Origin of the sequence: Flavobacterium reichenbachii (assembly GCF_002217435.1) — a bacterium.
GTDB lineage: Bacteria > Bacteroidota > Bacteroidia > Flavobacteriales > Flavobacteriaceae > Flavobacterium > Flavobacterium reichenbachii.
This window is the reverse complement of the sequence record NZ_MUHF01000012.1, coordinates 115,344-159,210: the sequence shown is the minus strand read 5'-3', so window position 1 is coordinate 159,210 and position 43,867 is coordinate 115,344. Positions and strand designations below refer to the sequence as shown.

The 43,867-nt window shown below is 32.2% G+C and carries 37 protein-coding genes (1 of these 37 running past the window's edge); 18 read left to right on the top strand and 19 right to left on the bottom strand.

The window, feature by feature from the left end; all coding sequences use genetic code 11:
- Positions 1-195: 195 nt before the first annotated feature.
- From B0A68_RS12175 to B0A68_RS12160, 4 genes are all read right to left on the bottom strand, one after another.
- On the bottom strand, positions 196-1,665 hold the full coding sequence (locus B0A68_RS12175; RefSeq protein ID WP_035683912.1) for a lipopolysaccharide biosynthesis protein: 1,470 nt from the start codon (positions 1,663-1,665) through the stop codon (positions 196-198).
- A gap of 50 nt (positions 1,666-1,715) precedes the next feature.
- Positions 1,716-3,002: a glycosyltransferase family 4 protein gene (locus B0A68_RS12170; RefSeq protein WP_035683913.1), complete on the bottom strand. Its 1,287-nt coding sequence runs from the start codon at positions 3,000-3,002 to the stop codon at positions 1,716-1,718.
- A gap of 126 nt (positions 3,003-3,128) precedes the next feature.
- The gene (locus tag B0A68_RS12165) at positions 3,129-5,564 is read right to left on the bottom strand and encodes a YfhO family protein (RefSeq protein ID WP_035683916.1); all 2,436 of its coding nucleotides are present in this window, start codon (positions 5,562-5,564) and stop codon (positions 3,129-3,131) included.
- Between the two features lie 51 nt (positions 5,565-5,615).
- Positions 5,616-5,903: a DUF4834 family protein gene (locus tag B0A68_RS12160; protein ID WP_035683919.1), complete on the bottom strand. Its 288-nt coding sequence runs from the start codon at positions 5,901-5,903 to the stop codon at positions 5,616-5,618.
- Between the two features lie 124 nt (positions 5,904-6,027).
- Here B0A68_RS12160 and B0A68_RS12155 point away from each other — a divergent pair, with 124 nt between their 5' ends.
- Entirely contained in the window at positions 6,028-7,005 is a 978-nt protein-coding gene (locus tag B0A68_RS12155) for a transporter (protein WP_035688058.1), read from the top strand.
- Positions 7,006-7,025: 20 nt separating this feature from the next.
- The gene (locus B0A68_RS12150) at positions 7,026-8,144 is read left to right on the top strand and encodes a hypothetical protein (protein WP_035683921.1); all 1,119 of its coding nucleotides are present in this window, start codon (positions 7,026-7,028) and stop codon (positions 8,142-8,144) included.
- A 52-nt stretch (positions 8,145-8,196) separates the two neighbouring features.
- Here the strand turns inward: B0A68_RS12150 and B0A68_RS12145 are convergent, their stop codons facing one another.
- Together B0A68_RS12145 and B0A68_RS12140 are read right to left on the bottom strand one after the other, a co-directional pair.
- Positions 8,197-8,670 (bottom strand): hypothetical protein, encoded by a 474-nt coding sequence (locus B0A68_RS12145; protein WP_035683924.1) that lies wholly within the window; start codon positions 8,668-8,670, stop codon positions 8,197-8,199.
- A 117-nt stretch (positions 8,671-8,787) separates the two neighbouring features.
- Positions 8,788-10,050 (bottom strand): aminotransferase class I/II-fold pyridoxal phosphate-dependent enzyme, encoded by a 1,263-nt coding sequence (locus tag B0A68_RS12140; protein ID WP_035683925.1) that lies wholly within the window; start codon positions 10,048-10,050, stop codon positions 8,788-8,790.
- A gap of 269 nt (positions 10,051-10,319) precedes the next feature.
- Between B0A68_RS12140 and nirK the strand changes: the two genes are divergently transcribed.
- From nirK to B0A68_RS12125, 3 genes are read left to right on the top strand one after another with little or no spacing between them, the layout of a single operon-like run.
- Positions 10,320-11,768: a copper-containing nitrite reductase gene (gene nirK / locus B0A68_RS12135; RefSeq protein WP_035683926.1), complete on the top strand. Its 1,449-nt coding sequence runs from the start codon at positions 10,320-10,322 to the stop codon at positions 11,766-11,768.
- A gap of 9 nt (positions 11,769-11,777) precedes the next feature.
- Positions 11,778-12,548 carry a formylglycine-generating enzyme family protein gene (locus B0A68_RS12130; protein WP_035683928.1) on the top strand — a complete coding sequence of 257 codons (771 nt, stop codon included), beginning with the start codon at positions 11,778-11,780 and terminating at the stop codon, positions 12,546-12,548.
- A gap of 16 nt (positions 12,549-12,564) precedes the next feature.
- Complete coding sequence (locus tag B0A68_RS12125; RefSeq protein ID WP_035683931.1) at positions 12,565-13,161, top strand: SCO family protein; 597 nt, start codon at positions 12,565-12,567, stop codon at positions 13,159-13,161.
- A 45-nt stretch (positions 13,162-13,206) separates the two neighbouring features.
- Here the strand turns inward: B0A68_RS12125 and B0A68_RS12120 are convergent, their stop codons facing one another.
- The 7 genes from B0A68_RS12120 to B0A68_RS12090 form a co-directional block, all read right to left on the bottom strand.
- Complete coding sequence (locus B0A68_RS12120; protein WP_035683933.1) at positions 13,207-14,418, bottom strand: hypothetical protein; 1,212 nt, start codon at positions 14,416-14,418, stop codon at positions 13,207-13,209.
- A gap of 89 nt (positions 14,419-14,507) precedes the next feature.
- Complete coding sequence (gene ric / locus B0A68_RS12115) at positions 14,508-15,230, bottom strand: iron-sulfur cluster repair di-iron protein (protein WP_035683936.1); 723 nt, start codon at positions 15,228-15,230, stop codon at positions 14,508-14,510.
- A gap of 112 nt (positions 15,231-15,342) precedes the next feature.
- Positions 15,343-15,861: an azurin gene (azu, locus tag B0A68_RS12110; protein WP_035683938.1), complete on the bottom strand. Its 519-nt coding sequence runs from the start codon at positions 15,859-15,861 to the stop codon at positions 15,343-15,345.
- A gap of 20 nt (positions 15,862-15,881) precedes the next feature.
- Positions 15,882-16,331 (bottom strand): RrF2 family transcriptional regulator, encoded by a 450-nt coding sequence (locus B0A68_RS12105; RefSeq protein ID WP_035683940.1) that lies wholly within the window; start codon positions 16,329-16,331, stop codon positions 15,882-15,884.
- Positions 16,332-16,435: 104 nt separating this feature from the next.
- On the bottom strand, positions 16,436-17,203 hold the full coding sequence (locus B0A68_RS12100; RefSeq protein WP_035683941.1) for a LytR/AlgR family response regulator transcription factor: 768 nt from the start codon (positions 17,201-17,203) through the stop codon (positions 16,436-16,438).
- A gap of 2 nt (positions 17,204-17,205) precedes the next feature.
- Complete coding sequence (locus tag B0A68_RS12095; protein ID WP_051892554.1) at positions 17,206-18,228, bottom strand: sensor histidine kinase; 1,023 nt, start codon at positions 18,226-18,228, stop codon at positions 17,206-17,208.
- A gap of 55 nt (positions 18,229-18,283) precedes the next feature.
- A complete protein-coding gene (locus tag B0A68_RS12090; protein ID WP_035683944.1) occupies positions 18,284-19,519 on the bottom strand; it encodes a TraB/GumN family protein in 1,236 nt (411 codons plus the stop codon).
- Between the two features lie 213 nt (positions 19,520-19,732).
- Between B0A68_RS12090 and B0A68_RS12085 the strand changes: the two genes are divergently transcribed.
- Positions 19,733-20,506, top strand: coding sequence for an NYN domain-containing protein (locus tag B0A68_RS12085; protein ID WP_035683946.1), 774 nt, complete (start codon positions 19,733-19,735; stop codon positions 20,504-20,506).
- A 34-nt stretch (positions 20,507-20,540) separates the two neighbouring features.
- Positions 20,541-22,055 (top strand): FMN-binding glutamate synthase family protein, encoded by a 1,515-nt coding sequence (locus tag B0A68_RS12080; protein WP_035683949.1) that lies wholly within the window; start codon positions 20,541-20,543, stop codon positions 22,053-22,055.
- Positions 22,056-22,105: 50 nt separating this feature from the next.
- Here the strand turns inward: B0A68_RS12080 and B0A68_RS12075 are convergent, their stop codons facing one another.
- From B0A68_RS12075 to B0A68_RS12065, 3 genes are all read right to left on the bottom strand, one after another.
- On the bottom strand, positions 22,106-22,537 hold the full coding sequence (locus B0A68_RS12075; RefSeq protein WP_035683951.1) for a hypothetical protein: 432 nt from the start codon (positions 22,535-22,537) through the stop codon (positions 22,106-22,108).
- Between the two features lie 265 nt (positions 22,538-22,802).
- Entirely contained in the window at positions 22,803-23,210 is a 408-nt protein-coding gene (locus B0A68_RS12070; RefSeq protein ID WP_035683954.1) for a hypothetical protein, read from the bottom strand.
- A gap of 8 nt (positions 23,211-23,218) precedes the next feature.
- Positions 23,219-24,409 carry a glycoside hydrolase family 88 protein gene (locus tag B0A68_RS12065; protein ID WP_035683956.1) on the bottom strand — a complete coding sequence of 397 codons (1,191 nt, stop codon included), beginning with the start codon at positions 24,407-24,409 and terminating at the stop codon, positions 23,219-23,221.
- 149 nt (positions 24,410-24,558) lie between these two features.
- Here B0A68_RS12065 and B0A68_RS12060 point away from each other — a divergent pair, with 149 nt between their 5' ends.
- The 10 genes from B0A68_RS12060 to B0A68_RS12010 all read left to right on the top strand — a co-directional run bounded on the left by B0A68_RS12060 (position 24,559) and on the right by B0A68_RS12010 (position 33,762).
- Positions 24,559-24,963, top strand: a complete 405-nt coding sequence (locus tag B0A68_RS12060; protein WP_084679033.1) for a ribosomal maturation YjgA family protein — start codon at positions 24,559-24,561, stop codon at positions 24,961-24,963.
- Positions 24,929-25,507, top strand: a complete 579-nt coding sequence (locus B0A68_RS12055; RefSeq protein WP_035683959.1) for a non-canonical purine NTP diphosphatase — start codon at positions 24,929-24,931, stop codon at positions 25,505-25,507. The genes B0A68_RS12060 and B0A68_RS12055 overlap by 35 nt, the downstream gene beginning before the upstream one ends.
- A 204-nt stretch (positions 25,508-25,711) precedes the next feature.
- Positions 25,712-27,619 (top strand): DEAD/DEAH box helicase, encoded by a 1,908-nt coding sequence (locus tag B0A68_RS12050; protein ID WP_035683963.1) that lies wholly within the window; start codon positions 25,712-25,714, stop codon positions 27,617-27,619.
- A 209-nt stretch (positions 27,620-27,828) separates the two neighbouring features.
- Positions 27,829-28,602 (top strand): carboxypeptidase-like regulatory domain-containing protein, encoded by a 774-nt coding sequence (locus tag B0A68_RS12045; protein WP_035683964.1) that lies wholly within the window; start codon positions 27,829-27,831, stop codon positions 28,600-28,602.
- A gap of 360 nt (positions 28,603-28,962) precedes the next feature.
- Positions 28,963-29,943, top strand: coding sequence for a hypothetical protein (locus B0A68_RS12035; RefSeq protein ID WP_123947502.1), 981 nt, complete (start codon positions 28,963-28,965; stop codon positions 29,941-29,943).
- A 171-nt stretch (positions 29,944-30,114) separates the two neighbouring features.
- Positions 30,115-30,615 carry a hypothetical protein gene (locus B0A68_RS12030; RefSeq protein WP_123947501.1) on the top strand — a complete coding sequence of 167 codons (501 nt, stop codon included), beginning with the start codon at positions 30,115-30,117 and terminating at the stop codon, positions 30,613-30,615.
- Positions 30,616-30,807: 192 nt separating this feature from the next.
- On the top strand, positions 30,808-31,677 hold the full coding sequence (locus tag B0A68_RS12025; protein WP_240475244.1) for a hypothetical protein: 870 nt from the start codon (positions 30,808-30,810) through the stop codon (positions 31,675-31,677).
- Positions 31,678-31,821: 144 nt separating this feature from the next.
- A complete protein-coding gene (locus B0A68_RS12020; protein ID WP_035683969.1) occupies positions 31,822-32,322 on the top strand; it encodes a cbb3-type cytochrome c oxidase subunit I in 501 nt (166 codons plus the stop codon).
- A gap of 186 nt (positions 32,323-32,508) precedes the next feature.
- Positions 32,509-33,207: a hypothetical protein gene (locus B0A68_RS12015; protein WP_035683971.1), complete on the top strand. Its 699-nt coding sequence runs from the start codon at positions 32,509-32,511 to the stop codon at positions 33,205-33,207.
- A gap of 219 nt (positions 33,208-33,426) precedes the next feature.
- A complete protein-coding gene (locus B0A68_RS12010) occupies positions 33,427-33,762 on the top strand; it encodes a hypothetical protein (RefSeq protein ID WP_035683973.1) in 336 nt (111 codons plus the stop codon).
- Positions 33,763-34,191: 429 nt separating this feature from the next.
- On the opposite strand, the gene B0A68_RS12000 is transcribed toward B0A68_RS12010, so the two are convergent.
- Complete coding sequence (locus tag B0A68_RS12000) at positions 34,192-35,652, bottom strand: aminoacyl-histidine dipeptidase (protein ID WP_035683976.1); 1,461 nt, start codon at positions 35,650-35,652, stop codon at positions 34,192-34,194.
- A gap of 232 nt (positions 35,653-35,884) precedes the next feature.
- Between B0A68_RS12000 and B0A68_RS11995 the strand changes: the two genes are divergently transcribed.
- Positions 35,885-36,946, top strand: a complete 1,062-nt coding sequence (locus tag B0A68_RS11995) for a DUF3810 domain-containing protein (protein ID WP_035688067.1) — start codon at positions 35,885-35,887, stop codon at positions 36,944-36,946.
- Between the two features lie 54 nt (positions 36,947-37,000).
- On the opposite strand, the gene B0A68_RS11990 is transcribed toward B0A68_RS11995, so the two are convergent.
- Complete coding sequence (locus B0A68_RS11990) at positions 37,001-41,560, bottom strand: TonB-dependent receptor plug domain-containing protein (protein ID WP_035683979.1); 4,560 nt, start codon at positions 41,558-41,560, stop codon at positions 37,001-37,003.
- 4 nt (positions 41,561-41,564) lie between these two features.
- A protein-coding gene (locus tag B0A68_RS11985; RefSeq protein WP_035683982.1) for a carboxypeptidase-like regulatory domain-containing protein crosses the window boundary here: on the bottom strand, positions 41,565-43,867 show its 3' portion. Its footprint extends 469 nt past the window's final position; 2,303 of the gene's 2,772 nt are visible here — the last part of the coding sequence; its start codon lies off the right edge, out of view; the stop codon is at positions 41,565-41,567.

Below are 43,867 nucleotides of genomic sequence, written 5' to 3'. Positions count from 1 at the left end.
TTGTTATATTATTCGTAAGGCAAATAAAAAAGCGTTACTAATTCAGAAATATAAAGTTAGTTTTTATTGTATTAACTACAAATAAATTAACTGTTAATTTTATAACATTTAATCCTGTAAATCAAAAACTTACATTTATATTAAAAAAAACGACCGGATTTAAAAATTATTGTCTGTCAAAAATTTTAAGTGTAGTTAAATTTTGATTCCTACTTTTCTAAAAAGAGAATTTAAAGCATTATTAATATCCAAAGAAATTTTAAACTTATAATTCAGATACACATATAGAATAGTAACCAAAATTGACTTTAGAGCAATACTGATCAACTGATAGAAAGGAAATTCCCAGAAATAGAAAAGTAAAAATAATCCAAAAGTCAATAACAAAGAATGAATAGTCTGTTTTGTAAATGGATATAAATGAAGTTTTTTAACCACAAACTGTAATTTGGCCAAACTATATAATGTAATCGACAATAAGGTCGCAAATGCAGAACCAAAAATACCCCAGATAGGAATAAAGATCATATTTAATACAAAAGTTAGAAATACCAGCATCAGTCCTAAATATAAAACCATACGGTAGTATTTTGTATTAAAAATTATGGCATTATTATTTCCTAAGATTAAGTCAAAATATTTAGAAATTCCAATCATAAACACTACCGGAATTCCGCCGCTGTATTCTTTAGGAACCAACTCGTACAACTGATCTATATTTACAAAAATACAAAGCATTACAAAACCACCTACAATCTGCAGGTTGATTGAAGTTTTTTTGTATAAAGTATTGAGTTCGTCGTGTTTGTTTTCGTGCATTAATTTTGCAGTAATCGGATATACGATTTGGTGCATGGCGCGGCTCGGAACAGAAATCACCAAAGCAATATAGGTTGCAACTGAATAAAAAGCAATATTCTCAATCTGCATATACTGGTTTAATATCATTTTATCTCCATCTAAAAGCAAATTGGCTACACTTCCGGATAAAATAATATAAAAAGTATATACCAATATATCTTTTGTATTGGTTGGTATTGTAAACTGAAAAGTGGGCTTCTGAATCCTAAAGGCATATAACATGGTAATTAAGAAAGCAAGAAAATACAAAACTGCTGTTGCATACACAAAACCTTCTACGCTGAGCCAATTGTAGTAAACGCCTATTAATAGAAATAAGGAAAACAATCGCAAACCTACTTCTTTTACAAAATTTCCAAAAACAGAATACATATTTACCCGCAGCCAAGCATAAAAAATTTCAAAATATGCCATACACAATCCTATAAATGGTATTAACCAGATATAACTTTTTACAATCGCATTCTTTTTTGATAGAAAGAACAAAATCTGATCGTAAAAAATAAGACCAATCAGTAAAAGTGGAATTATTAATAAGAGCGGGAATAAAACAGTAAAGGATAAAAAACGGGATTTTTCTTCTTCAGTCTCATATTGCGAATAAAACTTGACCAAAGAATTTTGCATTCCAATCGCAAATAACGGCATAATAACATTCGCACAAGACGTAACATAATTAGTTAAACCATAATACGTTGCTCCTAGAAAAACAGGGTATAAATAAAGTGTATTGATAGCTCCAATTCCGAAGCCAAAATAGGTTATAATGGTGTTTTTAAAAGACTGATTTAAGACAATTCCCATTTGTGATTTTTAGATTGCAGCGTTCTGGTTGTGATTGGATTTCTTAACGATTATCCGTTAATCAATTGTACCAATTGTTTAGTAAGGTTTTTTCTGGAATATTGTTGTAAACCAACGCCATTAGCTTGTAATTTTCCTTCTAAAAATTGAGTATAAAAGTCCAAAATTACGCTTTTTAGTTTCGCTTTTTCCGAATAATCAAAAAATACTCCTGTATTTGTTTCTTTAATAATTGCTGCAAAATCTGAGCCCTGCGGACCAATTGCAATTATTGGACGGTTAGAGACCATATATTCAAACAATTTTCCTGGAATGATGCTTTTTGTATCTTCAGAATTGATTTCGATTAAAAGTAAAACCTGTGATTTTTTTTGATGAGCAATAGCTTCATGATGAGAAACATATCCTAAAAGATTCAAATAGTCCTTAAGATCAAAGTGAGTTATCGCATCCAGAACTTCCTGACTTACGGCACCAATTAATTTAATTTCTAAATGCGATTTAAAATCTGGAATTTCTTGTAATAATTCAACCAGACATTCCCATAAAAATTGAGGATTTCTATCGGATAAAAACGAACCAATATGCGCTAAAGTAAATTTAATGTCTAAAGTTTGTTTTTCAACTTTTTCTATGTCATAACCATTTGTAATTACTTCAATTGGTTTATTGGTAATCGCTTGAAATTCGGTTTTAGTAGTTTTGCTCGTAACAATAATCGTATCAGCAGCATTAAGCACTTTATGTTCCAGCTTTTTATGTTTATTTGCTGCATAAGCAGATAATCTCAAAGCTTTGTGATATCCTATTGTAGTCCATGGATCACGAAAATCTGCAAACCATTTTACGTCTAACTTTTGTTTTAATTCTAAACCAATTAAATGCAGGCTGTGCGGCGGACCAGAAGTGACAATAGTATCGATATTGTTTTCTTTAATGTACTTTTCAAGATATGAAACCGATGGTTTTACCCAAAAAATACGAGCATCTGGAATAAAAAGATTACCGCGAACCCAAAGAAACGTTTTATCTAAAAAAGTCTGTTTTTTCTTTTGCGGAAAAATTCCAGAACTGATTTTCTTCGTTTTATTTTTAGAAAAAATCGAAGCCAATTGATAAGGTTCCCAGATTTTATTTTTAAGTATGACTACTTTATCAGATATTTCACTAATTAAGCCTTCATCAACAATAGGATAAGTTGGGTTTTCCGGAACATAAACAATAGGCTGCACTCCAAATTCAGGGAGATACTTAACAAATTTTAACCAGCGCTGTACGCCGGGGCCACCAGCTGGCGGAAAATAATAGGTAATTATTAAAAGCTTTTTTTGTTCCAATTTATTTATTGCTATGATATTGCAGCATCTGCTGACTAAATATTTTCTTCAGTATTTTTATTCAATTGCTCCAGCTCTTCAATATCTAAAATGTCTTTTGGTCTATTTAATGCTTTTTTTGAGCTATTAATTTTTAGTTTTCTGTCTTTTACTTTCAAAATAAATCCCGCCAATCAGCAGTAAAAGCATTATAAACGAACTTCCTAATGCAATTGTACCGCCTGTTTTTACAACTTTAGGCTCAAACTTAAACTCTATAGTATGTTTTCCTCCGGGTACTTCCATTGCTCTCAATACATAATCAACAGGAAAATGATCTGTTAATTTACCATCGATATAAGCATTCCATCCATTCTTATAGTAAATTTCAGAAAACACAGCCAAGCCGTCTTTTCCGTTATCGGATTGGTATTTAATATAGTTTGGTTTGTACGCCACAACTTTAATAGTTCCGGTTGTATCCCAGCTTTTCTTTAAACGGGCACTTCTAAATTTACCTTCATGTTCATGAACATTAAATACAGCGGTATTTTTTGTATTAAGATGATCTAACGCTTTCATTACATCATCTGCCTTATTTACCAGTTTAAGATCACTTACAAACCAAGCATTTCCATTAGCTTCAGGATTTATAGTCGGAATTTCTTTTCCTTCTTTATCAGTCTGTATAACATACTTAACATTTAACATATTAAGGACTTCTAAGTTGTTTTTAGCAATTTGATAATCAAACAACTGCTGCATTCTTCTTGGTTTTGCAGCATGATAACCTCCAATAGATTTATGAAAGTATGATGCTCTGGCGCTTGACATATTTCCGTTTACTTCAAAAACTCTGTAATGTGTAGTGTCTTGCAAAATTTGAGCATCTGCAGGTGTTTCCTGAAAAGGAGCTGCAATTTCGACAGGGCTGACAAAATCTTTAGCCGAAACATATTTTTTATCTACAAAAACAAGATCAAAAATCATTAGTACACCAACAATAATTAAAGTTGTAGTCTGCGCAAATTTATTTTTAATAAACAACCATAAAACGCCAAAAGTTACGACAATAAAGAACCCTGAACGCAGTAAATCTGCAGCATAAAGTGCCATTCGGTCTTCTTTTAATGCGTCAACAAATCCTGGGCCGTAAGTCTGCAAAAAGTAGCTGTCACTACTTCCTGTAAAGTGAAAAAATCCCTTAGCTATTACTAAAATCACTATAATTCCTAAACCAAAAACTCCAGTTTGTATTAAAGCTTTTTGTTGTTGTTTTGGCTCTTCTTTTGCTTTAAAGAAGGATTGTATTCCCATAACAGCCAAAACAGGAAAACACAATTCTAAAATAACCTGAATTGAAGATACTGCTCTGAATTTATCGTACATAGGAACGTAATCGATAAAGAAATCAGTCAGCAGTGAGAAGTTTTTTCCCCATGAAAGCACTAAAGAAACTAATGCTCCTGAAAGAAATACGTATTTTATTTTTCTGTCGTCTATAAATAATGCTAAAACTCCCAGAAAGAAAACAACGATACCAATGTAAGCCGGCGCGGCAACGATGGGCTGATCGCCCCAGTAAGTTGGCATTCCAGATACAAAATCCTGCGCTTGAGAATCTGGTACACCCTGTTCTAGCATAAAAGAATACATACTGCTGTCGGTTCCAACATTTTCATGGTTAGAACCTCCAAAAAGTCTTGGAGCAATTAAGTTAAAACTCTCTGCAATTCCGTAACTGTATTCTGTGATATATTCGCGGCTCAGCGCATTTTTGTTTGTTTTTTTTGTTCCGTCTGGATTATAAGTCAATTCGCTGTTGCTTCTTGTACTGAATTTAGCATATTCGCTTGTCGCTAATAAATTTGCTGCATTGGCTCCAATAGCAAAAATTCCTGCTGCGGCCAATACTCCAAACGAAATTAAAAGCGGTTTGTATTCTTTTTCTTTAATGAAATTAAAAGCATAATAACCTGAAAGTATCAATAAGAAAATCAATAGATAATAGGTCATCTGAAAGTGGTTTGCGTTAACTTCTAAAGCTACCGCAAACATGGTGAGTATTCCTCCCCAAATATATTTCCGTTGAAAAACAAGCAGAAATCCGGCAATTACCAATGGCATATAAGCTATTGCATGTGCTTTGGCATTGTGGCCTACTCCCAAAATAATAATTAAATAAGTTGAAAAACCAAATGCAATGGCACCAATAAATGCTTTTAAAGGATCTGTTTTTAAAACTAATAACAGCCCGTAAAATCCTAAGAAATATAAAAATAGATAATCTGCAGGACGTGGCAGAAAACGTAAAATATCATCTACCTTACCAATAAAATCGTTGGGATAGTTTGCACCAAGCTGATACGTTGGCATACCGCCAAAAGCAGCATTTGTCCAATAAGGTTCTGTATGTTCTGCAGCTCTAAAGTCATTCTGCTCTTTTGCCATTCCGGTATATTGAGCAATATCCGATTGGAAAATTTGTTTTCCTTGTAAAACTGGATAAAAATAAATTAAAGAAACGAGAATAAAGCCCAATATAACAAGGGCATGCGGATAGAACTTATTTACTATTTTCAATTTTGGCTGGTTTGGGTTAAATGATGAATCCTGTATTTCTAGGACACAAATCTAATCTATTTCTTCGTAATCAACATACTCTCCCACCTTTTTGGTTTCGCGCGGGTTTTTAGCATTCGTAGTATCAATAATGATTTCGTCGTTATTTTTGCGAGTAGTATTCTGCCAGGTATTACCTTGGCTGTATTGTTGTTGTCTTTGGAAATTTTCTCCTGCTTTTTCAACCGCTTTCTTTACCAATACTGGTAAAAAGATTCTAGCTAAAAATTTAAAAATATAATAAAAAGCTATAACCCACATGATGGTTCTTAATAAACCTGAAAATGATGCTTCTTGCATAACTGTATAATTTTTTCCAAAATTAATAAATCAATTGTTTAAAATTAAAATATCAATCTTAAATAAATAATAAAATATGTACATTTGAAATGCGTTATTATATTTTAATCCCAAAAAAATGTTTATGTTTAAAATTAAAAACTTACTTGCCCCGGTACTTTTTTTAGTTCCCCAGCTTTTTTTCGCACAATATACTGATGTCATCAACTCAAACCGCCCAGGCGAGACTATGTCTGCTTACGCAGTTGGAAAATCTGTAATTCAGGCTGAAATTGGAGTTTACGGCATCAAGGAAAAACACAATTTATTAGATTATGACGCAAGTGGTTTAGGTACCGATGTAACAGTTCGTTACGGTGCTTTTATGGAAAAATTAGAATTTATTCTGGATTTACAGTACCAAATGGAAAATTTTGATACTCCTTATACAAGTTACAAAAAAAATAATTTCAGGCAGACTGTGTTAGGAGCGAAATATTTAATTTATGATCCTTTTAAAAATTACGAGAAAACAACAAACATTTACAGTTATGCTGCCAATCATAAATTTGACTGGCATTCTTTAATCCCTGCTGTATCTGTATTTGCAGGAGCCAATTTTGTTGGTGCAGACAATCCGTATTCTTTTTCGCCGCAATCGAGCATTTCTCCAAAAGTAGTATTGATTACTCAAAATCTTTTTGGCGGCGGTAAATGGGTTTTTGTTACTAATATTATTGCAGATTATATTACCACAGACTATCCTAGTTATGGTTATGTATTAACTTTGACACACGGGTTTAATGACAAATGGTCTGGTTTTATTGAAAATCAAGGTTATAAAAGCGATTTTTACAGTGATGCTATTGTTCGAGGCGGTGCTGCTTACCTGGTTAATTCTAATCTGCAGGTGGATGCTTCTATAAGTACTAATTTTAAAAACACACCTTCTTTATTATATGGCGGTGTTGGAGTTTCATGGCGTTACGACGGAAGATATAAAGAAAAGCAAATGGAATTTAAAGCTGATAAAAAGGCACAAAAGAATGAAGACAACAAACTTGATCAAAAACAAATTGATTATCAGGAAAGAGAAAGAAAGCGAAAAGCTAAATATGAATAAATTTTACAATTCCCCATTTAATGATTACAATTAAAGAAGCCACAACAAAAAAAGAACTAACAGAATATATTAAATTTCCGTTTTCACTCTATAAAGACAACCCATATTGGGTACCGCCTATTATTGCAGATGAATTAGAGTCTTTTGATAAAACAAAAAACCCTGCTTTTGATAATGCTGAGGCTTACTTTTATATGGCTTATAAAGACAATGAAATTGTAGGCCGTATTACAGCTATCATCAATTGGTCTGAGGTAAATAATCAGCATAAAAGAAAGGTTCGTTTTGGATGGTTTGATGTTATTGATGATATTGAGGTCACCAAAGCGTTATTGGAGAAAGTATATGAATTAGGACGCAAAAACAACCTTGAACATGCCGAAGGTCCGATGGGATTTTCTAATTTAGATAAAGTTGGTGTTTTGACAGAAGGCTATGATCAGGTGGGAACTATGATTACATGGTACAACAATCCTTATTATGTAACTCATTTTGAACAATTAGGCTTTCAGATTGAAAAAGAATATATCGAAAGTATTTTTCCTTTCTCAAATGTAAAACCTGAATTTTTCCTGAAAGCTCAGGAATTAATTAAGAAACGATACGGCTTAAGATCTCTTACTTTTACTAAAACAAAAGACATTATGCCGCACGTTGACAAAATGTTTGATTTGTTTAATGAATCGTATGCTAAATTGGCTTCTTTTGTAGCCATTTCAGACGTTCAAAAGGAATATTTCAAGAAGAAATACATCAGTTTTATAAATCCGGAATATATTAAATTTGTTGTGGATAAAGACGATAAATTAATTGCCTTTAGTATTGTAATGCCCAGTTTTACTGAAGCTTTACAAAAAGCAAAAGGAAAACTTTTTCCATTTGGATTTTATCATTTATTAAAAGCCAGAAAAAAAAGCAAGGATGTTGTCTTTTATTTAATTGGAGTGCATCCTGATTATCAAAACAAAGGCGTTACTGCAATTATTTTTGATGAATATTATCGAACTTTTTCTCAGAGAGGAATTCAAAATTGTATTAGAACTCCAGAGTTAGCAGAGAATACAGCAATCCACTTACTTTGGAAAAACTTTGATCCAACAATTCACTGCCAGAGAAAAACTTATCGTAAAGATTTATAGTTGACCGCTATATAAAACAAAATCCCTTCTAGAAGGGATTTTTATTTTTCAATTATTTACAATCTACTTTGGTAAGTACATTTTTCTGATCAAATTTTAATTTTGTTTTATCTTTAAAAGTAATTTTATCATTTGCTTCTACAGTGTCTCCGTAACCTTCAATAAGAGTTCCGTCTTTTTGAAGAAAAGCTACTTCACGAACAGAGGAAACGCCTTCAGATGTAAAAGTATACTCTGCAATAAGTGTATCACCTTTCATATTTCCGACCAAAATACCTTCGTTTTTATCTTTTTCAGATAATGCATAACTCAATGTGCCGTTTACTTCCTGATGTGAGTTTACATTATAGCTTAGTTCTACCATATCGTTATTTCCTGAATAACTATAACATTGATTTCCTGCTGGTTCTGCAATTTCGGCTTCTTTTGGTGCTGAAGGTGGAATTACACCTGTAGCTGGATCTGTTTTTTTACAAGAAACCAAAACAACTAAAGCAAGAAGTGTTAGTGATAATAATTTTTTCATAATATTTTTATTTATGTTTTACTACCATAAATTTAAAATAAATACAAAAAAAATCCATTCTGCAAGAGAATGGATTTTTTTACATAATTCCCATACCAGGAATCTATAGTTTAGAAATTAAGCATCTAAATCTACTTTAGTTCTGCTTGCAATTTCTTTGTATGTACCGTTTTCTAATTTTTCACGAATTGCTTCAAATGCTACCAAAGTTTCATCAATATCAGAAAGCGTGTGTGAAGTTGTTGGAATCATTCTCAACAAGATAATTCCTTTTGGAATTACAGGATAAATTACAATAGACAAGAAAATACCATAGTTTTCTCTTAAATCATTTACCATTACCATTGCTTCTGGTACACTTCCTTCTAAATAAACTGGTGTAACACAAGTGTTTGTATCTCCGATATTAAAGTTTCTGGAACGTAATCCGCTTTGCAGTGCATTAACATTTTCCCAAAGTTTATCTTTTAGTTCCGGATGGTTACGTAATAATTCTAAACGCTTTAATGATCCAATAGTCTGAATCATTGGTAAAGCTTTAGCAAACATTTGAGAACGAAGATTGTATTTTAAATAATCGATAATATCTTTGTCTGCAGCAATAAATGCTCCAATATTAGCCATTGATTTTGCAAAAGTAGAGAAGTAAACATCAATATCTGCCTGAACTCCCTGCTCCTCACCTGCTCCGGCACCTGTTTTACCAAGTGTACCAAAACCATGTGCATCATCAACTAATAATCTGAATTTATATTTTTGTTTTAAAGCTACAATTTCTTTCAATTTTCCTTGCTGCCCGCGCATTCCAAAAACACCTTCGGTAATAAATAAGATACCGCCGCCTGTTTCTTCTGCCATTTTTGTAGCACGCTGCAGGTTTTTCTCCATACTTTCAAGATCATTATGCTTGTAAGTAAAACGTTTACCCATATGAAGACGAACTCCGTCAATGATACAAGCATGAGAATCTACATCGTAAACAATAATATCATGTTTAGTTACTAATGCATCAATTGTAGATACCATTCCCTGGTAACCAAAATTTAATAAATAAGCAGATTCTTTCATTACAAAAGAAGCCAGTTCATTTTCTAATTGTTCGTGATATTTTGTATGTCCAGACATCATACGCGCTCCCATAGGATAAGCTGCACCAAATTGCGCTGCTGCATCAATATCTGCCTGACGTACTTCAGGATGATTTGCCAAACCTAAATAGTCATTCAAACTCCAGTTCAAAATATTTTTTCCACCAAATTGCATTCTTGGACCTAGTTCTCCTTCTAATTTAGGGAAAACAAAATATCCCTCAGCTTGTGAAGCCCATTTTCCTAAAGGCCCTTTATTGTTCTGAATTCTTTCGAATAAATCTTTTACCATAAATATATTTTGAAGTAATAATTTTATTTTAACAGGGAGCAAAAATAATGATTATTATTCTAATATAGAGTCAGCCATTTATTTTTCTTAAAAATTACTCTTCATAAAAAGCCTCTAAAGACTATATTTTCTCAATCTTTTTCATATTAACAAGATTTAACTCAAAAAAAATCACTATAAAAACATCAAAAATGATTTTTATCATAATAAAGGATATAATTGTCTTTTAATTTTACTTCAAGATTTAAAATAAAATAAAACCAATTATTATGAAAAAAGAAAAGAGTGTATCAATGAAAGTGATGATTTTTCTAACTACAATTTTCACCATTTTACTTGTTATCTCATGCAAAAAAGGAGAAGAATCTACCGATTATTCTAAAATCGCCACTGAAGGAGAAATGCAAGCTGAATTAACATCACCACCAATGGTTCCAAAACCTATTGGCGGCAGAGCTGCCACAAAACTAAAGGTAAGCATGGAAATTAAGGAACAGGAAGGAACAATGGCAGATGGTGTAAAATATACGTACTGGACTTTTGGAGGTTCTGTTCCCGGAAGTTTTATTAGAACTCGTGTTGGTGATGAAGTAGAATTCCACTTAAAAAACCACCCCGACAATAAACTGCCTCATAACATTGATCTTCATGCTGTAACAGGTCCTGGTGGTGGCGCAACCTCATCATTGGTTGCTCCAGGCCACGAAAAAGTATTTAGTTTTAAAGTAATTAATCCTGGATTATATGTTTATCATTGTGCAACAGCTCCCGTGGGAATGCACATTGCAAACGGAATGTATGGTCTGATTTTGGTTGAACCAGAAGGCGGACTTCCTCCTGTTGATAAAGAATATTATATAATGCAGGGTGATTTTTATACTCAAGGTGAATACGGCGCCAAAGGACTTCAGTCTTTTGACATGAATAAAGCGATTAAAGAAACTCCTGATTATGTAGTTTTTAACGGAAAGGTCGGTTCTCTAACAAACGGAAATGAACTTACGGCTAAAGTGGGAGAAACGGTTCGCTTGTTTGTTGGAAATGGAGGTCCAAATCTAGTTTCTTCTTTTCATGTTATTGGAGAAATATTTGATAATGTGCATGTAGAAGGCGGGAACTTAGTAAATAAAAATGTACAAACTACTTTAATCCCTGCCGGCGGATCTTCTATAGTTGATTTTAAGGTAGAAACTGCAGGTAATTTTATTATTGTGGATCACTCCATTTTTAGAGCCTTTAATAAAGGTGCTTTGGGAATTTTAAAAGTAGAAGGCGAAGAAAATAAGAAGATTTATTCTGGAACTATTCAGGAAGGAATTTATCTGCCGGAAGGAGGAACAATTCAAAAAATGCCTGTTAGCAGCACAGCAAAAGAGGTAGTGCCAAATCGAACTTTGGCTGAAAAAATAAAAACAGGAAAGGACATTTTTGGCACCACTTGTTTTGCCTGCCATCAATCTGAAGGTCAAGGAATACCAAATGCATTCCCTCCTCTTGCAAAGTCAGATTACCTTAACACTGATTCTAAACGTGCGATTAAAACAATTCTTAATGGCTTAAGCGGAGAAATAACAGTAAACGGTAAAAAATTTAATAATGTTATGCCAAGCCAAAACTTGTCTGATGATGAAATTGCCAATGTGTTAACTTACATCTACAGCAGCTGGGGCAACAACAAAACAGAAATTACACCACAAATGGTAAAAACATTGAGATAATTGATTACCATGCAAAAAAGGATTTCCATCTTTATTTTTCTTCTTGTGCATATCGCATCCATAAATGCACAGGAAGCAAAAATGGCTTCAATCAAAGAGGGATCTTTTGTCCCTCTTTATGGAGCCTCATCAAAAAAACCTACAGTGGTAAAGTCTTTTTTTCTAGATGTTTATCCCGTTACAAATGAAGATTTTTTAAACTTTATCAAAAAAAATCCAAGTTATAGTAAATCTAAAATTAAAGGAATTTTTGCTGATAAAAGTTATCTCGCGTATTGGAAAAACAATTTTGATTTTGGAAGTGCAAATCCTAAATCTCCCGTAACCAGTGTTTCTTGGTTTGCAGCCAAAAAATACTGCGAATGTCAGGGAAAAAGACTTCCTACAATGGAGGAATGGGAATATGCAGCAATGGCCGATGAAAAAAGAATAGATGCCAGAACTAAAACAGAATTCAATACCTATATTTTATCCTGGTACGAAAAATCAAAAACGTATGAAAATACAATTGGATCAACTTTTAAAAATTACTGGGGAGTTTATGACCTGCATGGATTAGTATGGGAATGGACATCAGATTTTAACAGCATTTTTCTATCTGGTGAATCCAGAAAAGATAAAAACAATGACAAAAATTTGTTTTGCGGAAGTGCTTCTGTAAATGCGACAGATTTAATGGATTATGCTGCGTTTATGCGTTACGCCTTTAGAGGAAGCCTCAAAGCAAATTATTCAACCCGCAATTTAGGTTTCAGATGCGCCAGTACAACAAAATACTAATTTAATCTTCTTTAAAATGAAAAAAATAACACTTGCAATTTTGATAATACTTAGTATGCAAAGCTGCAAAGACAATACACAAAACAAAAATGTAACTAAAGAAAAACCAATCAGCGATCTGTCTATATATAATCTTCCGTCGCAGTGGACAAATCAAGACGGAAAAAATATTGAACTAAAATCGCTTAAAGGAAATGTTCTGGTTATGGTAATGATTTACACATCGTGCAAGGCAGCGTGTCCTAGATTAGTTGCCGACATGAGGTCTATTGAGTCTAAACTAAAGCCGGAAACCAAAAAAAATATAAAACTTATTTTGGTAAGCATTGATCCTGAAACAGATACACCGCAACGATTAAAATCATTTGCCATAGAAAACAAAATGAATCAGGAACCTTGGATTTTCTTACGTTCTACAGAAGAAAATACTCGTGAATTTGCTGCGGTTCTGGCTGTTAATTATAAAAAAATAACTCCTATTGATTTTTCTCATTCAAATATTATAAGCGTTTTTAATCCTGAAGGTGAATTAATATACCAGCAAGAAGGTTTAGGCGTTAATAATGATGAAACGGTAAATAAAATAAATCAGGAAGCAGAAAAAATCAGGTAAATTAATTTTTAATTCGTTGAAAACAAGAGAAAAATCTTAATTGATTTACTCTTGTTTTTTTGTTTTAAGTACAGAAGTTAAAATCAAAAGCAATCCCAATGTAATCAAAATGCTGCCTGCAAAAATACTTACATAATACTGAGGAAAGATGTCTTTTTTTAAGTATAAAAATATTCCTTGAAGCAGCAATAATACTTCTGTAATTATATATCCAAAAAAGAAACTTATAATTCCGAACCGAAGCATAAAGGAATGATTTGATATTATTTTATTTTGAATTAAAACTCCAAACAAAAATCCAGTCAGAACTCCGAGAGTTGTCAAATGAATAAATCCAATAATAAAACTTCTAATTTGATGAGAAGCCTCGGCAAAATTCGGAATCAATACTAAAATTTGAATCATTATTTTTAAAAATAAAGAGCTTAAAGCCAGTCCATACGCTATTTTAGATGGAGTATCTAAACTTTCTTTAAAAGAAAATAATTGAGGTTCCAGCATTTTATAAAAATAAAAAAATGCTGCTGCATATGAGACCACTCCAATACCGTTAATCCATTTTAGAAAAACTGCGTCCACGAACCATCCCACTGGAAAAGCAAAGGTTAAAAACACAGAAATTATTAATAAATAAAGAAATTTATTGAATTTTATTTTATCAAAATCATATTTGAATTGATATAAAAACAAAGCCAAAACAGCAAATATAAACCAGCCGTTAAATTGAAAATGCAGAAAGAACTGAATTGCAATTTGATACACATTACTTTGCTTTCCAGCCAAACCTACGGCAGGTCCTAAAAACCAAACACCAAGTGTAGACAGCAGCATAAAAAGAATTGAAGCAGACAAAAGCTTTTGACTGCTTTTTTTAAGAGTAAAACAATCTTTCCAGAAAAGCCTGCAAAAAATATAACTTAAAAAAATGTGTAAGGTAGAAAATACAATAGAATACAAAGCATATCCTTGAATGGGAAAAGATATCATCATACCTGCAACACAAAATTCTGTAAGCCAAAATAATTGGTTATAAATTGGTTTCTGACTCTTTTCTTTAGGTATAAAAAAGTGAACGATTAATGCATAAATAATCATATACACCCAGCCGAGCATTGCTGTATGCGAATGTGCATGAAGAAGAAAAACATAATTTATATGCTGCGGAAATATATATTGAAACCTTAGCATCAGCCCCATTAAGGAAGCTGTCAGAAAATTAAATAGACAACATGCAATCCAGCTTTTTCTTATGTTCATTTTAAACCAATTTTATTTTATTAAAAATGCATCGATAAAACATTTTAAATGATTGATCGATGCATTTTTCACGTATTTAATTTCTATTTTTAAACAAACTCTTTCTCTAAAATCACAGCTTTAGGAAACAAAATATTATTTTCGAGATGTATATGTTTATGAAGATCCTGCTCAAATTCCTGAAGCATAGCGTAGGTTACTTTATACGTTGTACAAGCATCACTTGGAGCTGTATATTCATTTGTAAGTTTGGCAATTTCTCTAAATCTTTCTCCTTCGGTATCATGTTCGTGCATCATCATTGCGATTGGATTAGAAACTGTTCCAAAAGACGGCTGATTCAAAATTCCGTCAGAGTCTTTAGTTTTTACCATTCTATTTACAAAAGGAAACAACACTAGCTCTTCTTTTTTCATATGCTGCGATAATTCTCCTGCACAGCTTGTAAACAACTCATTTATTTTGAACAACTCTGGGTGGCTTGCTCCATGTACTTTACAAAGCTTATCCAAAAACTGAATTAAAACAGGTATTTTTTCCTCAACATAACGATGATGTGTTTTTTCTATATAATCTGCTAATAAATCAAGAGGCCAGGAATTAAAATCCACCGCACCGCCATTTTCAGACTGCAGGACATCGTTAACCTTTTGTAACAAAACATCTGGATCTATATCTTGCCTTTTACATACTTCTTCTACGGTTAGGTTTCCTTTACAGCAAAAATCAATTTTATATTTTGAAAATACCGCAGCTGTTCTAAAATCCTGAGCTACAAACGAACCGATAGCTTTATTCTTTAAATTTTCCATTTTTTACAATTTTAATATTAATTCTATTTTTTCAAACTCAATAAAAGACAATTTTATCTTTTATTAAAATATTAAAAAACTCTAAGATTTAAACGCCTTAGAGTTTCTTTATTTATTCAACAATTAATGTTCCTTTCATCATAGCAACATGGCCGGGAAAAGTACATAAAAAATTGTATGTTCCTTTTTTATCAATAGTAAATTCGATCGTATCTTCTTCACCGCCTCCAAGAAGTTTAGTATGAGCAACAATAGATGCTTTTTCTGAAGCCGGAATATAATCAGTATCTTTTGCATTGATAGCTTTTGCTGCAAAAGCAGCTTCATCTGTTCCTTCTTGTAGAATCACTAAGTTGTGTCCCATTGCTTCTTTCGGAATCTTACCAACGTGTTTTAATGTCAGTTTAATTGGTTTTCCTGCAAGGGCTTTTAATTCTGTTTTATTAAACTGCATCTGGTCATTTCCTTCAATAACTAAAACATTATCAACAGTTTCTGATGGTGTCTCAGAATCATTTACCGTTTGATTTACTTCGGCTGGTTCTCCTACTTTTGGATCTTTTTTACCGCATGACGCAACCGCTAAAAAGCCCATAATTACCAGACTTAATATTCTAACCTTCTTATTCATTTTTTTGTATTTAAAATTAATTATTTATTATTACCTAAAGTTTTTAGAAAAAATTCTCCCGACTTAACTCCTGATGCCAAGTCTTCTAATGTTGTTTTGGTGAGCATTATTAAAAGGAGTTCACGAATTTTTTTAAATTCATTATGGACGGGACAAGGACGTTCTTCAGAGCATTCTTTTAATCCGATGCCGCATCCTTTATATATAGCATCGCCATCTATAGCATCTACAATTTGAATTAATTTTACAGCTTTAATTTTATCTGCAGAAACTTCAAAACCGCCGCCTACTCCTTTTGCCGAATCTATGATACTGCTTTTGGTTAGGATCTGCATTATCTTAGCCGTAAAGGGCTCTGGAGAATCTATCTCTTTTGCAACGTCTTTTATGCCGACTCTAATACCATTGGCTGACTTTGCCGCAATAAATATTGATGCACGAATACCATATTCACAAGCTTTTGAAAACATATTTTATGGGGTTAATTGATTACAAATATAGACAAAAACAGATTAAAAGACAAAATTATCTTTAATTAAAATTCAAGTTTAAAATAACTCATTATGTGCTCTGCTTATCGATCTATCCATTTTCTAAAAGCGGCTGTTTTTTGTGTACTTGTAACTACAAATTCTTTTTGTCCTTTTATATAAACCGCCAGTCGATCACCAATATGAGGGGCTATTCTTTCTATTCCATCAATCGAAACAATATCTCCCCTATTAATTTTAAAGAAATTTTCGGGGTTTAATTGTTGTTCTGCTGCAGTCAAAGTTCCTGTTAATGGATATTTTTTATTCTTAAAATCAATAGCATATAATAAAACACCATCGGCCTGAATTAAAGCAATATCAGAAACGGGAAGCAAAAAGATACCGCTTCGGGTTTTTATTGTAAATCGTTGTTTGTATAAATTTAAAGTGTCTTGCTGCAGTGATTTTTGGAGCAATTGCAAAATATCCTGACTAATAACGGGCTGAGATTTGGTTTGAAGTGTTGTACATTTTAAGATTGCTTTTTCCACCAATTCCTTTGTTAACGGTTTTAATAAATAGGCAATTCCGTTTCCGTCAAATGCTTTCATTAAAAATTGATCATATGCCGTAGTAAATATTATTGGACAGCTAATAACTTGTTTATCATAAAAATTAAAAACGTTTCCATCCAGCAATTCAATATCTGAAAAAATTAAATCGGGCTGCATGTTGTTTTCAAACCAGTCAGAACATTGCGAAATACTGTTTAAGGTTTGCAAAATAATGGCTTTAGGAACTACTTGATTGATAAAATTTATAAGTTGTTTTGCTGCCAAAGGTTCATCTTCGATAATAAGGATATTCATAATTAATAATATTTTAGTTGATTAACCAAAGGCAGTATAACAGCAAATTCTTCATTTTTAATAATAGTAATAGATTGGTTTGAAAGTAATTGATAACGTTCGCTTAAATTTTGAAGTCCTGTTCCGGAAATTTCATTTTGATATATTTTTTCCTTTATTTGATTTTTAATTTCAATTGTATCTTCATTAATTGTGATGGAGGTAATTAGCGGATTTTCTTTATTTCCCTGATTGTGTTTTATTATATTTTCTAACAAAACCTGCAGGCAGCAAGAGGGAACCAATTTGGTTAAAGCATTTTGGCTTTTTATTTCTTTTTTAAAAACATAAGCATTGCCAAATCTTTGACTAAGCAAATAAATATAATCTTCGGCAAAAGTCATTTCGTCTTGCAATGTAACTACTTCTTCGTCTTTGTGCCGAATCAAATAACGATAAATGGCAGACAAATGTTTTACAAATTCTTTTGCCTGAGCTGGATTTATTTCGATTAATGATTGTAAAACATTTAAGTTATTAAACAAGAAATGAGGCGCAATCTGGTTACTCAAAACCTTCAGATTACTTTCGGCATTTGCTTTTTCGAGACTTAAGATATTTTGCTGTGAGGTATAAAACTTTTTCATTGCCAAAACCGAAAGTAAGATTCCCAGGCTCTGCGCCTGAGAAATAACACCGCCAATAATGGTTAATAAACTCCAATTTATTGGTTTATGAAGAATTAATCCGTAGCCCAGTCTATAAAAAATCATCGAGAAAAAAAGCAAAAATATAACACTGAAAACAGGCATCCATAATTTTTTGTTTTTTAAGCTAAGCGGCAGAATAATATAAATCAGGATTAGAACAAAAACAGTGTCTATCACTATATTATAAAGCAATGCAGTAATTGCTACACTAAGAGTTTCTGTTGTAAAATAGGCTGGAATTAAGAAAAACAGACTAAAAATCCAATAGGTCAAAATAATAAACCAATCTGATTTATTGGGAGGCTGTATATTTTGCTTTAAATTTTTCAGGATCATCTTAAAAGTATTGTCTTAAATTCAAATGTAACTTAAATTGCTTTAAAATACAGTATTAAAAATCTTTTGAAAGCGGCTTTAACCAATCTGAATTTCTCATTAAAACAACGTATTGAAAACCATAATCTCTGGTTTTAAAATTTCCTGCCAATTTTCCCTGAGGCGCAAGTCCGTTAAATAATCGGCCGGTTTTAGGAAAAGGAGAATTGCTTCCGTTAAGTTTAAAAAGTGTTGTCGAGGTTTCTGCCGAAAGTTCTTTCAAATCCTCAATTCCTTCTATTTGCAAAAGAGTCTTATTATCATAAGAAAACGGTTCTTTTGTCCAGCTTTCTGTTTTAGCATTCCACACATTAAACTGAGAATCAATAGGAAGACAAACCACAGAAATTATTTTTTTTGCACTTGGATGATCAGAGCTGGCCAATTTAGAAGCAAAATCTTCTCCTATATAATATACAGGAACTAAATGAGCATGAAAAAAGCCCCACATTCCGTACAATTTTTCATTTTCTAAATGTAAAACGGTATATAATTGTTTGTAATTTCTAAATAGTTGTTCTGGTCTGTTTACTCCGGATTTGCTATTACTCCAGCTTAAATTTTGAATTAAATACTCAAAAATTGAAAACTTATCTTTAAGTGCTTTTTGAAATTCGGGTTTATTATTTTGTATTTCAATTAAGTAATTTTGAGCAAAAAGTGTGATTTCATCAGCATCGTTTTTATAGTCTTTTTTCAAAACAGCTTGGAGAGAATCAAATATTGGATTTTTGGTTTGTGCGAGAAATGTTTTCAAATAAATCAAATAATTTTCTAAATCCTGAACGCCGTCTATTCCAACAAAAACAATTCTTTTTTCTTTAGGAAGAGCTAAATTTAAGGTTCTGATTTTTAAAATTTTAGCATAAAAATCCTGATTACCCCATTGTGCATGGGTTTTAATCCAATATCTAAAAACAGTTTTTAATTTATCTTCTTTTCCCTTTTCTAAAAATTCATTTATATTGGCAGCTTGAGCAAAATCTAATTCGGCAATGTATTTTTTGGTTCCAACAGTTTTATTAAGGTATTTTAATAAATTAAAATCAATCAATTGTGCGTCTTGAGCACCGTGTGATTCACCTAAAATAATAAATTGATTGTTGGCTGCATCCGATTTCAATAATTCCCATTGATTTTGATCTTCTAAATGGATAACTGCTTTATTTTCTGAAAGGTATCTTTTAAAATTGTTTTCCTGTCCCAAAATAGATCCGAAAGTGCATAATGCGATAATAACTAGTTTTTTCATTTTCTTAAATTTTATAGTGTAAACTTATAGCAAGCTTATTCTTTGAAAAATAAAAATCTAATCAAGTCCGGAAAAATTCAAATGAATATAGGAAAATGCCAAACGATAAAATTATGAAGAACAAAGTTTGTATATTTGAATTCTATTACCACTTCCAAAAGCCAATAAATCCCTCAATCATTTATTCAACAAATTAATTTCAACAAAAAAACGATGCCAACAAACAATAGAGAATTAAAACTTGCTGTTCTTATTGATGCTGATAACGTGCCTTACAGCAATGTAAAAGGTATGATGGAGGAAATTGCAAAGTTTGGAACGCCAACGACCAAACGTATTTATGCCGATTGGACAAAACCAAATTCCAACGGGTGGAAAGGAGTTTTACTGGAACATGCCATTACGCCAATACAACAATACAGCTATACGGTTGGAAAAAATTCTTCGGATTCTGCCTTAATTATCGATGCTATGGATTTGCTTTATTCTGGAAAATTAGACGGATTTTGTATCGTTTCCAGCGACAGCGATTTTACACGTCTGGCGATTCGATTACGAGAATCAGGAATGAAAGTTATTGGTATTGGAGAAAAGAAAACTCCAAATTCTTTTATTGTAGCCTGCGACAGATTTATTTATATTGAAGTTTTGGACGGTGCCATTCAGAAAAAGAAAACTAAAACGGCAGCCGATATTAAAAAACCAGTCGAAAAACCTGCCGAAAAAGCTTTACACAAAATCGACAAACAAACTATCGAATTGATCGAAGCCACTATAGAAGACATTGAAGACGACGACGGATGGGCATTTTTGGGTGATGTTGGAAATCTTATCGTAAAGAAAAAACCAGAATTTGACCCTAGAAATTATGGTTTTTCTAAGCTTACGCCAATGCTGAAATCTCTAACTGATATTCTCGAAATTGACGAAAGAGAATCTGACAAAAAAGGAATCAAACATGTGTATGTTCGATTACGATTCAATTAATTACATTATTTTATCTATTATTTTTTTTTAAAGCATGAGAAAGAAATTCTTTATTTACGGACTCTTATTATTTTTAATTGTTGCCGCAGTTTATTATAAAACAGAACGCGGATTTTTATTAGTCGTTATTATTCCAATTCTGCTAATTATTGGAATTTACAATGCCATTCAGACCAAACATGCCATATTAAGAAACTTTCCGGTTCTGGGTTATTTCAGATATTTATTTGAAATGATTGCACCCGAAATTCAACAATATTTTATAGAAAGAGCTACAGACGGAAAACCTTTTTCAAGAAATCAGCGTTCTATGGTTTACCAGAGAGCCAAAAATATCGATTCCAGCACACCGTTCGGAACACAGCAAAATTTAAACATTGATAGTTACGAGGGAATAAAACATTCTATCTTTCCAGCACCGGTAAACGAAGAACTGCCTCGCGTTTTGGTAGGTGGAAAAGATTGTAAACAACCTTATTCAGCCTCTTTGTTTAATGTTTCTGCCATGAGTTTTGGTTCGCTGAGCGAAAATGCAGTCCGAGCTATAAATATTGGTGCCAAAAAAGGAAATTTTTATCAAAATACAGGAGAAGGAGGTTTAACCGAATTTCACCTTGGCGGCGGAGGCGATATTACTTGGCAGATCGGAACAGGATATTTTGGATGCCGTGATGGGCAAGGAAATTTCTCTCCCGAAAATTTCGCTGAAAAAGCCAATCTCCCGAATGTGAAGATGATTGAAATTAAGCTTTCTCAAGGTGCCAAACCTGGTCATGGAGGTGTACTTCCGGCGGCTAAAAACACCGAACAAATTGCTAAAATCAGAGGTGTAGTACCACATACTATGATTCTCTCTCCTCCCGGACATAATGCTTTCTCAGATTCAAAAGGATTAATTCATTTTATAAAACAATTGCGTGATTTATCAAACGGAAAACCAATTGGATTTAAATTATGTATAGGAAACACAGCTGAATTTGAAGCAATCTGCCAGGAAATGATTACAGAAGATATTTATCCTGATTTCATTACTGTTGATGGTGCCGAAGGCGGTACTGGAGCGGCGCCTCTGGAATTTGCAGATGGCGTTGGAATGCCTTTTGAACCGGCATTAATTTTCGTTAATCAAACTCTGATCCGTTTGGGTATACGACATAAAATGAGAATTATCGGAAGCGGAAAAATTATTTCCGGTTATTCTATTTTACATGCTGTAGCATTGGGTGCGGATATGTGCAACAGTGCGAGAGGATTTATGTTTTCTTTAGGCTGTATTCAGGCTTTGCGTTGTCATAATAATGAATGTCCAACCGGAGTAGCGACACAAAACAAAATGCTGATGAAGGGCTTGGTTGTAACTGACAAATCTGAGCGTGTTTATCATTTTCATAAAAACACACTTCATTCTGCAAATGAACTTTTGGCCGCAGCAGGCAGGAAAAGTTTTGCAGATGTAGATATTAATATTTTTATGCGTGGTGACGAATTTGCCAATCTGTCTGATATGTATTTTCCGGACAATCTTAAAAACGTTACCCAATTCTCATAAATTTAAAAAAGCCTCTTTAGAATATAAAGAGGCTTTTTTACTTTTAAAAGTTACAATTTTGCAGTTTCCTTATTTTCTTCTGCAGTTCCTTCTAAAACTGCCAGCTCTTGTTTATCTACTAATTGTTTAGCAAGAATTACATTATTGTATGCCAAAAAGTAAACATCAAAAGATACTCCTTCATTAATTAACTCTGTAGAAATTTGATTATTCTTAATCATTTCTTTCAGTAAATCTGGAAAAGATTCTTTGTAGGCTAATTTATTCGCATCATTTTCTTCTAAATTGGTTTCAATTCTAATTTCAATTCTGCTGTCATTCAGGAAAGCTTTTGCGGCAGTACTTGTAATGCCGCTTCCTTTTATAGAAGATGAATTATTATAATTGCTTACATGTTCCTGAATTTTCTGCTTGGTATTTTTACAGCTTACTAAAAATAATGCAAAAACAATAGCGAATGCGATTTGGGTAATTTTTTTCATAATATATTGGTTTTATAGTTACTTTTTAACTCAAACATAACCAATTTCAAATATAAAAACAACTTCTAATAGAGAAAAACAATAAGACAATCAACTGAAAACAAATTAATTACCTTATAAAAATTAAAAAAATGTAAGAATAAAAAATAATTTCATTTTTAACATTTAACTTAAAAACATAAAAAAGTCTCTCTAATTTTTAACTAGAGAGACTTTTAATATGTAAGAATCAAATAGGCTTAAAAAATTTAATAAATAATAAACTTTATTTCAAAAAATCTTTAATAGAATTGCCATTTAAAACTTCTTTGTCCAAAACCGTATTATCATCAGCTAAAAAATAGACATCAAACTGAACTCCTTCTTCTATCAATTGTCTTGGAATCTGGTCTTTATTAATCATTTCTTTTATCAATTTCGGAAATGAAACTCTCGAAGCAGTTTTATTTAATTCATTCTGTTCTAAATTGGTTTCAAATCTTAATTCAATTTTATCATCATTAATATAGCCTCTTGCTGTGGTAAGTGATACATTTTCTGCTCTGAAACTTGGTGCTGTACTCGTATTATAAGCAGTTACATATTCCTGAAGTTGCTGCTTTGTGTTTTTACAGCTTACCAGCAGTATCATAATAATAACTGTAAACAGAATTTTGTTTATTTTCTTAGTCATAATTTCTTTTATTTTAGTTTTTGAAGTCTTAAAAGCGCTTCCAAATAATAATAATCTGCATAATTTATAGAGCAGTCAATCTCACTTCCTGCAGGTTTATGTCCTGTAGCATGAAGCAAAAATGCCGAATTTACCTCACGGCTTTGATAATTATCTGACAACGAAATTATCATTTTTTTTGATTTTGAAAGGTATTCATTTTTTAGATTTTTATCTTTTGTATAAGAACTTAATTCAATTAAAGCAGATGAAACGATTGCAGCTGCAGAAGCATCTCTAGGTGCATTAGGAATATCTGGAGCGTTAAAATCCCAGTACGGTATTAAATCTTCTGTCGTTAAGCGGTCTAAATACACACGTGCAAGTTTATGAGCAAAATCTAAAAATTTCTGATCTTTTGTTTCTCTGTAAACCATTGTAAAACCATAAATCGCCCAAGCCTGCCCTCGTGCCCACATACTTTCATCACTATATCCCTGCGCCGTTATTCCTTTTATTTTTTTACCAGTTTCGTAATCGTAAATTACAACATGATAAGAACTATAATCAGATCTAAAATGATTGTTCATCGTTTTTTCGGCGTGTTTTACTGCAATATCATAAAGTTTTTTACTGCCTCCATTTTTTGAAGCCCAAAATAAGAGTTCCAAATTCATCATATTATCGATGATTGTATTATGTCCGCCATATTTATTGTGCGGCCAGGACTGAATTGTTCCAACCTTCGGGTTAAAAAGTGTCGCTAAGGTATCTGCTGTTTTTAAGATGATATCTTTATATGCTGCATTTTTTGTTAAGCGATATCCATTTCCGAAACTATTAAAAACCTGAAAACCTAAATCATGGTCAGCCGCTTTACTTACCGATAAAGGAGTTAGGAATCGCGTAAATTTATCCGCTTCTTTTTCCCATTTTTTATCTCCGGAAGCTTCATATAAATACCACAATTCTCCAGGCCAAAAACCACTGGTCCAATCTTTATAACCAACAAACTTCCATTCTTTACTTCCATTTGGAACCGTTCTTGGAGAGGTGCCGTCCTCTGGAATTACCTTTAAAGTCTTAGAAGCCTGTACAGCACAATATTCAAGCTGTTTTTTTACATCAAATTTGGGACTGTTTTTATTCTGCCCATAAACAATCGTCATGGCAAAGAAAAACACAGAGAATAAAGAAGAAAATTTTGGTTTGATAGTCATAGTAGTAGTTTTTGAAAGCTAAATTTATAAAAATTAGAATTAGCTTTAAATAAATAAAAGCCTTTAGTCTTTTAGACCTACCAAATTCGTACTATTTTACACTCCTTTTCATACCTTTGTTTTTTATAACTAAGACATTAATTCTAAAATTGAACAAACCCAGAGTCTATTATTTCTTCCTATTACTTTTAGTAATCTGCCTCGGAATCATTTCGAGAAAAATTTCTATAATTCCACCTTCTTGCGGCGACTTTTTATATGCTGTAATGATGTACATTTTAATTCGAATTTTATTTATTTCTAAAAAAGGAATACTTATCGCTTTAATTTCTTTATTAACTTGTTACGGAATTGAATTTTTACAGCTCTATCAGGCTGAATGGATTATTTTACTTAGAAAAACCCTTTTTGGGCGTTATGTTTTAGGTCAGGGATTTTTATGGAGCGATATTTTAGCCTATAGTTTTGGAATCGCTGCTGCTTTTATAATCGAAAAATTTATTTTAAAATATTACCATTATGAATCTCGTTTTCGCATCAAACAACAAAAATAAAATCAAGGAAATACAGAGCATTCTCCCTGAAAGCATTAAAATATTAAGTCTTGAAGAAATTGGCTGTCATGAAGATATACCCGAAACTGCAGATACTATTGAAGGAAATGCAATTTTGAAAGCCAATTATGTAACGCAAAAATACGGCTGCGACTGTTTTGCAGATGATACCGGATTGGAAGTAAATGCACTGAATGGAGAACCAGGTGTTTACTCAGCAAGATATGCCGGACTACAACGTAATGCAGACGACAACATGAATAAACTTCTCGACGCCTTAAAAGATAAACAAGACCGCAGCGCAAAGTTTAAAACGGTTATAGCACTGAATATAAATGGAGAACAACATCTTTTTACCGGAATTGCAAAAGGAGAAATCACTTTAAGCAAAACCGGAAATCAAGGTTTTGGATACGATCCGATCTTCAGACCCGAAAATTATTCTGAAACTTTTGCAGAATTATCTCTGGAAATTAAGAATAAAATAGGTCATCGCGGAAAAGCAACCGAGCAACTAATTGATTTTCTGAGCGCAGCAAAATAATTGTTTCAAATACAACATTTTAAAGGGTTAATATTAAATTTACTGACGTATTTTTTTGGCTTTTTACTCAATTACTTCAAGAAATGATTTTACACCAGCTATAACTTTTTGATAATCAAATCTTAACAAAAACACAAATCTTAAAATAGCATTAGTTTTTCTGAAAAATTAACAGTAATTTTGCACCCTATTTTAAAAATACATATGAATAAATTTGAACAATTAGGATTGAATGAATCGTTACTGAAGGCGATTTTAGATCTAGGATTTGAAAATCCGTCAGAGGTACAGGAAAAGGCGATTCCCCTATTATTGGAAAAAGACACAGATATGGTTGCGTTGGCTCAGACAGGGACAGGGAAAACGGCAGCTTTCGGTTTTCCGCTAATTCAAAAAATTGATGCTGACAACAGAAATACACAAGCATTAGTTTTATCGCCAACACGAGAACTTTGTTTACAGATTACCAACGAACTTAAAAACTACTCAAAATACGAAAAAGGTATTAATGTGGTAGCAGTTTACGGCGGGGCTAGTATTACAGAGCAAGCCAGAGAAATTAAAAGAGGTGCACAAATTATTGTGGCAACTCCGGGGAGAATGCAAGACATGATCAACAGAGGTTTAGTAAACATTAAAAATATAGATTACTGTATTCTTGATGAGGCTGACGAAATGTTGAACATGGGATTCTATGAGGATATCGTTTCTATCTTATCAGATACTCCAGATCAAAAAAGCACATGGTTGTTCTCTGCAACTATGCCGCAAGAGGTTGCAAGAATTGCAAAACAATTCATGACAGACCCTTTAGAAATTACAGTAGGTGCTAAGAACTCAGGTTCTGCAACGGTTTCTCACGAATTTTACTTAGTAAATGCACGCGACCGTTACGAAGCTCTAAAACGTTTAGCCGATGCAAATCCAGATATTTTCTCTGTGGTTTTCTGTCGTACTAAAAGAGATACACAGGCTGTTGCCGAAAAATTAATTGAAGATGGTTACAGCGCAGCTGCTTTGCACGGAGATTTATCTCAGGCACAGCGTGATGGTGTAATGAAATCTTTCCGTGGAAGACAAATTCAGATGCTTGTTGCAACAGACGTTGCAGCTCGTGGTATTGACGTTGATAATATTACTCACGTTGTAAATTACCAATTACCTGACGAAGTTGAAACTTATAACCACCGTTCTGGCCGTACTGGTAGAGCTGGTAAATTAGGTACTTCTATTGTAATTGTTACAAAAAGTGAATTACGTAAAATTTCTGCTATCGAAAGAATCATCAAACAAAAGTTTGAAGAAAAAACAATTCCTTCTGGAATCGAAATCTGCGAAATTCAATTATTACACTTAGCAACTAAAATTAAAGATACTGAGGTAGATCACGAAATTGACAACTACCTTCCGGCAATCAATAATGTTCTTGAAGGTTTATCTAAAGAAGAACTGATCAAGAAAATGGTATCTGTAGAATTTAACCGTTTTATTGCTTACTACAAAAAGAACAGAGATATTTCATCTCAATCTTCTGGAGAAAGACGCGAAAGAAATGATTCTGAGCCTAGAGAATTCAATAATAATGGAGCAGTTCGTTATTTTGTAAACATTGGTTCTAGAGATAATTTTGATTGGATGTCTCTTAAAGATTACTTGAAAGAAACACTAGATTTAGGTCGTGATGACGTTTTCAAAGTAGATGTAAAAGAAGGTTTCTCTTTCTTTAACACTGATCCTGAGCATACTGATAAAGTAATGGAAGTATTAAACAACGTACAATTAGAAGGACGTCGTATTAATGTTGAAATTTCTAAAAACGATGGCGGCGGAAGACGTGACCACAACAACCGTGGCGGCGGAAGAAGTTCTGGACCAAGAAGAGAAGGAAATTTTGCTCCAAGACGTGAAGGTTCTGGAGGCGGATTTAGAAGCGACAGAAACTCTGCTCCTAGAGAAGGTGGTTTTAGAAGCGACAGAAACTCATCTGCTCCAAAAAGAGAAGGCGGTTTTAGAAGCTCAGCTCCAAGAAACGAAGGAAGTTCAGACAGAGCTCCAAGACGTTCTGAAAGCTTTGGTGATTCACCAAGACCAAGAAGACCAAGAAGAGATTAATAATTTAATTTTCTTAATATATAAAATCCCAAATTCCAGACATAATTGGAATTTGGGATTTTTTTGTAACAGGAATCTTTCCTCTCCCCTCTTTTTAGTTAAATACGAAAAGCAACACTCCTATCCTTTGTTAATTTTCTGATAATTATATTCGAAGACTGCGAAATATTTAATCCTGATTTACTACTTTTAGTGCTTTAAATCAGGATATGAAATATTTCGCAGTTTTCTTTTTTATGCTATTCTCTGCTATTAGCTTTGCCCAAGACACAGAGACTACAGTTCCACAAAGAGTTTCAGGTTACATCATCAATGATAACAGTAAACAGCCTCTTTCTAGTGTAAATATCATTAATACAAATAAAGTACGTGGTGCAAAATCTGACGAAAAAGGATATTTTGAAATCGATGTACAAGTTAACGATACACTTCACTTTTCTATCTTGGGTTTTCAGTCTTTAAGAATCAGGGTAACCAATGACTGGATAAAAAATAAAGTAACGCGAATTCAGCTTACTGAAAAAGCAATTGCTTTAGAAGAAGTTGTTATTGCTCCATTTAGTTTAACAGGATATCTCGAAATCGATGCTAAGCTGATTCCAACCAAAGAAAACTACCGTTACAGCATTTCTGGTCTTACACAAGGTTATGAAGCAGGAGAATATTCTCCAAATGCTTTCGGAAAAGTTTTAGGTTCTATTTTTAATCCCGCCGATATGCTTTACAATTTCTTTGGTAAAAACGGAAAGGAACTTAAGAAACTTAAGGAAATGAAAAAAGATGACACTGTTAGAAATCTTTTAGAGTCGAAATACGATAGAGAAACCGTTTCTGTGTTATTAGGAGTAAGCAAGGATGAAATACCCGAAATTATGCGTCGCTGCAACTATTCTGATGCTTTTATCCAGACCGCAAACGATTTGCAGATTATGGACGCGATCAGTGCTTGTTATGAGCAATACAAAGTATTAAAACGAAATTAAAATCAGCTTTACAATTAAAATATTTAAATCCTCAGTTTTTAAAAGCTGGGGATTTTTCTTTTAGGTAATAAACCGATTTCTTTTCTGAATAATACCGATTTGAGATACATTCAAGAATTACTAGGAAATAACTGCAGTAAACTACCGAAATTTACACTCATGTGAGTACTAAAAGTATTCAACAAATAAAAAGTCTTTTTGATGATTTGTAATAAAATTATTATTTTATATTTGTTACAAATGCGCTACACAATAGCGCCTTTATAACCAAAACTGGGTAGATAGTCGCTACATTATAGCGAGTATATACAAGTTGTAGGAATGCTACCCAAAACACTTAAAATCATCAGAATAAGAAAAATGGATAATAAACCTCTTGAAAAACAAGCACAAAGCTTTATAATCTCTCAACTTATAAAATTTGATTTTAAGGTAAATGAACTTTCCTTCGACGAAAAAGGTTCGGACTTATATATAATCAAACAATCAAAAAAACATCACTTAAAATATCTGACAATACAATGTAAAGGCAGGAAACTTAATGACAAAAATACTTCGGTTAGAATACCCATTTCATACGTTGAAAATAATTTTATCTTATTTATTTATACTATAGACGATGAGAAAAATGAAAATCTCTTTTTATTTTTCCCTGAACAAATTAAAGAGTGGAAAATAAACACCAAAAATGAGTATTCCGTCTCTATAAATAAAGAAAGAATAAAACAGATAGATTTTCAAGAAAAGATTTTTAATAGACAATTAGCATATAAGATTGATGAACTCTTGAAAGATGTAAAAGAATATACTTCAATATTTATTGATGGAATATTTTTAGAAAAATCTATAGATTGGGCATACAAAACTTATTCTAAAATTTGGCCTGAAAAAAAACTCAAAAAGCCAGATTTAATTGATGTTATTAACAATATTCTTGAATTCTATAATCGATATAAAACCGAAAAAAAGATAATAAATTGTACTTTGTTTTTAAGTAGTTCTTTTAGTTTAGAACAACGAATTAATATTGACTACGAAAACTTAAAATTTCAAACTAAAAATGGCAATCAAGTAAGGATACTTATTAATAAAACAAATGAAATAATTGCTTTTGAAATATGTGAAGAATTAGATCGTTTAATCGACAATGATAATATAGTTCTTGTAGCAAGTGATCAGATATATGAACATGAACTTTCACAATTAAAAAGCAAAGGATATGATATGATTATTGTGAGGTCAAATTATCACGATGGTAGTGATATGTATTCAGAATTTCGTTGGGGAGATGTTACATTAGCTATAGGATTAGCATTTGGATTAGAACGTCACGAATTATAAACACTTCCTACAACAGCCACTAAAACGGATTTGGGCATTAGGCTTAATGGAAAAATGGTCTTGTATTTGGGATGATTTAGCAAATAAGAAAATGAGGCTTAATTTTAACCTCAAATCTGCTGAAGTTCCAGAACATATACCATAGTCACGAACCGTATTAAACACAACCAAATGAAAAAAATAACTTTTGCATTACTTCTATTGTCAATGATTTGCTATTCACAAAATCAAAAGATTGATAGAGAACCTTTCAAATTGGAATTAGTTGCTAATGCTGACAATAATTATTCCGTTAATATTCCCAAATCTCCATATTTCGTAAAAGAAAAAGTGCTGCAAATTTATCCTGGAGAAGAATTAAATATAGAGACTGAAATTAAAGGAGATACTATTTATTCAATGAGAATAGTCGACAAAGTTGCTTTTCCTGACAAAACAATAAAACTAAAGTTTTTACAGAATGTAACTGATCGGAAAAACACACTAATGATGCTTTCAGTTGTAAATCCTTTTGATAGAAAATTGATTTATGATGCAATGATATATACTGTTGGTGGACAGCAATGGTCACCAACAAGCATTATTCCTATCCAACCGAAGTTAGCTGGTTATGAAACTTGGCCAGATGTAATTGCAACTATGGCTCTTGAAAAATGGAGATTTACAAAATAAACTACGGCCTACAACACATTCTAGCAATTGAATTAATGGAAAAATTGGTTTGTATTTGAAAGATTTGCTTCGCCTGTTCGCTATCGCTCGGGTGGCAAATAAGAAAATAGGGCTTAATTTAGTCCCAAACGCGCTTTAGTAACAGATAGTTGGCAGTAATTATAAAAAAAACAGAAAATAAACCGACCATAAATGAAGAAACAAATTTTAATATTATTACTTCTAATTTCTTTTAATTTTTCCTATTCTCAAAAATTATTGACTTCTTGGAGCCAACAAAATATTGAAAATTACACCAAAGAAATGTATGACGAAGTACAAAAACTTACTTCAGCAGATCTGTTAGTAAAAAATCTTAATGACAAAAGTTGGAGCGCGGTTTTTTTGACTTTAAACGCTTCAATAAATAATTACTCAAAAGACAATCTTTATTTGAATTCTTTGGCGAATCAAATAACTGATAAAACTGAAACAAAGCTTGAAGGAACGAGTCGTTTAATAATTTGGGATAGAATTGTAACTAAAGATATAATTTTCGAAGGTAAAGGATTAGTTATTGATAACGATCTTTTTACAGTTTCAGGAAGAGCAAATCAAATTCTGCAAAATTTGACAAAAAAGAACTTTGGATATGTAACAATAAATTCAACTGAAGAAGAACTTAAAGCGCTTAAAAAAAATTGGTTAAGCTATCTCTCAAATAAAAATGTTGAAGAATTCAAGCCTTTTGATTACAAAAATTCTAAAATTCCAGAAATTAGTAGTTTAAATGCAGTTAATGCTCTAATAATTTCATTGCAAGATAATTCGACAAAGGAAGCAATAACTAAAAAGTGCTTAAAAAATGTTTATAAATTAGATGAAATGCCAAAGGAAAAAAGTTCTTCTGCAAATTATTGCAATCCTGATACTTACACATACACATATTTAGCAATGTTGTTTGGAGACGAAAAAATGAATGAATCTAAAAACGCTAATTGGTGGTTGAATTTTTGGAATGAAAATCACAAAAATATGGTTTGGAATTCCGAAAAAGGGATATATATAATTAAACAAAAATAACTACTGCCAACAGCTACTACAACGGATTTAGACAATTGGCTAAATGGGTAGTTGATTTTGTATTTGGAATCATTTTGCAAATCCGGAAATAGATTTTAATTTAATCCCAAACCTGCTGTAGTACCAGAACGTTAGGAGAAAGCGATGAAAAACGAAGAAGAAATGAATCAATTTTTTATGAATTTAAAAAAAATTAAAATATATAATTTGTTTTGGTTAGTTGCTTTAATAATGCTAATGATCGGATTAATTCAGACTCAAAATGAAGATACCACTTTCGATATAAATATTCACGATACATATTTTGTAATTGCACATTTTTATGTTGCTCTGTTTTTGAGTTTAGCTTACTATCTTATAGGACTTGGATATTGGATTGTTCAAAAGGCCATGAAAAGAAAACTAATTGATGTGCTGACAGTAATACATTCTGTAATACTCAATGGAAGTTTTTTAGTTTATTGGTTAGTAATTGGATATTGTAAAGCTTTTGTAGATATTCCTTTTCCTCTATTCGACAATTATCAGTTAATTAACCAAACACTTGTAATTCTAACTTTATTGATATTATTAATTGGACAACCAATCTATATTATAAATCTAATAATAGGAATTTTTAAGAAACAGAAAAAAGCCATCTCCTAACAACTCCTACAACAGATTTAGGCAATTGGCATAAGTAGGAAGTTCGTTTTGTATTTGAGATGATTTGCTTCGCCTGTTTGCTATCGCTCGGGTGGCGAATCCGAAAATAGAGTTTAATTTCAGTCCAAAGAGCGCTGTAATACCAGAACGTTTTTAGGTAAAGTTTAACTCACAATCGTAAAAGAAATGTTGAAAATAAAAAAAAGCATATTAGCGTTTATCATAGCGACAGCGGGATTTTTTTCCTGCAAACAATCTAGCAATTCAAAAAAAGATATTATCGAAACCAAAGTTTCAGATTCGATAAAAAATATCAACAACAAAAATACATTTAATGATAAAGATATTTACACCAAATATAAATATGCTGACTCTGCTGGCAAGAACATTTTAATCAAAAATGGTTTTCCAAGAGGTGGATTAAAATATACTGACAAAAATGGTGATCAATATAGTTATGCTGTTTTTTGGACACAAATAACAAATGAAACAGATAATCCAATTGAATTAACAATGGATTTCCCTTTGAATGCGTATGAAGTGCCGTCTTTACCTGATAAATACTATAAAATTTTGATTCCTAATGACACCATGACTTTGGAGAAGTTTCCATTATTTCTGTATGGTTTAACAAATTTAGAATCTTATTTAGATAACAATATTCACAAATCAGCATCTTTAAATAGAACGATTAACTCAAGAGAATCAAATGGCTTTTATATTGTAATACTTTGCTTAACTGAAGGAGCACACGGAACTATGAGAACTGAGTTGAGTGTAAAAGGAAAAAACCTCTTTTATGAAATAAAAGTTGACGGCTCAAGAAACAATGGCAAATCAAGCAATAAAAAAATCAATTGCGGCAGTATTAATTTAAAAAATTGATATTACCGAAATAAATAGAAACAGCCCACAACAGCTGCTACAACGGATTTGAATAATTCGCTTAATGGAAAAGTTAGTTTTGTATTTGAATGATTTGCTTCGCCTGTTCGCTATCGCCTGGATGACAAATCCTAAAATAAGGTTTAATTTAGTCGAAAACCCGCGATAATAAGAGAACGTTAGCGGTCAGTTTGCAATAACTAGAAAATTAAAAAGAAAATGCTTGAAAAATTAAAGGAGATAAACAGTAAAAGAAGCGTTGAAAAAATCTCAATGGTTTTAATAATTGTTGCAATACTTCATTTATTAAATGTTTTTGCAGTTTATTATTCAACAAAGCTAAACTTATCTAATCCACTAATTCCAAAATGCTTAGCATTTGAAATTTTTAATCCTTATGCTGAAAAAGGGTTTATTCTGGCATTTGGATTATTAATAGCAACTTTTTCAAAATTCCTCAAACAGAATTTAATTGTTATAACAATTTGCCTATTAATTTTAGTCTTATATTATCTAACGGGTTTTGAACCAAACTTTGAGGAATATCCTAAATAGAAAATAAACCGAACCGCTAACAGCCGTTTGGCAAGATTGAGAATTTTGCAGTAAATTCATATTTACTTTTCGCAAGAAATTTTATCTTAACTCAAAGTACCCGCTTACGAAGTTCGCAAAATCTACATAACTAATAATTTCTTAAACTCAAATCTTCAGTTATAAAAGCTGGGGATGTTTTATGTACTATTAGAAATTAAAAAGCGTTATATTTACTACAATAAATTAATCGTGTAACCAAAATTTATATATCATGGCAAAGAGTCAAGACGCTAAAAAAACGGTAAAAAAAGAACCGTTAAAAACAGCTAAAGAAAAGAAAGAAGAAAAAAGAGAAAAGAAAAATGCTCCTAAAAGAGATTAGTTTAAAGTTTTCAGTCTCAGTTTTCAGTCTCGATGGAAACTGAAAACTGTGACTGAATACTGAGACTATTTAACTGGAATATTAGAAAGAATTTCTAATACAAATTTCCAGTATTTTTGAGCAGAAGAAATACTGGCTCTTTCGTCAGGAGAATGCGCTCCATGAATCGTTGGTCCAAAAGAAATCATATCCATTTCTGGATAATTTGTTCCTAAAATACCACACTCTAAACCTGCATGACAAGCCACCACTTTTGGTTTTTCGTTATTCTGTTTTTCATAAATTCCAACCAAAGTATCTAATATTTCAGAATTTACATTTGGAGTCCATCCCGGATAAGAACCTGAAAGTTCTACTTCACATCCAACCAATTCAAAAGCAGAACGCAAAGCATTTGCTAAATCAAATTTTGAAGTTTCAACAGAAGAACGTGTTAAACATCCTATTGATATTTCGCCATCTTTTATAATAACTCTCGCAATATTATTCGAAGTTTCTACCAAGTCTTCCATATCAGCACTCATTCTGTACACACCATTATGTGCTGCGTAGATTGCTCTGATAATTCCTTCTTGTACACCCAAATCCATAACTTTTTCAGGTAAATCGCATTTTACGATTTCGATAGATAAATTAGGTTCAGTAGTTTTATACTCTGTTTTAATGTCGTTAATAATTTCCTGCATATCAAAGATGAAAGCTTCATCAAACATTTCAGAAATGATTACTTTGGCAACACTTTCTCTCGGAATTGCATTTCGCAAACTTCCTCCGTTAATTTCTGCTACTTGCAAACCGAAGTTTTCAAAAGCATCAAATAATAAACGGTTCATAATTTTGTTCGCATTACCTAAACCTTTATGAATATCCATTCCTGAATGACCTCCATTTAGCCCTTTTACGGTAACAAGATGCCCTACTGAACCTTCTGGAACTTCTTCCTCATGATACGTTCTTGTAGCTGTTACATCAATTCCGCCAGCACATCCAATATCAATTTCATCGTCTTCTTCAGTATCTAAATTCAATAAAATCTGACCTTGAAGAATACCACCTTTTAAGTTTAAAGCGCCAGTCATTCCAGTTTCTTCGTCAATTGTAAACAAAGCTTCAATTGCAGGATGCGGAATGTCTTTACTTTCTAAAATAGCCATAATTGTCGCCACTCCTAAACCATTGTCAGCACCAAGTGTGGTACCGCGTGCGCGAACCCAGTCTCCATCAACATACATATCGATTCCCTGCGTATCAAAATCAAAAACGGTATCTGCATTTTTTTGGTGCACCATATCAAGATGGCCCTGCAGTACAATTGCTTTGCGATTTTCCATACCTGGAGTTGCCGGTTTTCTGATGATTACATTTCTGATTTCATCTTCAAAAGTTTCTAAACCCAGACTGTTACCAAAATTTTTCATAAACTCAATTACACGTTCTTCTTTTTTGGATGGACGTGGAACGGCGTTCAGATCTGCAAATTTATTCCAAAGTGCTTTTGGCTCCAGATTTCTTATTTCCTGACTCATTATATTTTGTTTGATGTTTAACAATTAAGAATGTCAAAGTTACAAAGTTTATATTTTTTTCTGCCACTAATTACACGAATTAGCACAAATTATAATGGCTCTAAAATTGGAATACCATAAATATTTTACAGTTTTTAAATATTTCCTTTATAATAATGAAAATTCGTGGAATTCGAGGTTAACTTTTTTTATCAGTCAATTGTATTTATATTTACGTATCAAAATTTACATTGTGAAATCAAAATATATACTTCCTTTATTTCTTTTAATCCAGATCATCATTTTAAAAATCCTCCCTTTTTTTCCGGATTATGTGGAAGGCTTTTACAGTAACAATTTATATATTAGAATTTCGCACTTCTCGAGATCAATTTTGGGTAAAATTCCATTTTCTGTTGGTGACTGCATTTACGCTGTTCTTATAGTATCTATAATTAGCTGGTTTTGGAAAATTAGAAAAACATGGAGAGCAGATTGGAAAGATCATATTTTAAAAATCTTAGGCAAAGTTTCTGTTTTTTATTTTCTATTTCATTTACTCTGGGCTTTTAATTATTATCGTGAACCTCTTTTTGAAAAAATGGAAATCAAAAGAGAATATTCAGATGCAGATCTTTTAGCTTTTACAAAAAGATTAATTGCAAAAACTAATGAAGTTCAATACCAAATCACAAAAAACGACAGTTCTAAAGTTGTATTTCCTTATTCGCAAAAAGAATCTTTTAAGATGATTTTGAATGGTTATGATAATCTAGCCAAAGAACATCCTTATTTTAAATATGAAACTTTAAGCGTTAAAAAATCGCTTTTCAGCGTTCCTTTGACTTATATGGGGTTTGCAGGCTACTTAAATCCTTTTACCAACGAAGCTCAAGTAAATGACCTATTGCCTATGTACACTTTTCCGCTCACGACTTCTCACGAAATGGCACATCAGATTGGTTTTGCAAGCGAAAACGAATGCAATTTTATTGGCGTTTTAGCATCTGTCAAAAATGATAATTTATATTATCAATATGCAGGATACAGCTTTACTTTGCGCTATTGTTTAGGAATCTGGCAGCATAAAAACGAAAAAATATTTAAAGAATTAAAGAAAAAAGTAAACGTTGGAATTTTAAAAAACTATCAGGAAAGTCAGGATTTCTGGAAAAAGTACGATACATTTATTGATAAGGGATTTCATTTTCTTTATGACAATTTCTTAAAATCAAACAATCAGAAAGATGGTATGGAGAGCTACAGTAAGTTTATAGATTTAACGTTGAATTATTATAAAGGAAAAGATTTTTGATTTGTAATAAAATAAATCCTAACAGGTTCAAAAAACCTGTTAGGATAAAAAATACTACGGAATAACTTCAATTTCTATTCCTTGATTCCAATTTTTATGCTCGTTTTCGTAGTATAAATAGGCAGAAGACGCTATTGCTCTATAATTTCCGGGAACAATTGCTTTTAGATCAATGTTGATTTTTCTGGTTTCTTTTGGATTTAATTTTCTAAAATACAAGACCAATTCGCTTCCGAATATTTCATAATAATCTACTACATTTTTCTCAACCAGCTCTTTCAGCTGCCAAGGTTCTGGCGTTAATCCGCCGGGAATTCCGATTCTTGCAATTGGGTTTGAAAGCTGATAATTACTATTGTTCTGCACTTCTATTTCTACTCTTGCCGTTTCGCTGATTTTTACTTTATTGGCCAATGATTTTGTTTTTAAAATCAATTTACATTCTTTTGAATTATTAGGTTTGTAGGTTTGATATTGAACATAAAACAAATAAGGCAGCGAACTTTCAGCAGGAATTTGAATCGAAAAATTATTCTTTCCTGCATTGACATTCAGATTTTTCAAAACAACATTTCCGTCTTTATCTTTCGCGCTTACACCAATTGGCTGCTGGTTTAAATTCAGAGTCGGATTATTCAAAGGCTTTGTATAAGTAGCAATTTTTGTAAATTCAGTAATCGCTTTCAATGCCAGAGCCGTTGCTTGTGTAGAGCCAAATCCGTAAACGCTTTTTGAAGATTGAATGTAATCTAAAATATCAGAAACTTCTTTTGTAACCTGATTTTCCTTCAATAACGCAAGTGCATAAAGTGACGCAATCTCAATGCTCATCGATTTTCCGTAACTATGAATAATAGATTGTTCTGCTTTTAAATCTTTAGATTTTTGTTTTACAATTTCTGATTTAATTAACCCCATCAATTGTTTGTATTCGGCTGTTTTCTTCAAATTAAATGAAGTTAAGGCCAACAGTTCCATTCGGTACAAATCTTTACTTTCGAAAGCTTCTTTCAATGCAGTTTCATATTGTTTTTCGAAATCATTCTGCCCTACTTCTGAAAGCACATAAACAATATAAGCATTGTTAACTACATATTTTATTCCTGAAAAACCGTATCGTGCCGGATTTTGATTGAAACCTCCTTTATCGTCTTTTCTTGAATTAAGCCATTTCAAATTTCCTTCAATTAGTTTTTTATCAATATTTATAAACTCGCTCATTTCATGAAACTGCAATAAGCCATAAGCGGTTAAAGCCTCATTTCCCGGATTGCCTCCGTACCATTCGTATCCGCCTTCTTTAGATTCGTAGTTTCTTAATTTTCGATAACCAACTTCTAAAAACTTCAAGGCTCTCTCTTTGAATTCAGGCGTTATTGTTCTGTATTTTAATAATTGCATCGCCATTATATTGGGATAATTAGACGACGAAACCTGCTCAAAACATCCGGAAGGTTCACGCATCATACTTTGCAAGCCATCAAAAATAGAGGAAAACGGATTGTATAATATTTTAAATCCGGCATCAACAGAACCCGCTAATGGATCTGAAATTGTAAAATCTGTGGTCTGCGATTTCGTTCCTGAAATATCAACATTCATAGGAAAACCGTTTCCATAAACATCTATAAACTTTAGGATTTTTGTTCTGTAACTGTCTCCTTCTACTATAATTTCCAAAGGAAGATTTTTTCCGATTTTACTGGCAATTATTGAAATATAGACCGTTTTAGATTCATTTGGTTTTAAAACTACTGCTGTATTATTAGTTTCTTTATTATCAAAATTAAGTCTGCAATTTAATGTTAAGTTGTTTTCAGAGTTATTTTTAAGCCAGATTGGTATGCGGATGTTATCTTCTTTTGAAGCATAAATTGGCACTTTTACATCGCTCTGAATTAATTCTTTTACAGCATACGACACTTCTGCCCTGCCAATATCGCCTTTAAAAGAAGTTCCTTCGGCTATTATTTTAAAAGAAGTATTGTCATCAGAATTATGAAATTCAAAAGCTGCCATTCCTTTATTATCAGTGTGAATAATAGAGTTCCAATAAATACAGCTTCTAAAATCTGTTTTTTCTTCGACAATTGTTGATGCATATTTTGGTGCATAAAAATCATAAGCTTCGTTCAATTCTTTTTTTCCCGATTTAAGAATGGATTGAAAAGTATAGTTTTGTTTTTTTCCTAAAATAATTTTTGCATCCATCGGTCTGTTTTTCGTCGTTACTACAATAACGCCGTACGCACCGTTTGAACCGTAAATTGCAGTTGCCGAAGCATCTTTTAAGATAACAACTGACTCAATTAAATTGGGAGACAAGTTCCCGAAAATAGACGAATTTTCATTATTGACACACGGAATTCCGTCTACAACAATCAATGGCTGCCCCGCAGATCGGCTTCCGTAAATAGAGGATAAACCTCTAATTCTAATTTTATCTGCTCCGCCCGGCTGTCCGGATGAAGAGGTAATTTGAAGTCCCGCAGCCCTTCCGTTTAATGAGTTGGTAATATCCTGACGTGTAATTACTGATGTTGATCCTGTTAGTGATGACCTTCTTTGGTAACCATATCCTACTATTACAACTTCACTCAATGAATTACTTTCTGATTTTAATGAAACGTTGTTATACATTGGTACTGACCATAATGTATTGCTGCTATACCTATCATTCTTAGTCGTAATAATACTGTTGTCATTCGGTTTCAAATCATTATAACTTACTTCCAGAATCTCTGTATTCGAAAGTGTGTCTTTCATTCTAAGAAAATTAATTTCGTTTGAAATGGAGTTTGTAATGGTATATTCACTACTGCTTCCACTTTCTGCCGCTAAATAAGCAATCTTCGAAAACGGAATTCTGTTAAACCTAAAATAACCGCTTGAATTGCTTCTTGTTTCAAAAACATTTCCTTTATCTGTAAAAAACAAAATCTTTGTGCTAACAGGTTTTCTTCTACGATTCTGTATAAACCCTTCGATTATATTGCTTTTTTCAGGCTCTAAACTTCTTCCTTGAGCTACTAAATTTTGAATATTTTCCTGATTGTACTTTCTCCAGCCGTGCGTATTTAGAAGTAAATCAATCGCTTCTTCTTTTAATTCCAGTTTTTTGTTAGTATCGAAATAGAATCTTGGCTCGTGAATTTTTCCTTTTAATTCTGATCCAAGAAACATCCAAGACAAAATATTATCTTGTTTGTCATCGATATAAGTGAGCAGTTTTGAATCGACTACTGAAACTGAAATATTCGATGCAATGGGCTGATTGTTTTTGTCTTTTGTGACAACAGAAACTTTTACTTTTTCTCTTGGCAGATATGTTTGTTTGTCCGTTTTGATTTCTATTTTGAGTCCGTCCTGATAATTCAAAAACACAAGTCTTTCAGCAACAATCTGGTTTTCGATTAATAAAGAAAGAGATTGAATACCAACCGGAAAATCTTTTGTTTTTATATCCAATACATTCCAGCCTTGCTTTAAATTCAAAGGAATCGATTGCTGAATTTTGGCAATATTACGAACCAAAATTTTTGCATCGACTGCCAATGGCGCATAAATTTTCAGCGAAACATTATCTGTATTTTTGACTGCATTTAGTACAAAAACACTTTTTTTGGCTAAAGGCAATTCTATTTTTTCTTCTGATTTAAAAGGCGAAGTCAAAACGGCGAAGTATTTTTTATTTTCTTCGGTTTTCAAAACAACATTTCCCATTCCGTCGTGAACACTTTTAAAATCCGTGATTTTATTACCACTTTCATCCTCAATAAAACCGGCGGCATCCATTGGTCTTCCAAATTCATTTTTTGTAATAAAAAACAATGACGAAGGTTCGTTTAAAACTAAATTTCCGCTTTCAGGTAAAAACTGAAGATCTACAAAATTTAAATTAATTGGAATGGAACGTGTTACTGATTCTTTGAAATTATCATAATCCAGCATTACGTTTAAAATTCCATCATTCGATTTTAAATCATTTGGAAGTTTAAATTTCACAACTGCTTTTCCTAATTCATCTGTTTTTCCCTGCAGGGAATCTATCTTTTTGCCTCCAATAAAAATAGCATAATTGAAAGCATAATTTCTGATTGGCTGGCTTTCCAGATTTTTCAATTCAAAATCGGCTTCGCAGATTTCTCCCTTTCCGTATGCTTTTTTCTTAAAATCGAGTGTCATCAAAATTCTTGGTGAAACCACTTTTTGCACAAAAAAGCTCTTCTCAAAAATATTATCCGAATTCTGATTTTGAATTTTTGTATAGGCTTTGATTTTATACATTCCGGCAACGCTGGATTCAGGAATTTTATACGAACCAGAGACACTTCCTTGTTCTACGATATAATTTTGAGTGGCTATTTTTTTATTTCCTCCATCAAATAAATCAATATAAATATAATCGCTCAAAGTTGTGGGACTGTTATCATTTTCAGCGATATACGCTTTAAAATAAATAATATCACCGGGAGCATATAACACATTATTTAGATGCAGATACACTTTTTCAGTGATTGGTTTTTCATAAACCGTATTCCAATTTGCTTCGATATTTTGCGCTTCTACAGTCTGAAATAATAGTAAAAACAATATGTATTTTAGATTTTTCATCGTGTTAAAATTTAATGGTTAAAGAAGATCCGAAACTTCTCATCATGGGCGCATTGAAATATTCTAATCCGCTTGAGTCTAAAGAATTAAACATAGCATTACTGCTGAAAGCTTGTTTGTTTTTAGACAGCACAAAAACGTTATTTACAAAAAGTGAAATTGTATAACTTATTCTGTTTCCATAATTAAAATAGGGATTATTAGTATACGATAAACTCACAGCATTCAATCTAAAATAAGTCGCGTCTTCAATCGCATCTTCTGCAACACCGTCGATTCCGTATCTCGTCCAGCGATTTTGCTGTACAGGAAGATTCGCATCATAAAAAGAAACGGTTTTTGTATTTACTGCGCCTGATTGTGTAACGCCCGCAAAAACATAATTACTTATATTTCGCTGTTGTTCAGTCAGTTCAGATTTTCCGTAATAATTCAACGTTTGCTGTGTTCCATTCCACATTTCGCCGCCTTGACTCCAATCAAAAGAAAGGTTGAGCGTAAAGTTTTTATATTTTAATGAATTGAAAAAACCAACAACAAAATCAGGATTTGGATTGCCTAAAATTTTTGGCTGTGCATCTTCAACAGGAAAACCATCATTATCAATAATTATATTCTGATTATTGTCTCTTAAATAGCCGTTTCCGACAATAACACCGAGCGGCTGGCCAGCGATATAATTTTTATTAACATCAGCAAAACCGGCAAATGGAATGCTGCTTTGATTGTTATTCAAACTTGTGACTTTGTTTTTATAATGAGTGAAATTTAAATTGAAACTATAAGCTAAATTTCTTCTATCAAATGTTTTTTGTATTTCGAATTCAACTCCATTCTCTTTATAATTTACGTCTGGCGACCAATTAATGGTATTTAGGTTAAAACTGGGAACATATAAATTATCAACTGTTTTGTTGTAAAAATTAAAATTAAAATTCCAGCGATAATCGAAATTATACATCAAGCTCAAATTTGTATTGATTTCCTGTGTGGCAATGGCATTTTTTGGCGTTATCAATTCTAAATTATTCTGAAGTTCTTTGAACTGACTAACGTTGTAACGTAAGGAATTAAAATTCAAATTATTATTTTGCAAAGAAGGTTCCACCTGATTATAAGACTGGCTGACGGTAATCGAAAGCGATTCATTAAAAAGGTCTTTAATTTCTGCGGAAGCAAGAAAATTGGGCATAAACTTTCCTTTTACGGTTGACGAATAATTCAGGTTCGTATTTGCTTTTAAAACCAATTGCTCATAATAAGAAAGAATATCACGAAAAGTATACGATACATTCGCGTTATAAAAAACTTCAAATCGCTGCTGCGAAATATCGAATTTATTTTGAGATAAACTATTGTCAGGAAAATCAATTGGAGCAGCAAATCCGGTAAAATACTGACGGTTTAATTTTCGTTCCTGAAACCTGAAATCAATTTTTGTTTCTACAAATCCGCGAGAATCAATGGTGTGGTTGAAAACATCTGAAACTGAAAAATTGCTAAATCTTTCTTTTCTTTCATTGAAATTAGGCGCTGCAATTCCGGCAGTATAAAAACTCTGACCGTTTGTGTTTTTAATTTCAGAAGATTGAAAACTAGCACTTGCACTGTTCCAATTCTTATCCTTGGTATATTTATGATTAAAATTGAAAGAAATGGTTTTGCTTTTATTTTTATCGACATTATTCTGAAGCAAATAATAAGGATTATTTTCAGACTGTGCATAACTTCGCTGTAAACCATTTGATAATGTGGACGCAAAATTATTATCAAAATGAATTGGCGTTACCGCATTTGCAAAAACGATCTTATTTACTGCAAAATTGGAGTTGGTTAGATTGTTTTCGAAATCATCATAAGATAAAATAGTTTCTATTTTACTTAATTTTGAAACATTTCTAGAATATTTGACAAATGCTGCAATTTCATTATTTCGGCTCGTTGGAATAGAAATTTTACCTGTTTTATAAGTAAGATTTATTCTCATTATATTGCCCTTTGTTCCTTCAATTTGGGTATTCAGCATGTATTTATTGTCCATTCCGTTATTGAAAAAATCATTCGGATTGTAAAGTTCTAATGCATTTCCGTTACCAAATGTCTTGTTTACAATATTTCCCTGCGGATAATATTCAGATTTATTTCCTGAATATTCTAAAGAATTTACGTTTGGTCCCCAGCTGAAAATTTCGTTTGTTTCCGGAGATTGATATACTAATTCTCCATTTTGACTTCTGCCCTGCGCATATGTTTTTTGATACTTTTGCATTCGGATTGGCGATGAAACCATTAATTCCTGACTGGCTT

Bases quoted from the DNA above. Each gene is read 5' to 3' on its own strand.
- B0A68_RS12000 (WP_035683976.1), bottom strand. From the start codon at position 35,652: ATGAGTCAGGAAATAAGAAATCTGGAGCCAAAAGCACTTTGGAATAAA.
- B0A68_RS12080 (WP_035683949.1), top strand. From the start codon at position 20,541: ATGAGAAAGAAATTCTTTATTTACGGACTCTTATTATTTTTAATTGTT.
- ric (WP_035683936.1), bottom strand. From the start codon at position 15,230: ATGGAAAATTTAAAGAATAAAGCTATCGGTTCGTTTGTAGCTCAGGAT.
- azu (WP_035683938.1), bottom strand. From the start codon at position 15,861: ATGAATAAGAAGGTTAGAATATTAAGTCTGGTAATTATGGGCTTTTTA.
- B0A68_RS12175 (WP_035683912.1), bottom strand. From the start codon at position 1,665: ATGGGAATTGTCTTAAATCAGTCTTTTAAAAACACCATTATAACCTAT.
- B0A68_RS11990 (WP_035683979.1), bottom strand. From the start codon at position 41,560: ATGAAAAATCTAAAATACATATTGTTTTTACTATTATTTCAGACTGTA.
- B0A68_RS12045 (WP_035683964.1), top strand. From the start codon at position 27,829: ATGAAATATTTCGCAGTTTTCTTTTTTATGCTATTCTCTGCTATTAGC.
- B0A68_RS12120 (WP_035683933.1), bottom strand. From the start codon at position 14,418: ATGAACATAAGAAAAAGCTGGATTGCATGTTGTCTATTTAATTTTCTG.
- B0A68_RS12070 (WP_035683954.1), bottom strand. From the start codon at position 23,210: ATGACTAAGAAAATAAACAAAATTCTGTTTACAGTTATTATTATGATA.
- B0A68_RS12055 (WP_035683959.1), top strand. From the start codon at position 24,929: ATGAATCTCGTTTTCGCATCAAACAACAAAAATAAAATCAAGGAAATA.
- B0A68_RS12095 (WP_051892554.1), bottom strand. From the start codon at position 18,228: ATGATCCTGAAAAATTTAAAGCAAAATATACAGCCTCCCAATAAATCA.
- B0A68_RS12105 (WP_035683940.1), bottom strand. From the start codon at position 16,331: ATGTTTTCAAAAGCTTGTGAATATGGTATTCGTGCATCAATATTTATT.
- B0A68_RS12025 (WP_240475244.1), top strand. From the start codon at position 30,808: ATGAAGAAACAAATTTTAATATTATTACTTCTAATTTCTTTTAATTTT.
- B0A68_RS12140 (WP_035683925.1), bottom strand. From the start codon at position 10,050: ATGGTAAAAGATTTATTCGAAAGAATTCAGAACAATAAAGGGCCTTTA.
- B0A68_RS12020 (WP_035683969.1), top strand. From the start codon at position 31,822: ATGAAAAACGAAGAAGAAATGAATCAATTTTTTATGAATTTAAAAAAA.
- B0A68_RS12085 (WP_035683946.1), top strand. From the start codon at position 19,733: ATGCCAACAAACAATAGAGAATTAAAACTTGCTGTTCTTATTGATGCT.
- B0A68_RS12010 (WP_035683973.1), top strand. From the start codon at position 33,427: ATGCTTGAAAAATTAAAGGAGATAAACAGTAAAAGAAGCGTTGAAAAA.
- B0A68_RS12015 (WP_035683971.1), top strand. From the start codon at position 32,509: ATGTTGAAAATAAAAAAAAGCATATTAGCGTTTATCATAGCGACAGCG.
- B0A68_RS12130 (WP_035683928.1), top strand. From the start codon at position 11,778: ATGCAAAAAAGGATTTCCATCTTTATTTTTCTTCTTGTGCATATCGCA.
- B0A68_RS12035 (WP_123947502.1), top strand. From the start codon at position 28,963: ATGGATAATAAACCTCTTGAAAAACAAGCACAAAGCTTTATAATCTCT.
- nirK (WP_035683926.1), top strand. From the start codon at position 10,320: ATGAAAAAAGAAAAGAGTGTATCAATGAAAGTGATGATTTTTCTAACT.
- B0A68_RS12100 (WP_035683941.1), bottom strand. From the start codon at position 17,203: ATGAATATCCTTATTATCGAAGATGAACCTTTGGCAGCAAAACAACTT.
- B0A68_RS12075 (WP_035683951.1), bottom strand. From the start codon at position 22,537: ATGAAAAAAATTACCCAAATCGCATTCGCTATTGTTTTTGCATTATTT.
- B0A68_RS12125 (WP_035683931.1), top strand. From the start codon at position 12,565: ATGAAAAAAATAACACTTGCAATTTTGATAATACTTAGTATGCAAAGC.
- B0A68_RS12150 (WP_035683921.1), top strand. From the start codon at position 7,026: ATGATTACAATTAAAGAAGCCACAACAAAAAAAGAACTAACAGAATAT.
- B0A68_RS12065 (WP_035683956.1), bottom strand. From the start codon at position 24,409: ATGACTATCAAACCAAAATTTTCTTCTTTATTCTCTGTGTTTTTCTTT.
- B0A68_RS12090 (WP_035683944.1), bottom strand. From the start codon at position 19,519: ATGAAAAAACTAGTTATTATCGCATTATGCACTTTCGGATCTATTTTG.
- B0A68_RS12155 (WP_035688058.1), top strand. From the start codon at position 6,028: ATGTTTAAAATTAAAAACTTACTTGCCCCGGTACTTTTTTTAGTTCCC.
- B0A68_RS12160 (WP_035683919.1), bottom strand. From the start codon at position 5,903: ATGCAAGAAGCATCATTTTCAGGTTTATTAAGAACCATCATGTGGGTT.
- B0A68_RS12145 (WP_035683924.1), bottom strand. From the start codon at position 8,670: ATGAAAAAATTATTATCACTAACACTTCTTGCTTTAGTTGTTTTGGTT.
- B0A68_RS12050 (WP_035683963.1), top strand. From the start codon at position 25,712: ATGAATAAATTTGAACAATTAGGATTGAATGAATCGTTACTGAAGGCG.
- B0A68_RS12030 (WP_123947501.1), top strand. From the start codon at position 30,115: ATGAAAAAAATAACTTTTGCATTACTTCTATTGTCAATGATTTGCTAT.